The organism is Bacteroides finegoldii DSM 17565 (assembly GCF_000156195.1).
Classification (GTDB): Bacteria; Bacteroidota; Bacteroidia; order Bacteroidales; family Bacteroidaceae; genus Bacteroides; species Bacteroides finegoldii.
Genome location: NZ_GG688325.1, coordinates 161,615 through 219,285 on the forward strand (window position 1 = coordinate 161,615; position 57,671 = coordinate 219,285).

Here is a 57,671-nt window from a genome sequence, read left to right on the forward strand (position 1 = left end):
ATCTGGAATATGGAGCTTGTAATGATGAAAGTTGCCTGCCTCCGACACAGGTTCCGTTCAAGTTTGCCGGAGAAGCTGAGGGTAATACGGTGGCGGCTAAAGAGGACAAATCGGTTAAAGAGGATAAAGCAGACAAGACAGAGACAGATTTAGCTGTTTCAAAAGATACGGTTGCCATGACCGAACTGCTTCCTGCTACTCCGGTGGATGCGTCTACAGGTATCCAGCCTGCTGTTGCATCCAGTGAGCTTTGGAAGCCGGTCATTAGTGAACTGCAAGCGCTGGGAGAGGAGCATGGACAGAAAGATATGTCTTGGATATATATATTCATAACAGGTTTTCTAGGTGGATTATTGGCATTGTTTACTCCTTGTGTATGGCCGATTATTCCGATGACCGTCAGTTTCTTTCTGAAACGCAGCAAGGATAAGAAGAAAGGTATTCGTGACGCATGGACGTACGGTGCGTCTATCGTAGTGATTTATGTTGCGTTGGGGTTGGCTATTACACTGATTTTCGGTGCCAGTGCGCTGAATGCTTTGTCTACCAATGCTATCTTTAATATTCTCTTCTTCTTGATGTTGGTGGTTTTTGCAGCTTCATTCTTTGGAGCTTTCGAGATCAGGCTCCCGTCGAAGTGGGGAAATGCGGTAGATAGTAAGGCTGAATCAACGACCGGTCTGTTGAGTATCTTCCTGATGGCTTTCACTCTATCGTTGGTGTCTTTCTCTTGCACAGGTCCGATTATCGGATTTTTGCTGGTGCAGGTGTCTACTACGGGAAGTGTGGTTGCTCCGGCAATTGGTATGTTAGGATTTGCCATTGCATTGGCTCTGCCGTTTACTCTGTTCGCTCTGTTCCCGTCATGGCTGAAATCTATGCCGAAGTCTGGTGGATGGATGAATGTGATAAAGGTGACGTTGGGCTTTCTTGAATTGGCATTCGCACTTAAGTTCTTGTCGGTAGCCGATTTGGCATACGGATGGAGACTGCTCGACCGTGAAACGTTCCTTGCTTTGTGGATCGTGATTTTTGCTTTGCTTGGATTCTATTTGTTGGGTAAGGTTAAATTCCCGCACGACGATGATGATAATAAGGTAGGAGTTACCCGTTTTTTTATGGCGCTTATTTCTTTGGCGTTTGCGGTATATATGGTTCCCGGTTTGTGGGGAGCACCGTTGAAGGCGGTAAGTGCATTCGCTCCGCCTATGCATACGCAGGATTTTAACTTGTATGAGAATGAGGTGCATCCAAAATTCAAGGATTACGAGCTGGGAATGGAGTATGCCCGTCAGCAAGGTAAGCCGGTTATGATTGACTTTACCGGACATGGTTGTGTGAATTGCCGTAAGATGGAAGCTGCCGTATGGACAGATTCAAAGGTGAGTGATATTATTAATAAGGATTATGTGCTCATCTCTTTATATGTAGATGATAAAACTCCGCTTTCGGAACCGGTGAAAGTAGTAGAAAATGGTACAGAACGTACATTGCGTACTGTAGGCGACAAATGGAGTTATCTGCAACGTGTGAAATTCGGTGCCAATGCCCAGCCTTTCTATGTATTGCTGGATGGTCAGGGAAAACCGTTGAACAAGTCGTATGCTTATGATGAAGATATAACTAAATATATTGACTTCCTACAAGTAGGACTGGAAAATTATAGGAAGGAGAAGTAATGACCTCTCTTGCGATGGATTAATAAAGAGGTTGTGTCAAAACGTTGGCACAACCTCTTTTATATTTTACAGTTCTTTTATATTTTCTTTTGGCTATGCTGCTTTTTCCTCATGCATTTGGCAACAAGTTGCTATATTCCAATTATATCGGGTTATAAATAGTCCCATAAACATATTCAACATTTTTTCGCAGTTCCATTTAATTTGAAATCAAACACAGAGGTTTGGATACAAGATAGAAGATAACTTGATAATGACTTTCGGTCTGGTCATTCAATTCGTATGGAATATAGGCAAAGAAAGCTTCAAGACGGGTGAGGAAAGATTCATAATCACCTGTGCGTAATTCTTGAACGAATTTTCCGATATAAAATCCTTGATCGCACGTTCTTTTTTTAAGATATAATATGCAAATGAGAATTTAGGCAGAAGACGAATATAATCTTTTCAGTATCTTTTCAGTATCATGTTTTTTCTTTGCGTAGAATAAATTACTATCTTTGCCACTTTAACCCGATAATCAATGAGTAGAATATTATTAAATACAAAAATTTGGCTATTAATGCTATTGTTGGGTGTCGTTTCTTCTGTTTATGCACAAGATGATGATTTCACAACTTGGACAAAATTTAAAATAAATCATAAAATTGATTCCCAGTTTTCTGTTTCCGGTGATGTGGAGCTACGTACAAAGGACGATCTGAACAAGTGGGATCGTTGGGGACTTACTGTCGGAGGCGACTATCGGGCATATTCCTTTTTGAAATTGGGAGTTGCTTATGAGACTCATCTGCGTGATTTAGGGGATTCGGGCTGGAAATTCAGGCATCGCTATCATTTAAGTGCTACGGCAAGTTTTCGCTATCAGTGGTTGAAAGTTTCCTTACGGGAAAGATTCCAACAAACTTTCGATAGTGGTGATGCAGAAACTCGTTTGCGCTCTCGTTTGAAGTTATCTTATGCACCTACAAAAGGAATTGTTTCCCCTTACTTTTCTGTTGAACTTTACCAAAGTCTGGATGATGCACCTTTTTGGAGAGCGGCTCGCATGCGTTATCGTCCGGGAGTAGAACTAAATTTGGCTAAACGCTGGTCGTTGGATGTTTTTTATTGTTATCAGTATGAACCTTCAAAAGGAAAACATATTGCCGGAATAGAAGTAGGCTATTCTTTTTAAAATTGCTAGTTCTACTATCGTAAACTAGTGAATTTCTAATATAATAATGTGGGAATGAATTTCTATGATTTTAATAGCTGATTTATAACTGATTGATTATTGGTGTATTACATATAAATGTGAAAAAATACTAGTAAAATAATACTTCACGTCCTTTTTATTATATATATTTGCCGCCAATACATCAAAATGGTGTGTTGAAATTGATGATTCCTCAGTGCAACAGACGTGTTGTTCAGTATCTCATAACTGAAAGCGAATACTTCCTCTTATGCTATTCTTCTGTCCAATCAAAGATTTCTATTTGGAAATAAATAAAGATATTAAGATGAAAGTATTTTATAACCTGCAGAGATGTGTAGGTTTTCTCGTTCTTTTCTCTATTTTGCTTGCAGCTTGTGTAAATCACATTTCGGAGGAGGAAGAAGCAGGTGTGGTAGTTAATGATGGAAATATTCCATTGAAAATTATAGCTGATATTCATGAAGTTGCCAATACGCGTGTGGCAAATAACACCTTTGAGAAAGGAGATGAAGTGGGACTGTTCGCATTAGCCGGTTCTACTACCATACAGGAAGAACGTTATGCGGACAATCTTCATTTTGTTCGTTCGGCCGATGGAGAGTTTATAGCTGATGAATCGGTGTATTATCCGGATGATGGTGTGACGCTGAATTTAATCAGTTATTATCCATATCGGGAAGAAGGAGTAGCTATGGGAGAAAGCAAGATGCCGGTATCTATTGAAACAGAGCAAAATATTCCGGCGAACTATTCTCATTCTGATTTTCTGGTTGCTACTAAAGAAGATGTACTGGCGACTCAAGAGGCTATAGCCTTGACTTACAATCATAAATTTTTCCGCTTAAAGATAGCTTTAGTATCTGGAGAGGGAGAAGACGTGGAAAGTATGTTGACGGCCAATCCTAAACTTTCTGTTTCCGGCTTTTACACAAAAAGCATTTATGACTTTCAGAAGAAATCTTATTCCTCCTTTACAGATGAGAAAGATATCATTCCTACCGGTGAGTGGGAGATAGTCGATGAAAGGCTAGTAGGTAAAGATCTGATTTTGATACCTCAGGAAGCGACAGTAGGATACCAATATATAACATTGGAGGCTAACGGAAAACCATACACTTGCTTGTTGCCCTCTACTTTGAAACTTCAGGAAGGCAAACAAAGAGAACTGGAAATAACTTTTGTAGCAGCAGAAGATATCCTCATGAGCAAGCTCAATGGAGAAATCAATGATTGGGAGGGAACTGAAGTAGATCATACAGGATCAGAGACTCTTCATAAATATATAGATGTGTCAAAGTTAACTTTCGAGAACTCAAACATTTGTAAAGTGCTGAATAAAGGAAAACAAATGGCTGAGATTTGTAAGGAGTATCTGGTAACTCCGGATTTTTCTTCGCAAGCAATCGTAGTCTATCCGATGAAAGAAGATGGAACGGCTGATTTATCTCGAGGGCTTGTAGCACAATTGTTAGGGAAAACCGGCAAAGTGCATGGCGGAAATGTCGTATGGGATACGGAAAACCACTCCTTGAATTATACACCGGGAACTTTACCGGCTCGAAATAATATTTATGTGATGGCGAATGGGGAAGTCTCTTTATCGGTAGCTATGGGGGATGATGTATTACAAGTCTTGGCATTGGAGGATGTTGCTCGTGATGTACGTGGAGGGATGATCCATAATTATCCGTTGGTGAAAATCGGAACCCAATATTGGATGCGTGACAATTTGAAAGCCTCTTTCTATATAGATGGTAATGAAATCCCTAAATTGGATGCAGTGACAGATGGTGCAGTCGGATACCTACAATCCGAAGCGAATGCAACATATTATTTCTATACTGCTAGTGTCGCATTATCCGGTAATATTCTGCCGAATCATTGGAGTGTTCCGACTTGGGAGGATTGGAATATACTAAAAACTTACTTGAAAGAAGATGCTTCCTTATTAAAGTCCGGTACATGGTTACCCTTGAACACCGGAGATACAGCAGAGCCTGCGACTAATTGGTCTGGTTTTGATGGAATTCCTGTGGGAATGTATGTGGGAACTTTTCAGTTAAACTATGAAGGTAAGTATTTAGCATACTGGACTTTGGATGAAACAAATTCAGAGATAGCCGAAACTGTATTTTATCTGAAAAGTGATACGAACCTGATAGAATCTTCTAAAGCAGGTACTGATAAAAAAGCGCTGGCTATCCGTTGTATTCGCAAGTAAATAAATGAAATTCATCCTTCTTTTTCATATTTTGATTATATTTGGGAAGTGAAACTAATAAAAGAGAACCATGAAGAAGATAATAAATCCCTGGAAAGGGTTGGAGGGATACAATTGTTTCGGTTGTGCTCCCAATAATGAAGTTGGAGTAAGAATGGAATTTTACGAGGACAGCGAGGAAATCGTAAGTATCTGGAAACCTCGTCCGGAGTATCAAGGTTGGATTGATACATTGCATGGTGGTATTCAGGCCGTTTTGCTGGATGAGATTTGTGCTTGGGTCGTACTCCGTAAATTGCAAACAACAGGAGTAACTTCAAAAATGGAGACGCGTTACCGGAAGCCAATTGATACGAAAGACTCCCATGTCGTGTTGCGTGCATCCATCAAAGAAATAAAGCGGAACATTGTTATCATTGAAGCGAAGCTATATAATAAGGATGGCGAAGTATGTACGGAAGCTGTTTGTACCTATTTCACATTCCCGCAGGAAAAAGCGAGAAAAGAGATGCATTTTCTTCAATGTGATGTAGAACCGGAAGAAATATTACCTTTAATTTGAAATGAAAACTCGTTTTTTTGTGATAAATGTTTGGTAGTATCAAACAAATTCTTTACTTTTGTCGCAGTTAATAAAAGAAATATGAAATATACAGCTATACATCATCATCATTTTCCTAACGAATAACTCGGTGGGCATGGATGATATTGTATATGTCTTTATATAACGATAACGAAGGCTTGCCGAATACGGTAAGCCTTTTTTATTTTACTCAAAACGAATTGTAATTAATAAAATAATAATTGATAAAGTCATGTTAAGAATCGCAGTACAAGCCAAAGGACGTCTTTTTGAAGAGACAATGGCACTTTTAGAAGAGTCGGATATTAAGTTGAGCACAACGAAACGTACCTTATTGGTGCAATCTTCCAATTTTCCTATTGAGGTACTTTTCCTCCGTGATGACGATATCCCGCAAACAGTGGCTACGGGTGTAGCTGATTTGGGAATTGTCGGCGAGAACGAGTTTATGGAAAAAGAAGAAGATGCTGAAATCATTAAACGTCTGGGATTCAGCAAGTGCCGTTTGTCATTGGCCATGCCGAAAGATATTGAATATCCGGGATTATCATGGTTCGAAGGAAAGAAGATTGCCACCTCTTATCCGGTAATCCTTCGCAACTTTTTGAAAAAGAGTGGGGTGAATGCTGAGATTCACGTGATTACCGGTTCGGTTGAAGTATCTCCGGGTATTGGATTGGCCGATGCAATTTTTGATATTGTAAGTTCAGGTTCTACTTTGGTTAGCAACCGACTGAAAGAAGTGGAAGTTGTGATGAAGTCAGAAGCCTTGTTGATTGGCAATAAAAACATGAGCGACGAGAAAAAAGCAGTACTCAAAGAACTTCTGTTCCGTATGAACGCTGTGAAAACAGCTGAAGACAAGAAATACGTGTTGATGAATGCCCCCAAAGATAAATTGGAAGAAATTATTGCCGTATTACCCGGTATGAAAAGTCCTACCGTAATGCCGTTAGCACAAGAAGGTTGGTGCTCTGTGCATACGGTACTTGATGAAAAACGTTTCTGGGAAATTATCGGAAAGTTGAAAGGACTGGGAGCTGAAGGTATCTTGGTGTTACCGATTGAAAAGATGATTTTGTAATATATCGAGATAAACCGTATAATGTGATTGAAATAAATAATCTGTGTAAATCAGTGTAATCTGTGGTGAACCATGAAATTGATTAAATATCCCTCAAAGGAGCAGTGGGCGGAACTTCTGAAACGTCCGGCGCTCAATACCGAGAGCCTTTTTGATACCGTCCGTTCTATTATAGATAAGGTAAAGGCAGAAGGTGATAAAGCCGTGTTGGAGTATGAAGCCGCTTTTGATAAAGTTACCTTGTCTGCCCTTGCTGTAAGTCCGAAAGAGATACAGGCAGCCGGAGCATTGGTAAGTGATGACTTGAAAGTGGCCATCTCTTTAGCTAAACAAAATATTGAAACATTCCATTCTTCCCAACGTTTTGTCGGCAAGAAGGTAGAAACAATGAAGGGAGTAACTTGTTGGCAAAAGTCAGTAGGTATTGAGAAGGTAGGTCTTTATATTCCAGGAGGAACGGCACCTCTTTTCTCAACAGTCCTAATGCTTGCCGTTCCCGCTAAAATAGCAGGATGCAAGGAGATTGTACTTTGTACGCCTCCGGATAAGAATGGAAATATTCATCCCGCCATCCTTCTTGCAGCCCAACTGGCAGGAGTCAGCAAAATATTCAAGGCGGGAGGCGTACAGGCCATCGCCGCTATGGCGTACGGAACGGAAAGCGTGCCTAAGGTTTATAAAATTTTCGGTCCCGGCAATCAATATGTGACAGCTGCCAAACAATTGGTGAGTCTGCGTGATGTAGCGATTGATATGCCCGCAGGTCCTTCCGAAGTGGAGGTATTGGCTGATGTATCGGCCAATCCGACTTTTGTTGCAGCTGACTTATTGTCGCAGGCGGAACATGGAGTGGATAGTCAGTCTATGCTGATCACAACATCCGAGCAACTTCAGACGGAAGTAATGGCGGAAGTAGAACGCCAGTTGGCAAAACTTCCCCGTCGTGAGATAGCAGCCAAATCATTGGAAAACAGTAAGCTTATTTTGGTGAAAGACCTTGATGAAGCATTAGAGTTGACCAATGCTTATGCACCGGAACATTTGATCATTGAAACGGAAAACTATATGGAAGTGGCTGAGCGGGTGACGAATGCCGGTTCTGTATTCTTGGGTTCCTTAACTCCTGAAAGTGCCGGTGACTATGCTTCCGGAACAAATCACACCCTGCCGACCAACGGTTATGCCAAAGCCTATAGCGGTGTAAGTCTGGATAGTTTTATCCGCAAGATTACCTTCCAGGAAATTCTTCCGGAAGGAATAAAAAACATAGGTCCTGCTATTGAAGAGATGGCGGCTAATGAACAGCTGGATGCACATAAAAATGCGGTTACTGTCCGTCTGAAAACCCTAATTTAATAATGAATATGAAACGCTTACAAGAACTAACCCGGCCGAATATTTGGAAACTGAAACCCTACTCTTCGGCTCGTGATGAATATAAAGGAGTTACGGCTTCTGTCTTTCTGGATGCTAACGAGAATCCGTACAATACGCCCCACAACCGCTATCCAGATCCGATGCAGTGTGAATTGAAAGCAATGTTGTCGAAGATAAAGAAAGTATCCCCCGAGCATATTTTTCTTGGAAACGGTAGCGATGAGGCCATCGACTTGGTTTTTCGTGCATTCTGCGAACCGGGTAAAGATAATGTAGTGGCTATCGATCCTACTTATGGAATGTATCAAGTGTGTGCCGATGTGAATGATGTCGAATACCGGAAAGTATTGCTGGATAATAACTTTCAGTTTTCTGCTGATAAGTTATTGACGGCTACCGATGAACACACCAAACTTATTTTTCTTTGTTCACCCAACAACCCGACAGGAAATGACTTACTCCGTTCTGAGATAGAAAAAATACTGAACCGATTTGAAGGATTGGTAATGTTGGATGAGGCCTACAATGATTTCTCTGAAGCTCCTTCTTTTCTCGAAGAGCTGGATAAATATCCTAACCTTGTGGTATTCCAAACATTCTCCAAAGCGTGGGGATGCGCTGCTATTCGTTTAGGAATGGCTTTTGCTTCTAAAGAGATTATCGATATCCTCAGTAAAATAAAATACCCTTATAACGTCAATCAACTTACCCAGCAACAAGCCATCTCCATGTTGCACAAATACTATGAGATAGAACGTTGGGTGAAGACGTTGAAGGAAGAGCGTGATTATTTGGAAGCGGAATTTGAGAAACTTCCTTGTATCATTCAACTCTTTCCGTCCGATGCCAATTTCTTTTTGGTTAAGGTGACGGATGCTGTGAAAATCTATAATTATCTAGTAGGTGAAGGTATCATTGTGCGCAATCGTCACACCGTTTCACTGTGTTGCAACTGTCTGCGTGTTACCGTTGGTACCCGTGTGGAAAATGACACTCTGTTGGCTGCTCTTAAAAAATACCAGGAATAAATTATGAAAAAGAAAGTATTATTTATAGACAGAGACGGAACGTTGGTTATCGAACCGCCCATCGACTATCAGCTCGACTCATTGGAGAAGTTGGAGTTCTATCCGAAAGTATTCCGCAACTTAGGCTTTATTCGTAGTAAACTCGATTTCGAATTTGTAATGGTCACCAATCAGGATGGACTGGGTACTTTTTCTTTTCCGGAGGAAACCTTCTGGCCTGCTCACAATCTGATGTTAAAAACGTTGGAGGGTGAGGGAATTACTTTTGACGAGATTCTGATTGACCGAAGTTTTCCAGAAGATAATGCTCCTACCCGTAAACCGCGTACCGGTATGTTGACCAAATATCTGGATAGCCCGGAATATGATCTTACCGGGAGTTTTGTTATCGGTGATCGTCCTACGGATGTGGAACTTGCCCAAAATTTAGGGTGTCGTGCCATTTATTTGCAGGATTCTACAGAAAGTCTCAAAGAAAAAGGGTTGGAAGAAGTCTGTGCCCTTGCAACTACGGATTGGGATCGGATAGCCGAGTACTTGTTTGCCGGTGAGCGGAAAGCGGAAGTACAGCGCACCACCAAAGAGACAGATATCTATATAGCTTTAAATCTTGATGGAAATGGAATGTGTGATATCTCTACCGGTCTTGGCTTTTTCGATCATATGCTAGAACAGATTGGAAGACATTCCGGCATGGATTTGACAATTCGTGTGAAAGGAGATCTGGAAGTGGATGAACATCATACCATCGAAGATACTGCTATTGCATTAGGAGAATGTATTTACCAGGCTTTAGGTAGTAAGCGTGGAATTGAACGTTATGGCTATGCTTTACCGATGGATGATTGTCTTTGTCAGGTTTGTCTGGACTTTGGCGGACGTCCTTGGCTGGTGTGGAATGTGGAGTTTAAACGCGAGAAAATAGGAGAAATGCCTACAGAAATGTTCCTTCATTTCTTCAAGTCATTGAGCGACGCTGCAAAGATGAATCTGAATATCAAAGCGGAAGGACAGAATGAGCACCATAAGATAGAAGGAATCTTTAAAGCCCTTGCACGTGCTTTGAAGATGGCGATTAAGAGAGATATTTATCATTTCGAACTTCCATCTAGTAAGGGGGTGCTTTGACTGTTGCATGATTGGGTAAAGCATTATATTTGAGATTAATATGTTGTAACATAGTGTATTTATATAGTACTGTGACATTTTTGTTTCTCCCTCTATAATACTTAGAATAAATACAAAAATGTCACAGACAAAATGCCTGCCAAAATGAAATTTTTGTCAGGAGGAATTATAAGTTTTCTATTTCTTTAAGCCACATGGCGAAACTCGCATCACTCGGCATTCTCCAGTCTCCTCTCGGGCTGATGGAGATGCTTCCCACTTTAGGACCGTCCGGCAGGCATGAACGTTTGAACTGCTGATTGAAGAAACGGCGGAAGAAAGTGGATAGCCATTTCTTGATTGTCTCTTCATCATACACCCCTCCGAATGCGATATTTGCTAGATAATAAATCTTTGACGGGCGGAAACCGAAACGCAGGAAATAATAGAGGAAGAAATCATGCAGTTCATAAGGACCTACCAGATCTTCCGTTTTCTGTTTGATATCCCCGTTTTCATCTGCCGGAATCAGCTCTGGGCTGATAGGAGTATCTACTATGTCGAGCAGGGTAGCTTTGGATTCCTCATCCACGCCATTTTTCGCCACCCACTGTACCAGATATTTCACGAGCGTTTTGGGTACACCGGCATTGACACCATACATGGACATGTGGTCACCATTGTAGGTTGCCCATCCTAAAGCTAGTTCCGACAGGTCTCCCGTACCTACAACCATCCCCCAGGTCTGGTTGGCGATATCCATTAATATTTGTGTACGTTCGCGTGCCTGTGAGTTTTCATATGTGACATCATGTACGTTTACATCATGGTCTATATCTTTGAAATGTTGGATGCAGGCATCCTTGATACTGATTTCGCGGATGGATATGCCCAATGAATTCATCAGATTGACAGCATTGTGGTAAGTCCGGTCAGTTGTTCCGAAGCCGGGCATGGTAATACCGAGAATCCCCTTTCTTGACCATCCCAGTTTATCGAAAGTCTTCACGCAGACCAATAAGGCTAGTGTTGAATCCAGTCCGCCGGAAATACCGACTACGGCAGTCTTTGCTCCGGTATGGACGAGACGTTGTGTCAGTCCTGCTACTTGGATGGAAAAAACTTCTTCACAATGTTCATGCAGTTCATTGTCTTGCGGCACGAAAGGATGAGCATTGAATTTACGGGTTAAATTCAGCTCTTTACTGTTTACAAACTCCGTTGCAATGGCAATCGCCCTTTTGCCTTCCAAGTTAGCTTGGCTGGCAGCGAAAGTCGTATTCACTCTCCGTTCCGCCCGGATACGTTCCACGTCAATTTCGCTTACAACCAATTGTTCCTCCATGCTGAAACGCTCGCTTTGTGCAAGAAGCGTTCCGTTTTCATAAATCAATCCGTTGCCTGCGAAAACCACATCTGTAGTAGATTCTCCGAAGCCGCAGGATGAGAATACATATCCGGCGATACAACGTGCGGATTGCTGGCTGATAAGTGAACGGAGATAACTATGTTTTCCGATTCCTTCATTGTCGGCGGACATATTGAATATGATCTCCGCCCCTTGCAGTGCGAGGGAGGAGCCGGGTGGGATGGTGGCCCAGAGGTCTTCGCAAATTTCAATGCCAAATGTGGTGTCCGAAGTTTCGAAAAGGAGATTGGCGCCAATCGGGACAACTTGTCCACACAGGCGTACCGTCTCAGTTCTTAATTGAAGTGCGGAAGTAAACCAGCGCTGTTCGTAGAACTCTTTGTAATTGGGCAGGTATGTTTTGGCGGTGACACCTAATATTTTCCCTTTTTGGATGGTTACGGCTGCATTGATTACCGTTGAATTGACGATAACGGGCATGCCGACAATGGATATGATATCCAGTTGGCGGGTATTGTTCAATATCTGCATTAACCCCATTTCGGCTTCTTCAAGCAGAAGTTGCTGGCTGAACAGATCACCGCAAGTATATCCCGTAATGCTCATTTCCGGGAACAGGATGATTTGCACCCCTTTTCCTTCGGCTACAGCAATCAGACTTTCTATCTTCTCCACATTGAATTTACAGTCGGCCACTTTTACGTGCGGTACGGCTGCTGCTACTTTTACAAATCCGTAATTCATCTTATACCTTATTTATATATAATGGGTGCAAAAATAGAAAATAGTTTTGAATAATTGTCGTTTCTCCAGTGAATCCTTAAAAGGACGGTCTTCGGACGGTTTATGATACTGTTGGTTGCATAATCGGACGGTATGTCAAAAAGATAGTTTATCTGTCTTTTAATATAAATTATGTTTAGTCTTATTTAATGATATAACTGATTTTTAGCAATATAAGCTGTCAAAAAGATATTTGTGGAATTTTGGTATAAAATATGCGACATTTTGTTTCTTATATTTAACTATAATATTTATATTTGTAGCCAAATTTAAGTAATATAGATGCTTGTAACACTAAACAAACGAGCGATATTACTTGGTAGAGAAAATAAATTAAGGGTAGATGAACATACAACAGACTCACACGGTGGCAACACGAAAATCTTTTTTAGAAATTTGGCGCAACATCAAAAATCAGCCAAGTTAGCTTCTCTGTTTTGTTTTGATAAATCAATAAAAATAAATCAATTTCATTAATTTTAATTTAAGTATCAAAGATGAGAAAATCAATTCTCTTGTTTGTGCTCTTTTCTCTGATGAATATTCCTCTGTTGCTGTTTGCACAGGGAGGGTATCGGGTAACGGGACGCATTCTTTCGGCTGAAGACAATCAGCCTTTGATTGGCGTGTCTGTATTGGAGAAGGGTACATCAAATGGTGTAATTACAGATATTGATGGTAATTACAGTATCACAGTGACGAAATCTCCCGCCACTCTGCAATTTTCTTATATCGGGATGAGACCCGTAGACAGGCAGGTCACTGCTTCTACTCGTATTGACTTGTCGATGGAAAGTGATGCACAGCAGGTGGACGAAGTGGTGGTGGTAGCTTACGGTGTACGTAAGAAAGGTACCATAGCCGGTTCTGTATCCACCGTGAAAGCGGAAAAGATGGAAAATGTGCCTGCCGCCAGTTTTGACCAGGCATTGCAGGGGCAGGCACCGGGATTAATGGTGATGTCAGGCTCCGGTGAACCGAGTGTGGCCGCTTCATTTCAGATTCGGGGTATCAACTCTTTGAGTTCGGGAACTTCGCCGTTGTTTATCCTTGACGGGGTGCCGGTGTCTAGTGCTGATTTTAATACACTGAACCCTAGTGATATCGAATCAATATCCGTATTGAAAGATGCCTCCTCAACTTCCATCTACGGAGCACGTGCGGCAAACGGTGTAGTGGTGATTACAACGAAACGCGGTCTGGCCCTGGACAAGGCGAAAGTGACGTTCCGCACCCAACTGGGTATTTCCCAACTGGCTCAGGACAAGTGGAATCAGATGAATACGGAAGAACGTATTCTTTTTGAGAAGGAAGTAGGATTGGATAAAGGAAAAGATTATGATATTCTGCGCAAAACAGATATCAACTGGCTGGACGTGGTGTTCAATAACAAAGCTATGTTGCAGAATTATGAAGTGTCCGTCAATCGTGCTACCGACCGTTTGAATTATTATGTGTCAGGCAACTTTTTCGACCAGGACGGAATTGCACAAGGATCAGGATTCAGACGTTACAATATGCGTGCAAATGCGGATGTGAAAGCTAGTAACTGGCTCAAAGTAGGTACTACTTCCACTGTTTCTTATGAAGAGATAGAACAGGCACAAACAGGAGCGTATACTTCCGTAACTCCTATTTCCGCTTCACACTTCATGATGCCTTATTGGAACCCTTACAAGGAAGACGGTTCGGTTGCTTCAACCAAAGACGGCAGCTGGACGGGAACCAATCAGAATCCGGTAGACTGGATGCAGAATAATCCCGTTAGCTATAAGAAGTATAAAGTACTGTCCACTTTGTATGCCGAAGTGAGCCCCGTTAGAGGGCTGACCATAAAGTCACAGTTTGCAGCGGATTATGCGCACATGACAGCGTTCAGCCAGTCATTCCCCAGTTTTTCCACCAACAACAATTCGGGTACTGCGGGCCGTAGTTCGAATGACAGGCTTAGTCTGACAATTACAAATACCGCCAACTACCATTTTACGCTGAAGGAAAAACATGATTTCAATTTCTTATTAGGACAGGAAGGGGTCGATGCCCAGTCAGAAGGGTTCTCCATTTCTATGAGAGGGCAGAATAATGACCTTCTTACTAATATTTCGAACGGTACGTTGGCTGCTTCTTGGTCGGATACGGCGGCAGGAACCGTTTATTCCTATTCGTACCTCTCTTTCTTCGGAAGAGGCGAGTATAATTACGACAGTCGTTATTATGCGGATTTCTCAGTACGTACCGATGCTTCTTCCCGTTTTGGTAAGGATAACAGATGGGGAGCTTTCTGGTCTGTGGGATTGATGTGGGACATGAAGAAAGAAAACTTTCTGAAAAAGTATGACTGGCTCACAACTATGCGTCTGGCTCTCAGTACGGGTACTTCCGGTAACTCGGACATCGGCTATTATGCATGGCAGTCTTTAGTGAAAGGCGGAATGGACTATATGGGCGAAACCGGTATTTACCCCGCGCAAAGTGGTAACTCCAATTTGAGTTGGGAGAAAACATGGACCACTAACTTGGCTTTACATCTGGGTTTCTGGAACCGGGTAAACTTGGATGTCGAGTTATATAATAAAAAGACTACGGATATGTTGATGGACGTTCCGCAATCTTATGCAGTGAATGGCTCAGGAAGCCGTTGGGACAATATCGGTGCAATGGTCAACCGCGGTGTGGAAGTCACAGTGAATGGTGATGTGCTCCGTACGAAAGATTTTTCATGGAATCTGAACGCCAACTTTTCGTATAATAAGAATAAAATTACCGAACTTTACAATGGAGTAGATGAATACGAAATTGCAAGTGCCAATCTTAAATATGTGGTAGGGCATTCGGCTACTGAATTTTATATTAACCGCTATGCCGGAGTCAATCCTACTAATGGCGATGCGTTGTGGTATACCAAAGATGGTGAGATAACGACAGAATTCAGAGATTCCGATAAAGTGATGACCGGCAAGAGTTTTGTGGCTCCGTGGCAAGGCGGATTCGGCACAACATTAACATGGAAGGGCATCTCGCTGGCTGCACAGTTCAGTTGGGTGGCCGACCGTTGGGTGTTCAATAATGACCGTTATCTGGATGAAGGCAATGGGCTGTTCGAAACATATAACCAGTCCAGCCGGTTGCTTTACGACCGTTGGAAGAAGCCGGGCGATGTGACGGATATACCGCGTTATGGAGTTACTCCGCAAATGGATTCCCGTTTTTTGGAAGATGCTTCTTTCTTGAGATTAAAGAATTTGATGCTTAGCTACAACTTCCCTCAAACATTGCTCAAGAAGACTAATTTCCTGACGCATCTGCGGGTGTTTGCGCAAGGACAAAACCTGCTCACATTCACCAAATTCTCAGGGCTTGATCCTGAAGGCGTAAGCAATATGTATCAGGCACAATATCCTTCAACCCGCCAGTTCACTTTTGGCCTGGAAGTTTCATTCTAAACATATAACTATAAAACAATGAAGAATAAGATAAAGATTTATTTGTTGTTGATAGCTTTGGGCATTGGCTCCGTATCATGTCTGGATAAGTATCCTGATGATGCTATCCAGGCCGGTCAGGCTATCAAGACAGTGGACGATGCCAATCAAGCAATTATTGGCATCTATGCGGCATTCAAGGATGCTTCGCTCTATAGCGGACGTCTGACGTTGCTGCCCGATTTGCAGACCGATCTGGTGTATGCGGTCACCGGATATTCTAATCAATATGGTGATTTGTGGCGTTGGAACATATTGGCTACCAATGAAGATATTGAGGCAGTGTATGGAGCTTTGTATTCCGTTATCAATCGTTGTAATTTTCTGTTAGATTACATTCCGGGCGTACAACAAAGCACGATAGACGATGATGCGCTCGACAAATTGGATATGATTCACGGCGAAGCCCTTTTTGCACGGGCGTTGTGTTATTCTGAATTGATTAAGCTGTTCTGTAAATCATACGAAAGTGATGCGGAAGCCGAAAACGAATTGGGAGTCGTACTCACTTCTCATTATGATTCGGTAGACAATACCCGCCGTGCTTCTTTAAAGGACTCTTACCAATTTATATTGGATGATCTTGAACTGGCTGCGGAATATTTGAAAATAGATGAAAACAGTGTGACAAAGGATGACCTTTACAGCACTCCATATATTAATGAATATACGGTTTATGCTCTCCGCGCCCGTGTTGCTTTATATATGAAGCATTATACTGAAGCCATCAAATATTCGACCAAAGTCATTGACAGCGGATACTATGTGCTTTCAAGTGCATCTATACAATATGGAAGTACCGGACAGAGCTTCTATCAGTATATGTGGACGAATGATGCTTCCACCGAAATCATTTGGAAAGTTGGTTTTACGCCCACTTCCTATGGGGGAGCTTTAGGCACTATTTTCTTCAATTATGACTATTCAACGGTGCGTCCCGACTATGTGCCTGCAAAATGGGCGCTGGATTTGTATGATGCGTATGATCTACGTTATTCGATTTTCTTCCAATCTTATTTAACCGGCTATCCGCATGCGTTGCAATGGCCGTTGCTTCAGAAATATTGGGGAAATACCGCTTTCATGGAAAGCTATAACATTCGCCACGTCTCCATGCCGAAACCGTTCCGATTGTCGGAGCAGTACCTCATTCGTGCGGAAGCATACTGCTTTAAAGATACGCCCGACTACGGAAGTGCAGGCAAAGATCTAGGAACCTTGCGTGCCGCGCGTTATTCTTCGTATAGCGGTGGTGTGAGCCTTTCTGACAGAAATGCTTTGGAGGTGATTGAAGAAGAACGTGTGAAGGAGCTATATATGGAAGGTTTTCGTCTTCACGACTTGAAACGTTGGCACAAAGGGTTTGAAAGAAAGCCGCAAAGTGAGTCTCTGAGTAACGGCAGTAGCTTGAAAGTAGAGAAAGATGATTCGCGTTTTGTATGGCCGATTCCGCAAAATGAATTGGATGCGCCGGGATCAGACATCCAACCGAATGAAAGCAATAAATAAATAGTTTTTAAAACCAATAGACATGAAAAAGATTATTATCGGATTATCGGTCATATTCACTCTCGCATTCGGATTCACCGGCTGCGACACCGATTATGTTAAGTATAGCGGTCCCGATTATATCATGTTCTCCGATACATTGTCCGTGCTTCCGGTACAAAATAACGAGGAGTATTTCGATATACCGGTAGCGGCCACTGAAGCTTGCAGTTACGACCGTACATTGGGAGTGGAGATTCTGGATAAAAAGACGAATGCAGTGGAAGGATGGCATTTTTCCTTAGAGTCAAATACGGTAACTATTAAGGCGGGTGAGCGTATGGCGAATGTCCGTATACGTGGTATTTATGACAATATAGAGATTACCGATTCACTGGGAATGGTTCTTCAACTGGTCAGTAAGGAAGAATCGAAGTGGGAGCTTTACGGAACCGAAACGAAAGTGATTTTACAGAAAGTATGTCCGTTCGACATTCATTTGTTTGAAGGTTATGCCTTGATTGTAACTTCCACCTATTTCAGCTCGTATATGCAGGGGGTAAGTCAACGATTGATCCGTACCGTAGTCGATCCGGATTCGGAAAACACTATTATAATGAAGGACTACTTCTACAAAGGATATGACCTCAAAGTGAAGTTTACTACTGATGACCTGCTTAATCCGTTGATTGAAATGGAAGACCAGCCGTTTGCTGCTACTACGGATGCCTTTGATACCATTTATGGTGACTGGGAAGTGTGGGCATATCAATCGGGGTATTACATTTCTTATTATAGTAGTTGCGAAAGGTTTATGCTACAGTACATGACATTACATGTGCCGGGGATGCCTGCCGGAAAAGATGAAGTAGGTACTTATATCAATGTTGTGAAATGGGTCAGTGATGACGAAGCGCAGATTCTCATTGAAGAAGGCGTCAATAATTCAATAAAACAATAATAAAAAACAAAAATATGAGAAAGCTTAAACAAAAAAACTTGGTTGCGCTTATGCGGAAGTTCTGCTTGGAAGGCTGCTTCACGGCTCTGTTCATGGCGTTATGCATTAGTGCTTGTTCGGATGATGACGATGATGCGGTAAAAGCGGTTTTTCCTGAAAAACAAACTGTCAATTGTGTATATGGTGATACAAAAGAGTTGAATTTTGAAACGAATGCCGATTGGCAGTTGACTTCTTCGGCTACTTGGTGCCGCTTTGTGAATGATGGTCATGAAGATTATTCTTTATCCGGAACTGCCGGAAAGCAGACAGTGACATTGAAGATTACCGATGAAGCTGTGGCGTTCGATGCACCTACTGTTGCCCGTCTGACTATGATGATAGGAGCGGAGAAGGCAATTATTGCTGATGTGGTGCGCGATAATAAAATGCGTGAATTGAAGATCTATGATATGGAAGGCAACGAAATCCATGAGATAGAAGTGGGATATAATAATTATAAGCCCTTTCAGATAAAGGCGAACTTCCGTTTTGCCGCAACTAACCGGCCGGAATGGTTGGAGATAGCCGGAAATACGATTGTGGGTACTGTAAATGAAATGACAAAAGGGGAAGTTAAGGTGATTGATAGTCCTCAGTATGCAAAATATATACAAAACGGTACATTGGTTTTTGCCGATGAAGACGGGGGGATGTCTTATTCGTTCCCTTTAGTATATAAAGGTATGGATCCGAAAAGTATCAAGATAGTTGACTCTAATCCTACTCCTTGGAATTGGGAAGTGTCGTTGGATGGCAAAACATTTACACAAACAAGCAGTTCGGGAACCGGAACTTCTACTACAACCTCTACTTATAATAAATTTGTACCTTATACCGTGCAAGCTTTGAATGATGAAGTGGTTCCAGTGTATATTCAGAAAGTAGAAGAGTATGGAACGGTGAAGATGAAAATAGGAGAAGAAGATGGAGTGGACTGGATGAGACTTGAAGATGACGGACAAGGTAATTTGCGGTTGAAAGTGGATCGATCTTCCGAAGAAAGAGAAGGATATGTGTTGGTATTGCCTAAAGCGTTATATGAAGAAATTAAGGATGAATTATGGGAAAATTTGATAGAAATGGATATGGAAACAGACGAACAGGATATCAAATATACTTATCAACAAAGTAATCTATTGATCAATTTTGTGCAGAAAGAGAAAAAGCAGGAGGCGGCACAGGCATTTAAAGTGACTTATTTTGATTCCGGGTGGAATACAGTAGAAGCTACTTGTACGAAAGTTACTGATACAGATATAGCAAGTTTGTATCCAGAAGTAAGTGACATTTACACAATGGAGTGGCCTTCTGCTCAAGGTGGGGTTACCATTGATCCATTAGAGGGGGATTACGAGACAGAATGGAATTTTAAAGTAATGCGTGATGGAGAAGATATAACTTCAGAAGAAATTTGTGAAGGTAATGGTACTTCTTTGAATGCCTTTATTGAAGGTACTTTAACAGAAGAGTTCCATATTTTAATAGAGAAAGACGATGTGACAATAAAAGTACTAATTATTACCCCGAATTATAATTAATCATTGAATAAATGAATAAGAAACTATATTCCATATTATTCTTTGTTCCCCTTATTGTCTGTTTATTGGCAATGACGGTGGTAACAGGATGCTCTGATGATGACGAACCGTTGCAGTCCACTTATGGATATGTGCAGTTCAGATTATTAAAGAGTGCATCCATGGACAAAGGAACGACAACGCGTGCTGTGACCGATAAGTTGGATAAGCTGAACGATGCACAGAAAGTGAAAGTTGTCATGCAATACAATGGTTCAACTATTACTCAGACTTTGCTATTGAATGCATACAATGCGGAAAATGCAGAATTCGGACTCCGTAGTGATAAGTTGAAGTTGCTTACAGGAACCTATACTGTTATTGGTTACTACTTGTATGATAAGTTGGACAATGTATTATATGCAGGACCAGCCGGGGAGAATAATGCCTTTGCGATTGTTTCCGACGGTCTGCATACACAGAATTTGAGTGTAGATGCGGTGGCACGAGGCATGGTGACATTCAAACTGGTGAAAGACTTTGTGAAGACCCGTGCAACAGGGGAAGAAGCTTATCCGTTGAGCAATATCCTGGCAATAGATATTACTGTGAAAAACCTTTTCACTCAGGAATTGACTACGATAAAAAGCATTCGGGTGAAATACGTAGAAGACTTTACCGATAAACCTGCAGAAGACTATGTCGATGCTGATAGAAACCAGGAGACTTCCTATATGGAATGTGATACGGTGGCATGGCTGAAAGCCGGTACTTATCAGATAAGTAGTTATACAACCTATTCGGATAAAAAGGCTAAGAACGTATTGGAAGTAGCCACCGTGCAGACATCCAAATCGTTTGTCGTGAAAGACAATGAAGTGACAAAGGATGCTGAAGTCCCTGTCCGTCTTGACGAAACAGCCGAATACATCAAAGACTATATAGCACTGAAAGCTATCTGGACAAAGATGGATGGTCAGAACTGGAAGTATTACGGAGAATCCTCACCGATGGGAGCCAATTGGAATTTCAATAAGGACATTGACTTGTGGGGAAATCAACCCGGCGTGCAGTTGTTGGATAACGGGCGTGTAGCTCTTTTATCTCTTGCCGGCTTCGGTGCTAAAGGAGTGGTACCCGATGAAATCGGTCAACTTACCGAATTAAGAATCTTATCATTGGGAACACATGATGAAAAGCTGGGAGGACGTTTGTTCGACAACTATTCCGTCAACATGAGCGAAGAACAGCGGAAAGCAATGAGAATGGACTATGATACGAAATTCCTTTCAAAAGACGCCCGGGAGGATTTGTCCGGTATTCTACGCAAAGGAATCAACGACAATCCGAAGATGAAGCCCATCAAGAGCAGCCGTATTTCTACGAAAGATGTGCAGTTTGGTGTTTTGACGAACGGAATCACCGGTGTATCCAAAGCCCTCATGAGGCTGACAAAACTGGAACAATTCTTTATAGCCAACTCACCTATCCGCAGTGACGGTTTCTTTGTTGAGGTAAAGCCTGATTCTCCTTATTATGAAGAACAGGATGAGTGGAAATGGGAGGATATGACCACCTTGACGGATATAGAAATCTACAACTGTCCTAATTTGGAAACGCTTCCAGTGAAGATGTTGAAGAACTTACCTGAATTGGTCTCACTCAATGTGGCGCGTAATCCGGGTATTTACGCTGAAGATAGAGATGTGTTGAAAGAGAACTGGGAAGAGATTATCGGAGACGATTCAAAGTGTGCGGATAAGATTCAATTGTTATATCTGGGATATAATAAATTGAAAGAATTTCCTGAATATGACCTTCTGAAAAAGATGAAAAAATTGTCATTGCTGGATTGTACCAACAATGAGATTGAAACATTGCATCCTTTCGGTAAGGAAGTCAAACTGATGAAAGTATATCTGGATAATAATAAAATAACAAAGATTCCGAGTGTTGAGGAAGACAACGGATTGAAATATTTCTTTGGGTGGAATGATGTGGAGAATTTTAGCTGTTCAAATAATCTGCTGACCGAAGTGCCTAATATTTTCAATGCCAAGTCTGATTTTGTAATGGGAACAGTCGATTTCTCCAACAATCTGATCGATAAGTTTGAAGATGGCGAGGATCACCGGGGCATCAATGCTTCTACTGTAAATCTGCACCACAACAAATTTAAGGTATTCCCTAAACTTCTGTTTGAGAAAGAATCACCGATGCAGACACTGAATCTTTCCTCCAACGGTATGACAACCATTCCTAAAGGGGCATTGAAAGGAAAAACATCTTTGGAGTATCTCACAAGTCTTGACTTGACTTATAATAAGTTGAGTTCGCTGACTGATGATTTTTATGTGATTAATATGCCGGTATTGTACGGATTGGATTTGAGTTACAATCAATTCTCCAAATTCCCGACCCAACCGCTGTCAATCAATTATCTGGTGGTATTCGGTATCAGACATCAACGTGACGATAACGGCAACCGGACATTGCGGGAGTGGCCTACGGGACTTTATAAGAATCCGAGCCTTAAAGCCTTCTATATCGGCTCCAATGACTTGCGTAAAATTGACGATACCATTTCGCCGACTATCTTGATGTTCGAAATCAAGGATAATCCCAATATTTCGATTGACATAAGCGATGTATGCCCTTATATCAAAGCCGGACGGTATACGTTGGTTTACGATAAGTCGCAGGATATCCGTGGTTGCGATGCGCTTGATCTGGGTAAATAACAATATAGAATAAAATATCAATGAAATATTTAGTAAAAATAGCATTAGGATTATTCGTTTACATGGCTGCTGTGGCATCATGTAAAGATGATGACGATAGTGGTATTACCGGATTCTCTATAGATAAGGAAGATATCACGATGGGTGCTGACGGTGGCAAGGATAGGGTCAACGTCTTATCGGGAGGCGAATGGGTGGCCAGTGCGTCGGAACCTTGGGTAAATATCTCTCCTGCCAATGGTTCCGGGGTTACCGAGTGTACAGTTTCTATTGATTCGACCTTGATTAATGGGATGCGTGAAGCGGAAATCCGCTTTATCCCACGTGGGCAGGCACCGTGTGTCATGACAGTGCATCAGACCGGTTATGGTAAGATGATTTATATCGAACAGCCGGATGTGGAAATCAAAGCCTCGGACAATTATGATAAACGCTATTTTGATGTGACCGTCACCACAAACGTCGCATTCAAAATGAATACGGTATATGATGTCGTACCGGAGAAACAGTGGATTACTTTGCCTAAAGACCCTACTGTTGATTTGGACCGTGGTTCTCGTCCGCGCACTACTAAAATCCGTGTGGAATGGATGATGAACCCGGATTTCGATATTCGTACGGCTAAAATTCATTTCACACCCCAAAAGGCCGATGATCAACTGGAACAGCCTGCCGTGGTGACAGTCACTCAGAAGGCTTCACCGAGGATTGAAGATAACCGTTCGGGCGACTCATTGGCATTGCTCACTATCAGGGAACGTCTGGAAGTAGGTAATAACTGGAATCCGGGAGAAAATATGAGGTATTGGGACAATGTCGTATTGTGGGAAGAAGATGACAAGGATCTTCCGAAAGGGGAAAATGTCGTGGGACGCGTTCGCTCCGCTACTTTCAATATGATTAATACCAAAGAATCCATTCCGCAGGAAGTGCATTACCTGACGTATCTGGAGAGTCTGACTTTCTTCGGCAACACGAATACGGCAACTAAGAGCATTACGTTGGAAGCGGATGTATGCAGTAATTTAAAGTATCTGAAGTCATTGACTGTCAGCGCTTACGGGCTGATAGCGCTTTCGGACGATTTTGTCCAACTAGGCGATCGGCTCGAGACGTTGGACTTAAGTAGTAACAACTTTAATTCCGTACCTGCAGTTATAACGAAAGAGAACTTCCCGAAACTGAAGTCGCTTAACTTGACTGGCAACAGAAGATCGGTTCTTTCCGACCTTAGAGAAGCCAAGGATAGCAGCAAGTATCCGGATGGTATCGGTCTGTTCTTTAATACGAAAGAGGATAATACGCTTCGCAGATTATTCCTGTGGGATAATCTGGAAGAGTTAAGATTGTCTTACAATTTTATTGAAGGTACATTGCCCGACTTTAAAATAGGAGAGGAAGGAGTGACCGGTTACTCACAGGACGATGTGGATGCATTTGGCGGTGATACCATTCAATATCTGGTAAACGAAGGTGTCAACATTCCCAAAATCCTTCCGAAGATGAAACGGCTTAGTGTCAACCTGAACTTCTTTACCGGCAATCTGCCCGACTGGATGTTGTATCATCCTCATCTGATAGATTGGGATCCGGAGATATTGATCTACAACCAGATGGAAAAAGGATTGAATTCGGAAGGAAAAATGGTAAGGTTTGATAACGAACCGTCTACATTCGACGCGTATTTTAAAGCCTTCCCTAAATTCAAGGAAAAATATGAACTCAAAGAATAGGATATGAAGAGAATATATATTTATGTAATAACAGCGTTTGCATTGCTGGCGGGAGCTTGTAGTGACAACAACCTGAACGATGACGCTCCGGTGGTTCCCGCTACTCCGGACATAGTGATACCGGAAGGAGCTGCCGAAGGGGAGTTATTGATTAAGTTCGTTCCCGAAATGACTGAAATTCTCGACCGCACGATGAAAACACGTGCGGCGGGAGCCTCCACCCGGTCGGGCATTCCCTCAACGGACGAGGTGCTCTCTATCTTGGGAGCGTATGACTTTGAACGCGTTTTTCCAGTTGATTCGCGCACCGAAGAAAAGAGCCGTGAGGCGGGATTGCATCTTTGGTATCTGGTACGTTTTGATAAAAATACGGATTTGAAGGAGGCTATGGAAAGATTGTCAGGTTTGGGTGAGATTTCCAAACTCCAGATAAATCCTGCCATTCAGCGTGCCTATAATCCCAAGAAGAAACCTGTTCCGGTGTCGGAAGCAGCCCTTAACAGGATGAGAACCCGCGCGGCAGCAGACAATGGTTTCAAGTTCAATGATGCTTTGTTACCGCACCAATGGGGATACATCAACCGTGGAGCGTATGACTTTGCAACAGAGAAGGCTCCTGCTATTGTTGGCTCCGACGTTAATTGTGAGGAAGCATGGGAACTGTGTACGGGTGATCCGGAAATCATTGTTGCCGTGCTTGATGAAGGAGTTATGTATACTCATGAAGATTTGACGGATAATATGTGGGTGAATGAAAAGGAACAGGTTGGTTCTGACCAGGATAATGACGGCAATGGTTATAAGGGTGACCGTTATGGTTACAATTTCGTGAAAGATAACGGGAATATCAGTTGGCAAGCTGCCGAAGATACCGGTCACGGCACGCATGTGGCGGGAACGATTGCTGCCGTGAATGGTAATAATATAGGAGTCTGTGGCATTGCCGGAGGAAACGGAACCAAAGGGGGAGTACGGATTATGTCCTGCCAGGTTTTCGATGGCGATGGTCAGGTGAGGATGGTTAATGAGGCAAGAGCTATCAAATATGCGGCCGACAACGGTGCTGTAATCCTTCAATGCAGTTGGGGGTACAATTCTGCTTATTCCAATCCGATGCTAGGATATGTGCCTGGTCCTGCCACAGACGAAGAATGGGCAAAAAGTTATCCTTTGGAAAAAGAAGCGTTGGACTACTTTATTCATAACGCGGGTTCTCCTAATGGGGTAATTGAAGGCGGACTGGCTATTTTTGCTTCCGGTAATGAATATTCGTATATGTCTTCCTATCCGGCAGCTTACGAGGGATGTATTTCGGTAGCTTCGATCGCAGCCGATTACACACCGTCGTCCTTCAGCAACTATGGTGCGGAAGTGGATTTCTGTGCTCCGGGCGGTGACAGTGAATATCATTGCGTCCCGGGAAAAGATACTGATGGTAATGATGTGAGCATTGACCAGGGAATGATTCTCTCTACGTTGGTAGTGGAAGGCAAACAAGCCTACGGATATAATGAGGGTACGTCGATGGCTTGTCCTCATGTATCGGGAGTGGCTGCATTAGGCTTGTCGTATGCTTTGCAGCAACGCCGCCACTTCAAAGCACAGGAGTTTATAAATTTGATGAAGCAGACAGCGAGAGAGGTGGATTCATATTACAAAGGCTATAAGACCTATTATTATTTGCATAACTCTCCGGGATGGTCGGCAACAAAAATGGATCTGCCTTCTTACAGGGGTAAAATGGGTAAGCTGGTCGATGCCGGTGCTTTGCTGCGTGCTATTGCCGGAAGCGGGTCGGATATGAAAATACCGAATCTGTATGTAGGAACCGGCAAAACCGTGAAAATAGATCTGAGACGTTATTTCTTGAATGGGGAAGAATTGACATACGAATGTACTATTAACGATACGTCGAAGGCTGTTGCTACTTTTGAAGGTACTGTAATGACTGTAAAAGGGGTTGTTACGGGCATGACAAACGCCACATTGAAAACAAGCGGCGGTAAGGAACAATCCTTCACCATTACTATCCGCAATAATGCGAATGATAATGGATGGATGTAATTGGGTTTGACAGATAGATGAACAGGAAACGGAGATATTGTTGGCTTTACTGGCTGATAGCCTTTTCTCCTGCACATTATATGGGTGCACAGGGAGTTGGCTATCAGTCTGTAGCAGTCGATTCGTTGGTCAATCCTCCTTTACTGGAAGAGGGCGGACAAGTATTTTGCTTCGATTCTCTCCATATGCATATCGGTAATATACCTGATACCGATGCACCCCGGGTCTGCACATTCCCGTTCCGCAATATCAGTGGCAGGGAGGTACGGATTACGAAAATTAGCACTTCGTGCGGGTGTACGGCAGCGGCATTCAGTTCGGAAACTCTTGTCCCGGGAACGGAAAGTACGGTGACGTTGGTATATGATCCCAAGAACCGTATCGGAACAGTAGAAACCTATGCATTTGTGTATACGGATGTATCGGATAAACATCCGGTAGCCCGTCTGGTGCTGACGGGTGAAGTGATCTGTTCTGACGAGTGGAGCTATCTTCCTGTCGTGGTGGGAGTGCTGCGCATGAAACGCAAACAGGTCGTCTTTTCGGAAATGACCTCCGGCATTCGTCCTTCAGAACGTATTTTGTGCGCCAATACCGGAAAGAAACCTTTGAAGCTTTCTGCACGGATGCTTCCCCTGTATGCTGCTTTTCATACGGAACCGGCAGTTATACAGCCGGGACAGGAAGCGGACGTGGTAATCACGGTAGATGGTAGTAAATTATCTGATATTCCGGACAGCAGATTGCAGTTCAATTTTCTTGTTGAAGGAGTTGATGCACCGGTAACGGATCGCTTAGTCAAAGTAACTGTCAAACGTTTGTAATAATATTTTTGATTAACATTTTAAAAACTATAATATGAGAATTCTTTTCAGAATAATACCGTTATGTATGCTCTTGCTTGGCTTTGTGGCCTGTGATGATGAAGATGAGGCAAAGGTGGAAACACTGGAAGTGACTCCCGCCAATCTGAACGGTACCTGGCAATTAGTGGAATGGAACGGAGAGTCCCTTGCAGAAGGTACTTATTGCTATATAACTTTTGTCCGCAGAGATAAAACTTTTCAGATGTATCAGAAATTTGATAGCATGTATGCCCGTTTCTTCAGCGGGACATTCGAAATTGAAAAAGATGATGATCTGGGATATATTGTGAGTGGTAAGTATGATTACAGTTTGGGTGGTCGTTGGAACAATTCATATGTCGTAACAGATCTTTTACCTTCGGGTTCTATGATTTGGACTGTGAAAGATGATATGGGAGATGTGTCTAAGTATGTACGCTGTGACGGAGTTCCTTCTGATATTGTAGAAGAAACTGAAGTTGATACGGGTAATTAAATCTGATAATACCGGTCATGTCATAAAAAAAGTCATGAATTATTTGGAAATAAGATAAAGGGTTTCTATCTTTGCATTAGATTTATAGTTGTAATGAATACAAGTTTGGAAAGGAAGGGATAAATGATGAAACCATACGAACGATTATTAGATCATAATATCAAACCATCAGTACAGCGCATTGCCATTATGCAATACTTGATGGAATATCCCGTCCATCCATCGGCGGATGATATTTACACCGCATTGTCTCCATCTATGCCTACGCTTTCAAAAACTACGGTTTATAATACTTTGAAACTGTTTTCGGAGCAGGGAGCGGCACAGATGCTCACAATTGATGAAAAAAATACTAATTTTGATGCGGATACTTCTCTCCATTCTCATTTCCTTTGCAAATGTTGCGGACATATTTATGATTTGCAATGTCCCGAAGCGGTGAAAGATGTGGAAAGTATGGAAATGGAGGGGCATCAGGTAGCGGAAGTTCATTATTATTATAAAGGTATTTGCAAGAATTGCTTAAGTAAAGATAAAGAAACACGTATTGACTAATTAATTTAAAATTGAGAAGAAAATGAAAAAATTTAGATGTACTGTTTGCGGTTACGTTTATGAAGGTGACGCAGCTCCTGAGAAATGTCCTTTGTGTAAAGCTCCTGCCAGCAAGTTCGTTGAAGTTGTTGAGACTGAAGGCGGTGCACTGACTTTTGCTGATGAGCACGTTATCGGTGTTGCAAAAGGTTGTGATGAAGAAATGATTAAGGACCTGAACAACCACTTCATGGGCGAATGTACTGAAGTTGGTATGTATTTGGCTATGAGCCGTCAGGCTGACCGTGAAGGTTATCCTGAAGTAGCTGAGGCTTTCAAGCGTTACGCTTGGGAAGAAGCTGAACACGCTGCTAAATTTGCAGAGTTGCTGGGTGACTGTGTATGGGATACCAAAACTAACTTGCAGAAACGTAAAGACGCTGAACAAGGTGCATGTGAAGATAAAAAACGTATCGCAACCCGTGCTAAAGCTTTGAACTTGGATGCTATTCACGACACTGTACACGAAATGTGTAAAGACGAAGCTCGTCACGGTAAAGGTTTTGAAGGTTTGTACAACCGTTATTTCGGTGATAAATAATCAAGCCTCATAATAACTCTTAAAAGGTCTGTGTTCTCATACGAATGCAGACCTTTTTTGTTTATATTTGCTCATCAACTTTTAAATGCCGCAATTATGAGAAAAGTACAACTGTTGTTAGTTTGTTTGATGTTTTCTGTAGTCGCTTTGGCTGCTGAAAAAGTAATTAAGTTGCCGAAACCCAACTTGGACCGTACAGGTTCGGTAATGAAAGCCTTGTCTGAACGGCATTCTACTCGGGAATTTGCTGCAAAGGCTTTGAGCTTGTCGGATCTTTCGGATTTATTATGGGCTGCTAATGGAGTTAACCGCAAAGACTCGGGTAAACGCACAGCTCCTTCTGCTTTGAACAAACAGGATGTGAATGTGTATGTTGTTTTATCGGAAGGAAGTTATTTGTATGATGCCCAAAATCATCAGTTGACTCTGGTTGCTGAAGGAGATTATCGTAGCGCAGTTGCAGGTGGACAGGCTTTTGTGAAATCGGCGCCTGTCTCTTTGGTTCTGGTCAGCGATGTTTCTCGTTTCGGAGATGCAAAGAATGCCCGTAACCAGTTGATGGGAGCTATGGATGCAGGAATCGTTTCACAGAACATTTCTGTCTTTTGTTCTTCTGCTAAATTGGCTACAGTGCCACGTGCATCGATGGATGGCAATCAGTTGAAGAAAGTGCTAAAGCTAAAAGACGGTCAGATTCCCATGATGAATCATCCGGTAGGATATTTTAAATAAGAAATGCGGGGATATAAAAAAGTGACGATATCTTTATGAGATACCGTCACTTTTGATTTTACTTTAATAGAAATTCATCAATTGCTTTTTTGTAGGTTGCTTTATCGGCAGCTCCACGGAAAAGCTGTGGATCTCCTTTCATGGGGATGAATACGAACAAAGGGATACTTGTTGCATTGAACAGGGCTGCCAGTTCTTTCTGCCTGTCTACATTCACTTTATAGATAATTATCTTCCCTGCATATTCCTTTGCCAACTCTTTCATGATAGGAGCTGTCTGCCGACATGGTCCGCACCAGTCGGCATAAAGGTCAATGATGGCAGGCTTGTCGCCTTTGTATTTCCACTTCTTTGATTTCTCATAATCGAAGACGTCTTTCAGAAACATTTCCTTGTTCATTACGACGACTTCACCGTTATCTGTTACTTCTTTTTTACCTTGATTGGTTTCAGCTTTGTCATTGAAAGCGTATATAATCACGCTTACCATGACGAAAGCTACCATTGCTAATACTTTCTTCATTCGTTATTTTGTCTTTTATGTATAATGTTTCTCAATTACCCCTTGCAGTTCGCTACTGTGGATTACACCTGAATGTCTCCAGACAGCTTCTCCATCTTTGAACAGTATAAAGGTCGGTACTGCTTGTATACGGTATTTTGTAGCCAGCTCTTCATGCTGGTCAACGTCTATCTTTACAATACGCGCTTTATCACCTACATTCTGTTTCACTTCTTCCAAAACAGGTTTCATCGCTTTACAGGGTCCACACCATTCCGCAAAAAAATCTACTAAAACCGGCATCGGCAACTTTATTAAATCTTCAAACTTTTCCATAAATCTTTCCTTTCTTAAAATTAACTGTCAGTCATTGAAGACTGCAAATATAAACTCTGTTTTATATATATAACGGAAAAATGCCGTTTTTGTTCACAAAATAGTAATTGTAGAGACATCCTATTGTAATGTGAAACAAGGAATTTTGCGTATCGAAACGGAATAAAGGTTGAACTAAATAATGATAGCCTATGAAATTCTTATTTATTGTTCAAGGTGAGGGTAGGGGACACTTGACACAAGCCATCACCCTCGAAGAAATGTTACTGCGTAACGGGCACGAAGTGGTGGAAGTGCTGGTGGGCAAGAGTTCGTCACGTACCTTACCGGGATTTTTCAACCGGAGTATTCATGCACCGGTGAAACGTTTTATTAGTCCGAACTTTCTGCCTGCAGCAGATAGTAAACGCCCGAGTTTGAAGAAAAGTGTTTTTTATAATTTGCGGAAGATACCGGAATACTTTCGTAGCATGTGCTATATAAATCAGCGGATCAAGGAGACGGGTGCAGAGATTGTCATTAACTTCTACGAACTTTTGACGGGACTTACATACGCTTTTTTCCGTCCTGCCGTCCCGTATGTATGCATCGGACATCAGTACTTATTTCTGCATCGTGATTTTGAATTTCCGGAGAAGAACTTCGTTCAACTATGGATGTTACGTTTCTTTACGCGGATGACGGCTATTAGGACTTCGAAGAAGCTAGCTTTATCTTTTAGAACTATGGAACAGGATGATGTACATCGGATAGTTGTAGTACCACCTCTGATTCGTCAGGAAGTGGCGTCCATCCAACCGGAAGAGGGGAATTATATTCATGGATATATGGTGAATTCAGGTTTTTCCGATAGTGTGGAGAAGTTTCACATTTGTCATCCGGAGATACCACTGAAATTCTTTTGGGATAAAGCGGATACGGAGGAAGTGACAAAGGTGGATGAGACGCTCCGTTTTTATCAGATTGATGATATCAAGTTTCTCAACGGAATGGCTGGTTGCCGGGCTTATGCAAGTACGGCAGGGTTTGAATCTATCTGTGAAGCGATGTATCTTGGAAAACCTGTCTTGATGGTGCCGGCACATATCGAACAAGATTGTAATGCTTATGACGCGATGAGGGCAGGTGCGGGAATTATCAGTGATTCTTTTGATTTGGAATCGTTGCTTCGTTTCGCCGGAAGATATACTCCGAACCGGAACTTTACCTCTTGGGTGCGTAGCTGTGAACGGCGGATAATTTTTGAATTGGAAGAAACAATGAATGTGGTAATTGATGAAATGTATATGGTAGAAAGCTTTGTCTGATTGACGTGGAATGAGCAAAGAAAAATGGATAATGAAGTCAGATGATTCAATCATCATTCATTATCCATTTATTCTTTATAACTGTTTAGGCTCTTTATTCCTCAATAGTCAATTCATCAATGATGTGGGAAGCTCCCGCATATTTATCTATAATAAAGAGTGTATAACGAATGTCGACACAGGCTGCGCGCTGTGATGACGGGCGGAAAGCAATGTCGCCCGTCAATCCTTCAAAGTTACGGTCGAAAGCAGTTCCTACCAGTTGGCCTTTACCGTTGAAGACCGGGCTGCCGGAGTTTCCTCCCGTATTGTCGGTGTTTACAATAAAGCAAACGGGCATTTCACCATTCTTACCGTAACGCCCATAATCCTTGGCTGCGTATAACTCCTTCAATTTCTGAGGAACTACAAATTCCCAATTGCCTTGATCTTCTTTTTCCATCACTCCCTTGAGGGTTGTGTGAGCGTCATAAACAGCTCCGTCGAACGGTTCGTAAGAAAGTACCTGACCATAGGTTAGCCGTAAAGTTGAATTTGCGTCCGGATAAATAGGAATTCCTTTATCCTTTCTCATATCCATCATACCTTTTACCCATACTTTGTGGGCTGCATTGTAATTCTGATTCGCTTCCTTCATGGCGATAGCAGTTTTCAGTATGCCGTCGGTAATGGAGTATTTGAATAATATCATCCAGTCATATCCTATCTTATATAGGCTTGGCTTTTTGATGAACTTCTCAAAGTTTTTGGGATTACCGAAGATGGAATGTTCGAAACATTCGTCGATAAATGCATCTATACTTCCTTTGAAGCGTGAATTGATGATTTCAAAGATATTGATCCGTTGTTCTGCCGGAATATAATTAGCATAGGTTTTCAACATTTCTTTTCCCACCATCCGTTCTACTTCGGGGAAAGGAACAGATGCGAAGTATTTTTCACCTTCCTTTTTCAGTTTTTGAGTCGCTTCTTTTATCTGCCCCTTGTCTTTCGATTTCAAGGCAGCTACCAATTCCATAGTGGAAGGAATACGCATGAAGTCAAGAGCTGTCACCAATGCTTCATTCAAGGCTTGTTGATGGTAGAGCGCATCACGACGATGAGCTACAATGGAACGGATTTCATCGAATGCTTTTTGGTAAGAGTCATCTCCTTTTTCACGACCGCGTGCCAGGAGTTCTTCTTGTTGTGCACGCTTGGTATCTAAAACCTTGAGCCGTACCAAACCTTCGTTCATACCAATTGCATTTTTCCAATAGTTGGCAGATGACGCATATTTGCTGGCATAATGAATACGTACGGCAGGATCTTTAAGCATTTGCTCCATAAGTACCTTTTGACGTGCTCCACGTACATGTTGGCGCATGAAATTGGTTGTTTGCATCCGTTCCTCCACTTCATCGGAAATCATGTATCGCCAGTTACGTCCCGGAAATCCCATGACAAAGGTAAAATCACCTTCTTGTACACCGGCCAGACTGATGGTGAGATGCTTCTTCACTTTTAACGGTACATTGTCTTTCGAATAGGCTGCCGGTTTTCCGTTCTTGTCCGCATAAATGCGGAACAGCGAAAAGTCACCTGTATGGCGCGGCCACATCCAGTTGTCGGTATCCGCTCCGAACTTTCCAATGGAAGAAGGAGGGGCACCGACCATACGGATATCACTGTACACGGTTTTTATGAACATATAATATTTGTTCCCGCCGTAAAAGGCTTTGAGCTCCAGTTTGGTAGCGGGAGTAACTTCTATGTTTTCAGCTTTGGCAAAACGTTCCGCTACTTTACTAAGATAGCTGGGGGACAGGTAATTGATTCCGTCAGGATCCGGATCTTTTTTCAACTGCTCGTTGACGTAATCCGTCACATCAAGAATCCGATCGATATAAGTAACGGTCAGTCCCGGAGTAGGGAGCTCCGCATCGCGGTTCATCGCCCAAAAGCCTTCTGTCAGATAGTCGTGCTCCACGTTGCTGTGTTGCTGGATGGCTCCGTAACCACAGTGGTGGTTAGTCAGCACCAATCCTTCGGAAGAGATAACCTCTCCCGTGCATCCTCCTCCGAAGTGTACGACTGCATCTTTCAAAGAAAGACCGTTGGAATTGTAAACCTCTTCAATAGGAATCTCAAGTCCAAGCTCGCGCATGGCAACTTCATTCTGTGTTTTCAAGTCGGTCAGCATCCACATACCTTCGTCGGCGTGGATACTGAGCGTTGCCAATGAAAAGACTGCAAATAGGATTTGTTTTTTCATTTATTCTACAATTGTCATTTCGTTTATCAGATGTCCGCAGTTTCCTAATTTCTCCAAGATGAACAGGACATAGCGGATATCCAGATTGATGCAACGTTGCAGGTTGTTGTCAAAGTTGATATCACCACTCAGCGATTCCCAGTTTCCATCGAATGCACAACCGATCAGTTCTCCGTTCTCATTCAGAACCGGACTGCCTGAATTACCTCCGGTGATGTCATTGGTTGAAAGGAAGCAAACCGGCATATCACCGTTCGGCAAAGCATAACGGCCGTAGTCCTTTTTTTCTATCAGCTCTTTCAACTTGGCAGGTACGACAAACTCACGATCTTCCGGATTTTCCTTTTCCAGAATACCCTTGGTAGTAGTGTAGTAGTTATAGTGTACACCGTCTTTCGGGTCGTAAGGTTTCACGTTACCGTAAGTCAGGCGGATTGTAAAGTTCGCATCCGGATAAGAAGGAACAGGTAATTTCATTTCACCCAAACCACGGATGTAGGTTTTGTGTAATAAAGCCAATTCCTTGTCCATATCCTTCAACTGTCCTATGAGTTGTTCGAGTAAATCATATTTGGACTGGCAATATTGCAAAGCCAGGTCGTTATCAATAGCTTTTACAGTCGGTTTCTTGATAAACTTCTCGAAGTTTGCACGATTGGCAAAAATGGAATTGTCATACATGTCATCGATAAATTTATTATAGTCGCCTTTATATTTCTGTTCGATAAGTTTGTAGATAGACGGACGTTGCTCTGCCGGAATCATTTCCGCATAAAGAGGGAACAATGCTTTGGCCACCTTACGGTCTACTTCGTGGTCATAGTCTTTGTTATGAATCTCATCATATGTCTCTTTCAGAGCTTCGATACGTACTTTAACCAAAGAATCGTTCTTTTCTACCAATGCTTCCCGAGTTTTGGACAGCAGGGTACTTCCGAACTCGATAGCTCCGAAGAACGTTTCTCTTAAACAAGTGTACTGATAGTTGAGAGGAGCTGTCTTAGCTACCAAGTCATCTATCTTCTTCACTACCTCCGCATAATCGGTATTGTTCTGCTTTTTGGCAAATTCAGCGAATTTGGCTTCCTGTGCCGCTTTTGTGCCTAGTACATCATTATCGATAATAGCCTTGTTCATTCCGATAGAATTTTTCCAATAGTTGCTGGAACCTGCATATTTGTTGGCATATTGAATACGGATCTTGTCACTGGCGTTCATTACTTCTTTCAAAACAGCTAGACGGGCTCCACGAATGCGGATGCGCGGTTCGTTTTCCGATTCCATGCGTTCTTTTACTTCCGATACGGTCAGATAACGGCTTGTACTTCCGGGAAATCCCATAATCATGGCATAGTCTCCTTCTTTCAAGCCCTTGATAGAAATAGGCAAATGTTTTTTTGTTTTCAAGGGAGTATTGCTTGTACTGTATTCTGCCGGCTCTCCGTTGGCATCCGCATAAATACGGAACATAGAGAAGTCACCGGTATGACGGGGCCACATCCAGTTATCTGTTTCTCCGCCAAACTTACCGATAGAAGAAGGAGGAGCTGCCACCATACGCACATCCGGGTATACTTTCTTATAGAACATATAGAATTTATTTCCGGCATAGAATGGGAGTGCCTGTGGCACGATTCCTTTTTTGTCTTTCAGATCACTTTTTGCATACAGCTCTTCTGCCAGTTTCTGGAGAAACGCACCGCTGAATGATTCAGTCTCAGTGATTTCTTTAGCAGCAATCTTAGCATTGACAATATCAGTGATATCTTCGATACGTTCGATAAATGTAAATTTCAATCCCGGAGTAGGAAGTTCCATCTCTCTGGAAGTAGCCCAGAAACCATCCGTCAGATAATCGTGTTCAACGCTGCTATGTTGTTGGATGGAAGCATATCCGCAATGGTGATTGGTCAGGATCAATCCTTCCGGTGAGATAATCTCTCCGGTACAGCCTCCTCCGAAGATACCGACAGCGTCTTTTAGGGAAACTCCATGAGGGTTATATAAATCTTGCGCTTCCAGTTTCAAACCTTGTTTTTTCATCATGTCTATAGAATGCTGCTGTTGCATTAGCTGCAATAACCACATACCTTCATCCGCTTTAGCGGAACATACGATTAGCGCAGTCAGCGCCAATAAATAAAGTTTTAGTCTATTCATTCTTTAATGCTGATAATTAAAATATTTATGATTCTATTTTGTCTTTTCCACTCTCAACTCTCCACTTCTCAAAGCTTCCATGATATTGGCAGGCGGACGTTGGTTCATTAGTTCATTCTTCATGAAATCCATATAAGGCGCTACGTGCTTAAAGAATTTGTAATATCCTTTGCACAGATAATTCAAGCCGGGTTCGCCTTCCGATGTACGGCTGAAGCGATTCTTCGGACATTCTCCGTTGCAGGCAAACAGGAATTCGCATTCCTTGCACTGGGTGGGGAGAGATTGGTATTTCATGTTGCCGAAGTGATGTTGGCGTTCACTGTGCATCATTTCTACCAATGTCTGATTATAGATGTTTCCCAGTTTATATTCGGGGAAAACGAAGTGGTCGCACGAATATACATCACCGTTGAATTCCATAACACCGGCGTGTCCGCAAGTTTTTGCCATCGTACATATTCCCGGCTGTTCACCCATCCAGTTTGCCAGAGTGGAGTCGAATATCTGTATGTAGTAGTTGCCTACGTCTTCTTTCACCCATTCGTCAAAAAGAGTACACAGGAAATTGCCCCATTGCTCCGGAGTGACGGAGAAATCGGCCAATTTCCCTTCCTTGTCTTCGGCAAGAGAGGCGAGATGCCGTCCGTCTTGATGCGGAAGAATACGTTCGACGATAGGAGCAAACTGTATATAATGACAATCTATCTCTTTGAAAAAGTGATAGAAGTCCAGCGGATAGTCAGCGTTGAAGTCATTGACAACGGCCATTGCATTCCATTCTACATTGTGTTTTTTCAGCAGATTGATACCCTGCATCACTTTCACGAAGGAAGGTTTGCCCATTTTGTTTTTACGGTATTCGTCATGAAACTCCTGTGGTCCGTCGATAGAAACTCCTACCAGCCAGTTGTTGTCGTGAAGGAACCGGCACCATTCATCGGTGAGCATTGTTCCGTTCGTCTGAATACAGTTGTCAATGGTACGTCCGCGTGCATATTTCTTTTGCAGTTCCATAGCCTTTTTATAGAAAGAAAGCGGACGCATCAGTGTTTCTCCCCCGTGCCAGGTGAAAAGCACCTGTGGCATGGTTTGTGAGTTGATATACTCGTCGATGAACTTTTCCAGAAGCTCATCGCTCATTACGTGTTTCGGATTATCTTTGTATAGATTTGCCTTTTCCAGATAATAGCAATAGTCGCAAGCCAGGTTGCATACGGCACCTACCGGCTTTACCATCACATAGAGAGGTTTGGCAAAAGGGGCGTAAGTTGATGTTTTCATAGCCGCAAAATTAGATAAACTAAATGAAAAAAAAGCCTTCTCCATATGTTTATAAGGATTATTAAAGAAAAGAGACTTACAAGATTTAAATATTGATAAAATGTTTCTCTGAAAAATGAATCGGTTGTACCTTTGCACGCAGAATCAAATGAATAGACGAACGTGAATAAACTTTTATCTTTATTGTTTTTGCTCCCGTTTCTGGCTTCCTGCACTAATAAGTACAAGATCGAAGGAACATCTTCTGTGAATAGTCTGGATGGAAAAATGCTGTATCTTAAGTCCTTGCGTGATGGTGAATGGGTGAAACTGGATTCTGCTGAGGTAGCGCACGGTCTGTTCTCCATGAAAGGCAAAGTCGATTCCGTACAGATGGTGACACTTTATATGGATGATGAAAGCATCATGCCGATTGTGCTGGAAAATGGAAAAATCAAGGTAAACATCAGTAATTCGGATATCAAAGCGGTGGGTACTCCTTTGAATACGGCACTATACGAGTTTATTGAGAAAAGGAACCGACTGGAGGAAAGTATCGGAGAGTTGGAACAGAAAGAAACCCGTATGGTGATGGACGGAGGTGATTTGGATGAGATTCATTCACAATTGGCAGTGGAAGGAGATTCACTGATGAAAGAGATGAATCAATATGTGAAAACTTTCATTTCCACCAACTACGAAAATGTGTTGGGACCCAATGTGTTTATCATGCTTTGCAGTTCGTTGCCTTATCCTATTATGACTCCGCAGATAGATGACATCATAAAAGACGCTCCTTATTCTTTTAAAAGCAATAAGTTGGTAAGAGAGTTTCTTTCGAAGGCGAAAGAGAATATGAAACTGATAGAAGAGCACAAGCGTCTGGAAGAAAATGCTTCGGTAAAGAAGTGAATATAACTTCTCTATTATCGGTCTTGATCTTCGTTCTTTATCATTCCCTTATGTTTCTCCGGTAAAGCACTTTCAACGGCGGCGTATGCTTCCGCCATAGTCGCTTTGATATTTTCCATACCTTTTCCTTTAGGCGGAATAGGCTCATGAATCGTGAGAATCATGCGGTGACGGTGTATCCATTTGCCTGTACGCGGGAGGATCTCAAATGAGCCGTCAATGGTGACGGGCACTACTGCCAGTTGTAAGTCATCCGCCAATTGAAAAGCTCCTTTCTTGAAATACCCCATGTGTCCGGTGAAAGTACGAGCCCCTTCCGGGAAAACGACCAAAGATACTCCGTCTTTCAAAGAGTCCTTCGCCTGCCGGATCGTTTCCAACACTTTCTTCGGACCGGACCGGTCTACAAAAATGTGCCCTGCGCTTTCGCAGGCTTTTCCAACGAACGGTAGTTTACGCAGACTTTTTTTCATCATCCATTTAAAGTTTCTTCCGATAAAACCGTAGATCAGGAATATGTCGAATGAACCTTGATGGTTAGGTACAAAAATATAGGAAGTTTTATCATGCAACTTTTCACGCCCTTGAATCTTTACGGGAATCAGCAGGAACAGACAGATTAATTGTGACCATATCTTTCCCGGATAATATCCCCAGATGTGGGCTCCTCCCAAAAGAGAACCTACGATGGTGACGAGTGCCGTAAGGATAGTCAACACTAATAATATAGGTAAAGCGATGCAAATCTGATAAATATAATAAAGTATCTTCATAGGGTTGGATTTTTCTTCTGCAAAGTTACTACAAAAAAGTGAAATGCGGAAGAATATGGTAATGGATTTGATTTACAGGGGTTTCATTAACGCTGCCAATTATTCTGAGAGCCATTACAATCCACGCCGAAGCCAAATCAAGACGGAGCTACGTTACTTGTTCGTAACCACGCCCAATAGGTGACGAAATGGACACGAATAACGAAACAAGGCCTTAAAGATTAGTGAGTTACTGACAACTCACGCAAAAAATCCGGTAACAAAAAAAGATTGCGCCGTTCTTCCGCGATTTGCGTATCAGAGGAGGGCTCTTCACCAACTAATTTTGAACAAAAAAAATTAAGGACGATGAAGAGTACATTTTCAGTTATTTACTACCTCAAACGTCAGGTAGTGAAAAAAGACGGGACGGTTCCCGTCATGGGACGCATCACGGTGGACGGCAGCCAGACGCAATTCAGTTGCAAACTGACCATCGATCCCAAGTTGTGGGACACCAAAGGGGGACGTGTCACGGGCAGAAGCACGGCGGCACTCGAAACGAACCGCATGCTTGACAAGATGCGGGTGCGCATCAACAAGCACTATCAGGAAATCATGGAGCGTGACAACTTCGTCACGGCAGAGAAGGTGAAGAACGCCTTTCTCGGACTGGAACACCGCTATCACACGCTGATGCAGGTGTTCCAGCAACACAACGAGGACTATGCCAAGCAGGTGGAAGCAGGCATGAAAGCCAAAGGCACACTCTTGAAGTACAAGACCGTTTACAAGCACCTGCAAGAGTTTCTCAACATCCGTTACCACGTGAAGGACATCGCGTTGAAAGAGCTTACCCCCGCTTTCATTTCCGACTTCGAGATGTTTCTGCGCACGGACAAACACTGCTGCACCAATACCGTGTGGCTGTATGTATGCCCACTTCGGACGATGGTGTTCATCGCCATCAACAACGAATGGCTCACACGCGACCCGTTCAGGGAGTATGAAATCAAGAAGGAGGAAACGACACGCAGTTTCCTGACCAAAGACGAAATCCGCCTGCTGATGGAAGGTAAACTGAAGAACGCCAAACAGGAACTATACCGCGACCTCTACCTGTTCTGCGCCTTCACGGGCTTGTCATTCGCCGATATGCGCAATTTGACGGAAGAGAACATCCGCACCTACTTCGATGAACACGAGTGGATAAACATCAACCGCCAGAAGACGGGCGTGGTGTCTAACATCCGCCTGCTTGACATTGCGAAACAAATCATCGACAAATACCGCGGGCTGTGCGAAAACGGCAGGATTTTCCCTGTTCCCCACTACAACACGTGCCTCGCCGGGATCCGTGCCGTCGCCAAGCGTTGCGGCATCACCAAGCATATCACGTGGCATCAGAGCCGCCATACGGCAGCCACGACGGTGTTCCTCTCCAACGGTGTACCCATCGAAACAGTCAGTTCCATGCTGGGACACAAGAGTATAAAGACAACGCAGATATACGCGAAGATAACCAAAGAGAAGCTCAACCAAGACATGGAGAACCTTGCCGCAAGATTGAACCAAATCGAGGAATTTGCAGGATGTACCATCTAAAACAGAGACGCAATGAAACGTGACATAATCATTATAGAGGACAAGACGGTCAGCGTAACCGGTAACGAGGTATGGATGACCGCCGGGGAAATCGCCGAAGAGTTCCATGCCACCGTCCCGGCAGTGAACGCCGCCATCAAAGCCGTCCGCAAGTCGGACGTGCTGAACGACTACGAGGTATGCCGCTACATACAGCTTGAAAACGGCCTGTACGCGGATGTTTACTCGCTTGAAATCATCATTCCAGTAGCCTTCCGGCTGAACACCTACTATACACACGTGTTCCGCATGTGGCTGGTGGAGAAGGCACTCTCAAAGGAAAAGAGGCAGACATACGTGATGTTCATACAGAACGGGAAAACCGGATATTGCTGAACACGCATACAGACAACGAAAAAGGAAACGGACAACACCATCGGGTGCTGTCCGTTTCCTTTTTTTTTCATGCAACCGCCTTATTCCAGCGGCTTGAGGTAATTCGCCTCCAACAGTTCACGCAGTCCCGATTCGGGATAAAGCACCTTACCTGCCAGAAGGATAAAGGGCAGCATCCTGTTGTTGCGATACTCCTGCAAGGTGCGGCGGCTTACCCGGAGCATTTCCGCCACCTCCCTGTCCGTCAGGTAATGTTCCCCGTCCAGTGGCGGACGGTAACTTTCCAAAAATGCGGAGAGCCATTTGGAGCCTTTGAGCATATTCTGTATCGCGGTGGCAACCGGCTCGTCCTCCATTGAGAAAACCTCGTTGTTCTCGTTCATCATAACATCGGATTAAGTGGTTAATAAAAACAGAGTCATTTTCCATCGGGATAGATCGTGCCGATAAGCGGAATAAGCCGCCTGACCTCCTCCGGCCTGTAATAGAACCTGCGGTTCATCTGCGAGTAGCCGATAAGCCGCCTGTCACGCAATGACTGCAACGTGCGCGGGCTGATTCTCAACTGCCCGCAGACCTCCTCGCCCGTGAGCCACCTTTCCAGCCGCCCGCCGTCGCTTTTGCGCCTGAGGGCGGCGACTTTCTCCGAGAGGGCGTTGAATGACGCCAGCATCATCTCGAAGGTCTTTTTCTCGATAGATACGATTTCCATATACCAAAACATTTAATGATTTACCGCAAAGGTAACGCAGCCGCCTTGAATGCGTGCCGTTTTCCGCTATACGGCAGCTTGTTGCGCCGGTTGTCCGGGTTACGGAGTCACTTTCAAAGAAAATCTTACGTGAGTCACGTAATGAGTTGTTAAAGCCCCTTTTGTTTATTGCCGAATTTTGCCGCAGAGAAACAAAAGAAAGGACAAAATATGAAAGTGATAACGATTGAAAGTTCCGCCTTCACCGCCCTGACGGAACAGATAGCCGAGATAGCGGTCTATGTGCGTGCCGTTTCCGGTGAGAGGAAGGGAGAGTCTTCCGACATGCTGCTCACCACCCGCGAGGCGGCGCACCTGCTGAACGTGAGTACCCGTACCCTCCAACGTATGCGCAGCGAACAGCGCATCGGCTATATCGTGCTGCGCGGCAAATGCCGCTACCGCCGGTCGGAAATAGACCGCCTGCTCGCAGATTGCACCGTGGCAGAAGATGCAGCGACACTGACGGAACTGAAACGCAACCACACGCTGCGCACGGGCGGCGGCAAACCCAAAGGAAGGAGGACATAAGATATGGAACTGCTTACACGAAACAATTTTGAGGACTGGATGCAGAAGCTGATGGAACGGCTCGACCGTCAGGACGAGCTGCTGCTCTCCCTGCGACCGTCCGGCAAAGCCCCAAACCCGATGGAAAGTATCAGGATGTTCGACAACCAAGACCTCTGCATGCTGCTCCAGATAAGCAAGCGTAGCCTGCAGCGCTACCGCAGCATCGGTGCATTGCCGTACAAGACGCTCGGCAAAAAGACCTATTACAGCGAGGAGGACGTACTGACATTCCTCTCCGAACACGTAAAGGATTTCCGCAAGGAAGATATAGCCTTCTACAAGGCGCGTATCCATAATTTCTTTAATAAATAACCCATTAAAACATTTTTCAAATGGCAAAGAAAACAACAGAAAAAGACGTGCTGATAGTCCGCGACGAGAAGACGGGCGAGATTAGCGTGGTAGCCGGGCTTAACGCCGACGGCTCACCCAAGCGTACCCCCGCAAAGGCGGAGAACGCGCAGAGTTTCCTGCAATTCGACAGGCACGGAGACGTGCTGGACAACTTCTTTAAAAACTTCTTCCGGCAGTGCAAGGAACCCAGCCGCTTCGGTTTCTACCGTGTCGCGGCGGACCAAGCCGACAAGCTGCTGGAAGTTATCAAGGACTTGCTGAAAGACCCCGAGGGCAACAAGGAGATGCTTGCGCCCCACAAGGTGGACACCTCCGGCTACGAAAAGAAAGTACAGGAGGAGCAGTCCGCCGAAAAGCAGGAACAACCGGGACAGAAACAAGATGACGAACCTAAAAAACAGGAAGAAATGGAACAGAAAAACGAACAGAATCAGGAAAACCCGCAGCAGGCGCAGAGCAACCGGGGCTACCAACCCATCGACGAGAGCAAGATCAACTGGAAGGAGTTGGAGGAGAAATGGGGCGTGAAGCGCGACGACCTTGAAAAGTCGGGCGACCTTGACAGGATGCTCAACTACGGCAAGTCCGACTTGGTGAGGGTGTCGCCCAATTTCGGCGGAGAAGCTTTCGAGCTGGATGCCCGCCTCTCCTTCAAGAAGGACGGCGAGGGCAACGTCAGCCTTGTGCCGCACTTCATCCGCAAGGAGCAGAAACTCGACGAGTACAAGGAACACAAGTTCTCCGACGACGACCGGAAGAACCTGCGCGAAACGGGCAACCTCGGCAGGGTTGTGGACCTCGTGGACAGGGAAACGGGCGAGATCATCCCCTCGTTCGTCAGCATCGACCGCAAGACGAACGAAATCACGGATGTCCCGGCAAACAAGGTGCGCATACCGGAGCGCATCGGCAAGACGGAAATCACCAAGCAGGAGCAGGACATGCTGCGTGCCGGGCTGCCTGTGCGCGACAAACTCATCGAACGCAAGGACGGCAGGAAGTTCGTCACCACCCTGCAAGTGAACGTGGAGCAGCGCGGCGTGGAGTTCGTGCCGGGAACCGGCAGGTCGCCACGTGCCGCACAAGCACAGGAAGCCAAGAACAACCCCGCACAGGGACAGGCGCAGGGTACGGAAAATACAGCCAACACGAACAAGGAGCAACGCCGCAACACGTGGACGAACGCCGACGGCAGCATCCGCCCCATCAGCAAATGGAGCGGCGTGGACTTCACCGAGCAGCAGAAAGCCGACTACGTGGCTGGCAAAGCCGTGAAACTGGAGAACGTGACCGACAAGCAGGGCTTCCACGCCACGATGTACATCAGGTTCAACCCGGAGAAGGGACGCCCGTACCGCTACGACACCAACCCCGACAACGCGCAGAAGATCGCGCCTTCCAACGAGAGCCGCACGCAGGTGGCGGTGAACAGCGAGGGCAAGACCAACGAGGCTACCAAGAACCTGAAGGAGCCGTTGCGGAAGGGACAGACCGCCCGAAGGACACCGCACAGCAACAGCAGCAGGAGAAGCCGCAAAAGAAAAACAATAAGGGCATGAAGATGTAATCCGGTGTCCGCCACTAAATCCGAAGTAACATTTGTAAAATTCAAAACGACAGAAAAATATGAAGACAATCATTGCAGAAAAATTATCACGAGTTATGATAACTTTTCTTATCACAAGTAAATTATTATCCAAAGCTATAAGCTAATACACCAAATAACTGACAGATAATCAATCAAACTCGTGATAATAATGTTCTGATAATAATATGCTATATTGTGGAGAGAGTAATGTTGCTCCCTCCAAATATAGTTCCTATGTTTAAAATCGGAAGTGACGGATAACACAAGATAGCACTAAAAAAGCTATACCATTATAGTTAACTTTGTATATAAGAGAAAAACAATCTTAACCAATAACGATATAGCTTATGAAGTGTGTACAAAGTAACAAATTAGATTTTAGTGGACAAAATATTTACGTAGGAATTGATGTCCACTTGAAAAGTTGGTCGGTTGCAATTTTGTCAGATTACAGTGTTCTGAAGCGATTCAGCCAAAGTCCCGAACCGGAAGCGTTACACAAGTATCTTGTCAGCAATTATCCGGGAGCCAATTACTTCTCTGTTTATGAAGCCGGCTTCTGCGGCTTTTGGATACACGAGAGACTGACAGATTTGGGCATAACCAACATAGTAGTCAATCCTGCCGATGTACCGACTATGAGTAAGGAAAAACTTCGTAAGACAGATGCTGTTGACTGTAACAAGCTTGCCCGTGAATTACGTTCCGGTTCATTGGTTGGAATATACGTTCCCGGAGTGGAAACTCTGGAACTTCGTTCTTTGATAAGGATGAGAAACCTGATAGTAAAAGACAGCACCCGTGCGAAGAACCGCATCAAGTCTCTTCTTCGTTTTCATGGCGTAGAGATACCGGAAGAGTTTACCCGCTGCTCCATTGGCTGTTGGTCCAAACGCTTCCTTTCCTGGTTACAGGCTCTTGAATTGTCTACAGAATATGGCAAGAAGACACTTGAACTTCATCTTGAGCAGTTCATCCGTCTTCGTAAGATGCTTCTGCAGGAGACACGTGCCATCCGTGAGATTTCACGTAAAGCTCCTTTTGAGAAGCCGATACACCTTCTGACTTCTGTTCCCGGAATAGGTGTTACTACAGCTGCTACCCTGATGGTTGAGCTTGATGATATAGTGCGTTTTAAGAATGCTGACCATCTGGCTTCTTTCATCGGTCTGATACCCATGTGTCATTCGAGCGGTGAAAGTAACGGCACAGGAGATATAACGGTACGTCGCCATTTTATGCTTCGATGCCTTTTGGTGGAAGCCGCATGGATTGCAATCCGTAAGGATCCTGCAATGACCGTAGCCTATACGGAATACCGCAAACGTATGAATCCCCAAAAGTCAATCATAAAGATTGCCAGACGGCTTGTAAACAGAATATATTATGTACTCAAACATGAAAAGGAATATGTACCGTGTGTTGTCCAATGATACAGAATCCTATAAGGTAAAACAGCTTTCTTTTGAGGGAAATGCTATCATAATTATGCGGCTTTGAAGTCCGCTCAAAATAGTTTGTAACCCTCATTAATGGTTTGACTGATAAAGGAACTTGCAGCCCCTTATGCGGTGTCTGCTGTGGAAAGTTTGTTTTACCATAGGATTATGGTTAGGTTTTCTTAGCCATATCAGACGATATCAGTAATACAAAAAGAGAGGCGTGTGACCGCCTCCCAAAGTAGCATTACTGCGTAACGTCAGGATGCTTATTGCTGGTAGGTTGCTCCTCAGCAGAGCCTACTTCCTCTTAACATCCTGATACAAAGGTATAAAACTAAAGTTAATTATTAATGAATTATCCAACTTTGTTTGGATTTTAAATGGAAAGTATTATGGACAATAAAAATCATTTTGAATCCAAAGTTTCGGATTTTTTAGAAGCGTTGCGTAAAGCCGGATATTCAGAATCGACTATCCGACAGTATAAAAAGACCTGTCGTCTTTTTATCGTTTACATGGATATAAACTACATACAAGACTGTAATGTAGAATCCATCGATTTGTTTTTAAAGACTATGCCACAAGAAAAAACGCGGTTGATACATGGAACCAATTATCGATTACTGCTATTCGTTAATTATCTTACGGATAGAACTATCCAAAAACCAGTTGTAAGATACGTTATACGCAAATTCTCAGGAGAAATAGGAGGCATTATGACAAAATACCTTCATCTCTTGGAAGAACAAAGACTATCTCCTAAAACGATAGATGGCTACGAACATGTGTTCAGCTATTTTCTCAGGCATTTGTCTTTGAGGAATGTATCCCGCATCTCAGATATAGGTGAGGATGATGTGCTAACTTTTATATCTTCCAGCCAAAACAGTAAACAAAGAGTATTGGCAACGATGCGTGCATTTTGTCGTTACCTGTACGAACAAAAGCTTATCAATAAGAATATTGATTATGTGATAGGAAGAAACCGTTATATTGTAAAAGAAAAACTACCGTCGACATACACTTGTGAAGAAGTCTTGCAAATAGAATCTTCGGTAAATCAATCCACTCCTGTAGGAAAACGAGATTACGCCATGCTCCTATTAGCAACACGGTTAGGACTACGTTCCTCCGATATTGCCGGATTACAATTCAGTAATTTAGACTGGGATAGAAACATTATCCGCCTGATACAGTACAAGACTAAACGTGAAATAGAATTGCCACTCTTAAAGGATGTAGGAGAAGCTATCATCAATTATGTGAAATATGGCAGACCGAGTTCTTCTTCCAAACAGATATTCCTATCCTCTTTAGCCCCATATAATCCTGTGAATGGGGCGGTGGTTTCCTTGTCGGTCAGAAAGATTATCTGCCATTCAAGAATAGATACAAGGGATAGAAAAAAAGGTCCTCACGCTATGAGACATACTTTAGCCAGCCAGCTATTGCGTAATGGCATATCACTGCCCGTCATTTCTGAGACATTGGGACACAAAACTACACAAACGACAATGGGCTATCTTCGGATAGACATTGATGGTTTGATGAAATGTGTCCTTGAAGTCCCGGATGTCCCATCCGATTTCTACACACAGAAAGGAGGTTTGTTCTATGTCTGAACAATTCATATATCAAAGCGTGTTCGCACCTTATTTTAAGGATTTTCTTGCGATGAAAGAAAATCAGGTTTCCGACATTGGACGGATAAAGTGGATGCTCTTGGAGTTTGACAAGTTCTTTGTTAATAGCAACATCAGGGATGTGTTCATAACTAAAAGCATGATTGATACATGGAAGTGCACCCGCATACATGATAAAAAGAAAACCCTCTATGACAAGGTGTCCATGTTCCGACAGTTTTGCCTATACTTATGCCACATAGGAAAAGAATGCTATATACCCAAGTTACCAAAGAAGGAATATTCGGATTTTACTCCTTATGTGTTTACCCGTGGACAGATGCAGGACATCTTTGAAGCTTGCGACAAGCAAAGGATGCATAGTCATAATATATATTGTAATCTTTTTGCATTACCTGCTTTATATAGAATCTTATATGCTACAGGGATTAGAATCGGGGAAGCCATATCCATTAGGAATCGGGATGTTGATTTGAGAAGGAATTGCATCATTATTCGGAAGACAAAGAACAAGATGGAAAGGCTTATTCCTTTAAGCGACTCCCTGTCCAAGGTTCTACAACAGTATTTGGAATATCGCAACAAGATGCCCTTGCCAGACGTTGATGCCCCGGACAAGTTCTTGTTAATATCCCCATCAGGACGACCGTTATCTTCTTGTACTGTTTTGGGCGGTTTCAAGAAAGTGTTGGAAAAATGCAATATACCTTGTTCGAGCAACCGTTCCGGAGGAGCCTGCATACATAGTCTCAGACATACTTTTGCCGTCCATTCCCTTGCAAAGATGGTGCAAGAAGGAATGGACATATATTGTGCGCTTCCTCTTTTGTCGGTCTTCTTGGGGCATAAGACGTTGAAAGGGACTGAAACCTACGTGCGCCTGACACAAGATATGTTTCCCGATATTCTATTGAAACAAAATACGATAACACGGTTTGTGTACCCTCAAACAAACATAATAACTAATTTAAATGTAGATACTTATGAAAACGACTGACTTTGCGAAGCATTTAACGGCTTTTTTCACAGAGTACCTTATCGGAGAAAGAGGCGTAAGCCCTAATACCATACGGTCATACAGCGAATCATTTAGCTTGCTGTTAAACTTTCTGGACGAACAGGTAAACATAAAGGCTGATAATCTTAGATTGGAACATATTACCAGAAAAACGGTTTTAAACTTCCTTGATTGGTTACAAGACACGAAAAAATCGAGTAACGCGACTAGAAATCAAAGATTGGCGGCATTACGTTCTTTTTGTACATATATGCAATATGAGGATGTAAAGCGTCTGGAACAATGGCAAGAGATATTATCCATCAAGGTAAAAACACATGAAAAAAGAAGTGTCAATTATCTCAGCATAGATGGCATTAAGCTTTTATTGGCACAAATACCAATCAACACGAAAAAAGGACGACGGGATTTAGCTTTGATATCCCTGCTCTATGATAGTGGAGCCAGAGTACAAGAATTAATAGACTTGACACCCGCATCTTTGAAATTGGAAAAGCCTTGTCATGTCACCTTATTTGGTAAAGGACGCAAAAAAAGAATTGTCCCTTTACAAGACGAACAAGTGAATTTATTACGCAGTTATATGGAAGAGAATCGTTTAGACCTGTCCGGTTTTAATCAAAGACCTCTTTTCTTTAACAGTTGTGGCAGAAAGCTAACAAACTCTGGCATATCTTATATCTTGAATAATTATATTAATCACGCCCGAATACAAGATCCGGAACTTATACCGGAAAAAATAAGCCCGCATACTTTACGACACAGTAAAGCTATGCACTTGTTACAAGCTGGTGTAAATTTGGTCTATATTCGTGATATTTTAGGACATGTATCTATACAAACTACTGAAATATATGCTCGGGCTGATTCTAAACAAAAAAGAGAGGCTTTGGAATCAGCTTATGTTAATATGATACCAAACGATATAACAGAACGTTCATGGGAAAAAGACCAGGAACTTAAGATATGGCTAAGGAATCTATCTAAATGAAGATGATTATTATCCAAAGCTGTAATATAAAGTAATGTGTTTAAATAGCTGATATACAGACAGACAAAAATAAAGGCTTTGGATAATAATTTACTTGTGATAAGAAAAGTTATCACGAGTTATGATAACTTTTCTGCAATGATAACTTTCATATAATTATTGTATTATTCATGTGAATGATCAGATGGATACCCCTTTCTTATCGGCTTTCTGTACCGGGCGATTCCGGCTGACGGCGTTTGCCGGCTTCGTTCCGTCCTGACGGACGGCCGCCTGCTGCGACTGTTCCTGTTTCTTGCTCTTGTCCGGGTTCCATTTGAAGAAATCGAACTTCGCCCGCTCGTGGTTGACACGGACGAAAGCACTGAACAGGTTCCCCTCGTTGTCGGTCATGTCCTTGATGTAGGTCGCCTTGCCCTGTGCCAGTGATGCCTGCTGTTCTTCGGTAAGGTCTTTCCCCTTCAGCCGTGCGGGGATTACCAGCCCACGCTCCTGCTGCCGGTTCTGTTCCTGTTCCTGAGCTGCGGTCTGCTCCTGCCGGCGGGCGATTCCCTTGAAGTCATAGTCGAATCCGCCCTTGCACGCATTGAACTGCAAACGTGCATCATAATGACGCTGCTTTTTCTCCGACCACATGTTTTCGACAAGGACGGACTCGCCGTTTGCGATGCGTTTTCTCTGTTCGTCGGTCAACGCCGTGCCGTTCACCTCTGCGGGAATGGTTATCCCGCTGACCGGTATGTGATGGAGCCGGTTGGTCTTGGGATTGAGCGATACCAGACACGGCTCACGCACGCCTCCGGCCAGTTCGAGTTCCACCACGCAACCCGCATTGCCTTTTTCCAGCAGGTTCTGTTTCACTTCGGGAGTGAACTCCACGTTGAAATACGGCGTGTCCAGTTCCGGATAACGCTTGCAACATTCGATCTCGTTCCGGAGCGTACCGTCGGGATTCTCCGCCAGACGGATGCAGGCGGGAGTTTCAAACTCTATTCCCTCGATAACGGTTTTCAGGGTGAGTACGGCGGATTCGTTGCCGTTGAGCAACCGTCTGAGGCCCGGTTCTCCTAACGTTTCGGGTGTTACCCCCATGCGCTCAAGCTGCTGCCAGTCCACCTGTTCCATGCTCCAGCGGGTGGATTGCTCCGTTCCGCCCCCGCCGGACTGCTGTTGTGCCTGCTGCCGGCTCTGTACGTACTGTTCCGTGTCAAGACGGTATTCGTCCAGCAAGGCAGAATTACTTTCGGGCTGCTTGAACAGGCCGACAAGCTCCTTGGCGGAGGCAAGCAAGTCCGCCGGAAGGTGATAGAAGCGGAAGTCGGACGGCCGCTCGAACTGTCGTTTCATGTTGAGGAAGAACGTTTCGAGTATAGACACGTTGCGGTCTATCCGCATGAACTGATCCGAAGGCTTTGCCCCTGCCAACGGTCTGGTCTTGAGTCCCCCTTCGGGTTCGATGTCCTCCACCACGTGCGGGGTGTTGCCTTCGGCGGCGTTGGTCACCACCAATACCTCGTCTTTCAGATCTTTCAGTTTTTTGTCCATAAAGTGAATGAGTTTAATTGTGATACAATCAAGTTAATTGCGGCACGAAAGTAGAGGTAAGAGGCTATGGCGCAAAGGGAAAGGAGGGAATGGGGAACGAGTGGCTACGGGATGGCATGAAGTGGCCTGCCGGCAAGAAAGAATGACGTTCCGATACAAAAACTTCAAAATAAAAAGCGTACCTTCGCAACAAGAAACATAAAAAAGGACAATCCGATATGATTACCAACCGGGAAGAAGTGATAGACAAGGCATTCAAGGTGTTTTTGAGGATGAATTACGAGAAAGCGAGTATCAGCACGCTGGCAAAAGCCTGCGGGGTGGTAAAGACAGGGGTGGTATATTATTTTCCCCACAAACTCGATCTGTTCATGGCGGTAGCGGACAAGTATGCCATACAGATGCAGACACCGGCCAACAAGTTTGCCGGGCCGACGGAAACGCTGGCAGGATTTATAGAGCAGTATGTGGCAGGAGTGAGTACGGCCATGAACCGTATCATCAAACAGGTGCGATGCTGTGCGGACGACAATGAATGCTGTCCCAACTTCTACTATTTCCATTTTCTTTCCCAAGTGAGGATGTATTATCCCGGAGCCCGTGAGAAAATGGAAGAAATATTCCGCAAGGAACACGAGTTATGGAGGACAGTCATACAGAAGGCAAAGGATAGCGGTGAAATAAAGCAAGATACGGATGTGAAAAAGACCGCTCCGCTGTTCCGTCAAGTGTTTCTGGGCATGTCCTACGAGCAATCGTTCCTGAACGGTCTGGACGTAGAAGAATTGAAGGAGAAGTTCGATTGTCTGTACTCGCTCCTGAAAGCCTGACTCCTTTTTTAGCAATATTTAAAAGACTCCGATAAAAATATTTTCTGAACAACCGTTCAGATTTCAATACTTTGCTTTATCTTTGAGGCATGAAGCAACAGCCAGAGATATGGACAAGGTACAGAAGCAACGGTCAAACATCGTCCTGTACAGGGAAAAAAAGGACGGTGAACAGTACATACGGATAGAGTATGCAGGCGATCCGGCAATAGCCCTACTGCTCGCCCAAGATACGGACGTGGAAAAGACGGACAACGGTTCCGCCTACATGACGGCTGCCGCCTTTAAACTGCCGGATTTCTACGACCGCTATTCTCCCCACGCTTACATAGATTACAGCCGGGTGTACGTACGGCATCCCAAACCACAGCGGACATACGTATTGCCGGAAGGCTATCTGGAACTGCTGGAACAGAAGCGGTACAGTCCCTCGACCGTGAAAACCTACCGTGCCTATTTCAGCGACTTCATGGAATACCACAAGGGACGGAGCATCGACCGCCTGAAAGTGGCGGACATCAACAAGTATATCCTCTATCTCGTAAACGAGAAGAAAATCTCCGTTTCGCAGCAGAACATGCGCATCAACGCAATCAAGTTCTATTACGAGCAGGTGAAAGGCGGCAAACGGCAATATTACGGCGGCATCACACGGGCCAAAGAGTACAAGACGTTACCCGAAGTGCTGAGCCGGGACGAGGTCAAACGCATCCTCTCCTGTCTGACGAACCAGAAACATCACTGCATGATTTCCCTGATCTATTCCGCCGGTCTGAGAAGGAGCGAACTGCTGAACCTCACCCCACAGGACATTGTCAGTGAACGGATGCTGGTACGCATCATGGGCAAGGGTAAGAAATGCCGTTACTCGCTGTTGTCGGAAAAGGTGCTGCACGAGCTTCGGGAATATTTCAAGGAATACCGTCCGAAGAAATGGCTGTTCGAGGGCGATACTCCCGGCGAGCAATACTCGGCAAGCGCACTGGTGAAAGTGCTGAAAGAAGCCGCACAGCGTGCCGGCATCAAGCATCGTGTACACGTACATATGCTGCGTCATTCCTTTGCCACTCATCTACTGGAGCAAGGGACAGACCTTAGAACCATACAGGAATTGCTGGGACACAATGATATAAAGACGACGAGCATTTATCTTCATGTGACGAGTGCCCATAAGTCGAGCATACCCAATCCGCTTGATTCGCTGGATGATTCGTAGGGTACAGCTATTAGAGATTAGGAAACACACCTGTCGAGTGTCGGTTATCAAAATGAAAGATACCAAACGAGTGTTTTTACAAATAACATTCAAGGCAATTAAAACAACTATAAATCAGTGACTTATAAGGATTTAACAAAGATAAAGGAAATAACGACACGAGCATGACAGATTTGTTAAACGACATATACGCAGACGGTTGCAAAGCGAAAAAGTACCGTTTATCCGACTTCTTCAATCGGTGGTGGGACGAGTACGCACAGCACCCGGCGGAGTACATCACCCCCGAACAGTACAAGGCGGTGAACGCTATCCGTGTGTGCCGTACAGCCGCTTTGGGAATAGACACGTATGCCTGCCCCGATTGTGGCGAAGTACGGGAAATCAGTCATAGCTGCAAGAACCGTTTCTGCCCGTCATGTGGCTGGCGTGACACGTTGAAATGGGCGGCACGCATGAAAGACAAGTTGCTGCGAGTGCCACACCGCCATGTGGTTATGACCTTGCCGCATATATTACTGGACTTGGTGAAGCGTAACAAAAAAGAAATATTGAATATCCTGATGCGCACATCGGCTGAAACCGTTAAGGACTGGATGCAGCACAAGTTCGGCTTGAAAACCGGGGTGATTGCCGTACTGCATACCTACGGGGAAACGAAACAACTCCATGTACACACGCACATGATTATGTCGTGGGGCGGTATTGACAGCAACGGAAAGATTGTCATTCCCGAACGTGATTATGTACATATCCCCTCAATCCGTAAGGTGTTCCGTTACAAGTTTGAAAATGCGCTGATAGGGTTGTTCGACACGGGTAGGCTGGAGCATAACTTCCATGACCGCATGGAGTTTATGGGCTTCATCAAAAAAGTGGCGAACAAAAAGGACTGGATTGTACATTTGGAGCAGCCTATACAGATGCCGGAGCAGGTGATACAGTATGTGGGCAGGTATTCCAAGCGGGCGTGCCTGAGTGAATACAAGATTACGGCAATGGACGGTGAGAACATTTCATTCCGTTACCGTGATTACAGGAACTCGCCCGACAGGAGAAACCCGGTTGAAAAGGAACTGACACTGCATTACCGGGAGTTCTTCCCCCGGTTGCTGCAACACGTTCCACTGCGCTATTTCCGCATCGTGAGGTACTACGGCTTCTATTCCAACAAAGGCAACCTGCCGGAAGAATACTTCGGACGGGATGAAAGCGAAATAAAGGAAGCCGAGTTGCAACAGGCAGAAAGTGAATACGAGAACCCGTATTTCTGCGAGCATTGCGGACGGATGAGAGTTTACAGCCACACTACGGTAATGAGTGGTGACATCACATATACGGTTGTACTGGAGCATTGCGACATACACCGGAAAAAAGCGGCATGACAGCAACATGGGATAGCTATGCCTTGCCGTGAACAAAAACAGAAAAATCCCATGAAACGAAAGAAAGGAGAACTGAAAATGAGTGAAATACGGATAAGAGCAGTAATAAAACGAACGGGGTGCAGGCATGAACTTCACACCTCTTTCTGCCGGAAACAGCAGTCTAAAATTGAAGTTCTATATAATATGTAATAGTGTGTGGTGGGTAAAACTGCCTTGAACAAGGAAATGAAGCACCTAAACGGTGCATATTTCCGAACCATTAATAGTAACATGAATATGACAAAAATAGAATTGAATCCCTTAAAGGGAATACATATCGCACAAGTTGGAACAATAGAATTTGGAATGACTGCCAACGAAGTGAAAGAGATATTAGGACAGCCTGAGCAAGAAGATGATTCCCAATTGTACTATTGTTCTGAAGAGCTTCGTTTGGATTTCAATTCTCAAAAATGTTTGGAGTTTATTGAAATTATATCAGGTCCATATCCAAAAGCCATAGAGCCAATATTATATGATGTCAATCCTTTTGTGTTATTGGCAAATGAGTTGGTGGATTTACTGACACAAAAGAATGGATATGATATTGACTATTCAGAAGTTCCTGTATGTTATGCTTTCAGAAGTATTTCTGTTGGCATATTCCGAGAGTTTTCAGAAGAAACAACGCAACAAAGCATAAAGGAAGCTAAGGAAAACGGAGTATATGAAGATGAAAAGTTATGGCTTTTAAATGATTTGGAGAAAAGCAAACATTTTTGGACTATTGGCATAGGAATGAAAGGCTATTATGAGTAATTTACTATTAACGAGCCAAGTTAACTGCTAAACGCAGCTCCTTGTCAAACCATTAACGATAATATTTATGAAAACAGAAGAACTTTATATTTGGCGATATGGGATAGATAAACTGCCTAAAGGATTATTGGAGTATGGCAAATCTGATGTTTGTGATATCTACGACGAAAGTAAAAGGCAGAAATATCAGAATCTCGGGCAATGGATGTGGCAAAATAATGACGGATGGCGCGAGAATTTACCTCCCGTCTTATACCTTGTATGCAACAAGAAACCGGGAATCCTGCAATTTGATTTTCTTGATAAAAGCAGTATAGAACTCAAAATCGTATCGGAAGAGTTTTTGTCTTTACTTCAAGAAAATGGCTTTATCGATAAATATGATATTGCAACTGTCAAGGTAGTAAACAAGAAAAACGAATCTCTAACGGATAAGAAATACTATGCTCTACGTATAAATCATTTTGACAACGATTCTTTTCATTTCGGAAAAGGCATAACATATCAGAGTGACTTTCAGAAAAAACTAGGTACTTGTTTTACAGTATATCCTGATATGAAACTGAAAGACATTTCAATCAAACAGAATTTCTTTGTTTTGAATAGTATAGAATATAGAGATGGTATAATATTCCGAGAAAGAATTTTGGATAAAGTATTGAATCTGTATAAACCTGAAATTTACAAATTATCAGACTACTCCAAACTATGGATAGATAAAGGCTTTTATCCATATGGAAATGAATTTATGATTGTGAAATAAAATCGTTAACAAGGTCGAGATAACAGCTGAACGCTGTTCCTCACCAAACCATTAATATTAAAGAGAAAAAATAATGAATTGGTATAAGTATTGGTATTTTACAATTTATTTTATTTATGACCATTTCAGTAAAAACACTGAAGATAACAAAATATATTCTATTGGACTTTTTTCCTTGATTATATATATGTTATTTGCGATATTGGGATGTTTAGTAAATAGTTTAATTGATTTTGATTTCATTAAATATATTGCACATCCTTACTCTCATTTGATATTCATTTTGATTATCTATCTTATCAATTCTTTTCTTTTTGACAAGGAAACAAATGCAAGAGCAGAACGAATGGTCTATAAAGGAATTAGAACACAAAAGAGAAATATATACTTTATCTTGTTGACCATTGGAGTTATTATTGCGTTTTGCTTCAATCTCATATTTTTAAAGAAATATTTTTTCTTTATATAATAACATAATATTAACAAGGTCGAGCCAACAGCTGAACGCTGTTCCTCACCAAACCATTAACGATAATAAATTCAGCAATTATGAATACAGAAGAACTCTATATTTGGAACTATGGAATTGATAAACTGCCTAAAGGATTATTGGAGTTTGGTAGATCTGATGTCTGTGATACTTACGATGAAAGCAAAAGGCAGAAGTTTCAAAACCACGGGCAATGGATGTGGAAAAACAAGGATGGATGGAGAGAAAATTTACCTTCCGTCTTATACCTCGTATGCAACAAGAAACCGGGAATTCTGCAATTTGATTTTCTTGATAAATACAGTATAAAACTCAAAATTGTATCGGAAGAGTTTTTGTCTTTACTTCAAGAAAATGGGTTCGTTGATAAATATGATATTGCAACCGTCAAGGTAGTAAACAAGAAAAATGAATTGCTAACAGATAAGAAATACTATGCTTTACGTATAAATCATTTTGATAATGATTCTTTTCATTTCGGGAAAGGCATAACATATCAGAGTGACTTACAGAAAGAACGAGGTACTTGTTTTACAGTATATCCTGATATGAAACTGAAAGATAGTTCAATCAAACAGAATTTCTTCGTTTTAGATAGCATAGAATATGGAGATGGAATAATATTCCGAAAGAGAGTTTTGGATAAGGTGTTGCATTTGTATAGACCTGAAATTTACAAATTGTCAGACTACTCCAAAATATGGAATAACAGAGGCAATTATCTATATGGGAATGAACTAATGATTGTGAAATAAAATCGTTAACAAGGTCGAGATAACAGCATAATGCTGTTCCTCACCAAACCATTAATGGTAATTAAGTATGATAGATTATTTATTTTTCAAATTTTATAGGCTATGGAAATACAGTTCTTATTCCGAAATAGCGGTTTATGCAGCTTTGTTAATTCTCGCTGTATTTCTGAATTGTAATATTCACACAATATGGGGAGTATTGGAACAATATAAAATATTGCCTTATCCAACGCGAACAATGTATAATGTGTCTTTAGGGCTGATATTCATTCTTTTATGTATTCGTTTCTGCTGGAAAAGAAGGTATAAAGCTGTCATAGAGAAGTTTAATGAAAAGCCTAATAAGAATAATCTATTGATACTTATATTATACATTTTCCTTTCGTTGCTTC

General features: G+C 43.1%; 48 protein-coding genes and 2 pseudogenes. 39 read left to right on the forward strand and 11 right to left on the reverse strand.

Features of this window, described 5'->3' with window-relative positions; all coding sequences use genetic code 11:
* On the forward strand, positions 1 to 1,679 hold a 1,679-nt coding region (locus tag BACFIN_RS20845; protein WP_039848498.1), incomplete at its 5' end, for a protein-disulfide reductase DsbD family protein.
* Between the two features lie 223 nt (positions 1,680 to 1,902).
* Here BACFIN_RS20845 and BACFIN_RS23335 read toward each other — a convergent pair.
* Positions 1,903 to 2,064: pseudogene (locus BACFIN_RS23335) on the reverse strand (AAA family ATPase); the annotation flags it as partial.
* A gap of 138 nt (positions 2,065 to 2,202) precedes the next feature.
* Between BACFIN_RS23335 and BACFIN_RS08040 the strand changes: the two are divergent.
* The 7 genes from BACFIN_RS08040 (at position 2,203) to hisB (ending at position 10,301) form a co-directional block, all read left to right on the forward strand.
* Positions 2,203 to 2,856, forward strand: coding sequence for a DUF2490 domain-containing protein (locus tag BACFIN_RS08040; RefSeq protein WP_007754432.1), 654 nt, complete (start codon positions 2,203 to 2,205; stop codon positions 2,854 to 2,856).
* Between the two features lie 328 nt (positions 2,857 to 3,184).
* Entirely contained in the window at positions 3,185 to 5,101 is a 1,917-nt protein-coding gene (locus BACFIN_RS08035; RefSeq protein WP_032839680.1) for a fimbrillin family protein, read from the forward strand.
* A gap of 70 nt (positions 5,102 to 5,171) precedes the next feature.
* Complete coding sequence (locus tag BACFIN_RS08030) at positions 5,172 to 5,663, forward strand: PaaI family thioesterase (RefSeq protein ID WP_007754442.1); 492 nt, start codon at positions 5,172 to 5,174, stop codon at positions 5,661 to 5,663.
* Between the two features lie 253 nt (positions 5,664 to 5,916).
* Positions 5,917 to 6,768, forward strand: a complete 852-nt coding sequence (hisG, locus tag BACFIN_RS08025) for an ATP phosphoribosyltransferase (RefSeq protein WP_007754444.1) — start codon at positions 5,917 to 5,919, stop codon at positions 6,766 to 6,768.
* Positions 6,769 to 6,840: 72 nt separating this feature from the next.
* Positions 6,841 to 8,124, forward strand: a complete 1,284-nt coding sequence (hisD, locus tag BACFIN_RS08020) for a histidinol dehydrogenase (protein WP_007754446.1) — start codon at positions 6,841 to 6,843, stop codon at positions 8,122 to 8,124.
* 8 nt (positions 8,125 to 8,132) lie between these two features.
* Positions 8,133 to 9,173, forward strand: a complete 1,041-nt coding sequence (hisC, locus tag BACFIN_RS08015) for a histidinol-phosphate transaminase (RefSeq protein ID WP_032839682.1) — start codon at positions 8,133 to 8,135, stop codon at positions 9,171 to 9,173.
* A 3-nt stretch (positions 9,174 to 9,176) separates the two neighbouring features.
* The gene (gene hisB, locus BACFIN_RS08010) at positions 9,177 to 10,301 is read left to right on the forward strand and encodes a bifunctional histidinol-phosphatase/imidazoleglycerol-phosphate dehydratase HisB (RefSeq protein ID WP_007754450.1); all 1,125 of its coding nucleotides are present in this window, start codon (positions 9,177 to 9,179) and stop codon (positions 10,299 to 10,301) included.
* A 166-nt stretch (positions 10,302 to 10,467) separates the two neighbouring features.
* Here the strand turns inward: hisB and BACFIN_RS08005 are convergent, their stop codons facing one another.
* Positions 10,468 to 12,393, reverse strand: a complete 1,926-nt coding sequence (locus BACFIN_RS08005) for an NAD(+) synthase (protein WP_007754451.1) — start codon at positions 12,391 to 12,393, stop codon at positions 10,468 to 10,470.
* Positions 12,394 to 12,714: 321 nt separating this feature from the next.
* On the opposite strand from BACFIN_RS08005, the gene BACFIN_RS23340 reads away from it, so the two are divergent.
* The 13 genes from BACFIN_RS23340 to BACFIN_RS07945 all read left to right on the forward strand — a co-directional run bounded on the left by BACFIN_RS23340 (position 12,715) and on the right by BACFIN_RS07945 (position 29,668).
* Positions 12,715 to 12,909, forward strand: a complete 195-nt coding sequence (locus tag BACFIN_RS23340) for a hypothetical protein (protein ID WP_007754454.1) — start codon at positions 12,715 to 12,717, stop codon at positions 12,907 to 12,909.
* Between the two features lie 20 nt (positions 12,910 to 12,929).
* Positions 12,930 to 15,875 carry a SusC/RagA family TonB-linked outer membrane protein gene (locus tag BACFIN_RS08000; protein WP_007754456.1) on the forward strand — a complete coding sequence of 982 codons (2,946 nt, stop codon included), beginning with the start codon at positions 12,930 to 12,932 and terminating at the stop codon, positions 15,873 to 15,875.
* Positions 15,876 to 15,893: 18 nt separating this feature from the next.
* The gene (locus BACFIN_RS07995) at positions 15,894 to 17,423 is read left to right on the forward strand and encodes a RagB/SusD family nutrient uptake outer membrane protein (RefSeq protein ID WP_007754459.1); all 1,530 of its coding nucleotides are present in this window, start codon (positions 15,894 to 15,896) and stop codon (positions 17,421 to 17,423) included.
* A 22-nt stretch (positions 17,424 to 17,445) separates the two neighbouring features.
* A complete protein-coding gene (locus BACFIN_RS07990) occupies positions 17,446 to 18,363 on the forward strand; it encodes a DUF4984 domain-containing protein (RefSeq protein ID WP_007754461.1) in 918 nt (305 codons plus the stop codon).
* A gap of 14 nt (positions 18,364 to 18,377) precedes the next feature.
* Entirely contained in the window at positions 18,378 to 19,943 is a 1,566-nt protein-coding gene (locus BACFIN_RS07985; protein ID WP_007754463.1) for a DUF5003 domain-containing protein, read from the forward strand.
* 11 nt (positions 19,944 to 19,954) lie between these two features.
* Positions 19,955 to 22,663, forward strand: a complete 2,709-nt coding sequence (locus tag BACFIN_RS07980) for a DUF4458 domain-containing protein (RefSeq protein WP_007754465.1) — start codon at positions 19,955 to 19,957, stop codon at positions 22,661 to 22,663.
* A gap of 20 nt (positions 22,664 to 22,683) precedes the next feature.
* Positions 22,684 to 24,396 carry a BACON domain-containing protein gene (locus tag BACFIN_RS07975; protein WP_007754466.1) on the forward strand — a complete coding sequence of 571 codons (1,713 nt, stop codon included), beginning with the start codon at positions 22,684 to 22,686 and terminating at the stop codon, positions 24,394 to 24,396.
* A gap of 3 nt (positions 24,397 to 24,399) precedes the next feature.
* On the forward strand, positions 24,400 to 26,460 hold the full coding sequence (locus BACFIN_RS07970; protein WP_007754467.1) for a S8 family peptidase: 2,061 nt from the start codon (positions 24,400 to 24,402) through the stop codon (positions 26,458 to 26,460).
* Between the two features lie 17 nt (positions 26,461 to 26,477).
* On the forward strand, positions 26,478 to 27,284 hold the full coding sequence (locus tag BACFIN_RS07965) for a DUF1573 domain-containing protein (protein WP_050761280.1): 807 nt from the start codon (positions 26,478 to 26,480) through the stop codon (positions 27,282 to 27,284).
* Between the two features lie 34 nt (positions 27,285 to 27,318).
* Positions 27,319 to 27,801: a lipocalin-like domain-containing protein gene (locus tag BACFIN_RS07960; protein WP_022276075.1), complete on the forward strand. Its 483-nt coding sequence runs from the start codon at positions 27,319 to 27,321 to the stop codon at positions 27,799 to 27,801.
* A 126-nt stretch (positions 27,802 to 27,927) separates the two neighbouring features.
* On the forward strand, positions 27,928 to 28,356 hold the full coding sequence (locus BACFIN_RS07955) for a Fur family transcriptional regulator (protein ID WP_032839684.1): 429 nt from the start codon (positions 27,928 to 27,930) through the stop codon (positions 28,354 to 28,356).
* 22 nt (positions 28,357 to 28,378) lie between these two features.
* A complete protein-coding gene (locus BACFIN_RS07950; protein WP_007754478.1) occupies positions 28,379 to 28,936 on the forward strand; it encodes an NADH peroxidase in 558 nt (185 codons plus the stop codon).
* 96 nt (positions 28,937 to 29,032) lie between these two features.
* Positions 29,033 to 29,668: a SagB/ThcOx family dehydrogenase gene (locus BACFIN_RS07945; RefSeq protein WP_007754480.1), complete on the forward strand. Its 636-nt coding sequence runs from the start codon at positions 29,033 to 29,035 to the stop codon at positions 29,666 to 29,668.
* A gap of 58 nt (positions 29,669 to 29,726) precedes the next feature.
* Here the strand turns inward: BACFIN_RS07945 and BACFIN_RS07940 are convergent, their stop codons facing one another.
* Together BACFIN_RS07940 and trxA are read right to left on the reverse strand one after the other, a co-directional pair.
* Positions 29,727 to 30,191, reverse strand: a complete 465-nt coding sequence (locus BACFIN_RS07940) for a thioredoxin domain-containing protein (RefSeq protein ID WP_007754483.1) — start codon at positions 30,189 to 30,191, stop codon at positions 29,727 to 29,729.
* A 15-nt stretch (positions 30,192 to 30,206) separates the two neighbouring features.
* A complete protein-coding gene (gene trxA, locus BACFIN_RS07935) occupies positions 30,207 to 30,506 on the reverse strand; it encodes a thioredoxin (protein ID WP_007754485.1) in 300 nt (99 codons plus the stop codon).
* Positions 30,507 to 30,697: 191 nt separating this feature from the next.
* Here trxA and BACFIN_RS07930 point away from each other — a divergent pair, with 191 nt between their 5' ends.
* Positions 30,698 to 31,813, forward strand: a complete 1,116-nt coding sequence (locus BACFIN_RS07930) for a glycosyltransferase family protein (RefSeq protein ID WP_007754487.1) — start codon at positions 30,698 to 30,700, stop codon at positions 31,811 to 31,813.
* A gap of 94 nt (positions 31,814 to 31,907) precedes the next feature.
* On the opposite strand, the gene BACFIN_RS07925 is transcribed toward BACFIN_RS07930, so the two are convergent.
* Genes BACFIN_RS07925 through BACFIN_RS07915 form a run of 3 tightly spaced genes read right to left on the reverse strand, consistent with a single transcriptional unit; the run spans position 31,908 to position 37,511 of the window.
* Positions 31,908 to 34,067, reverse strand: a complete 2,160-nt coding sequence (locus tag BACFIN_RS07925; RefSeq protein WP_007754489.1) for a S46 family peptidase — start codon at positions 34,065 to 34,067, stop codon at positions 31,908 to 31,910.
* Positions 34,068 to 36,227 (reverse strand): S46 family peptidase, encoded by a 2,160-nt coding sequence (locus BACFIN_RS07920; protein WP_007754493.1) that lies wholly within the window; start codon positions 36,225 to 36,227, stop codon positions 34,068 to 34,070. It abuts the gene before it with no gap.
* A 33-nt stretch (positions 36,228 to 36,260) separates the two neighbouring features.
* Entirely contained in the window at positions 36,261 to 37,511 is a 1,251-nt protein-coding gene (locus BACFIN_RS07915) for an anaerobic sulfatase-maturation protein (protein ID WP_032839687.1), read from the reverse strand.
* Between the two features lie 162 nt (positions 37,512 to 37,673).
* Here BACFIN_RS07915 and BACFIN_RS07910 point away from each other — a divergent pair, with 162 nt between their 5' ends.
* Entirely contained in the window at positions 37,674 to 38,402 is a 729-nt protein-coding gene (locus BACFIN_RS07910) for a DUF4369 domain-containing protein (RefSeq protein WP_007754496.1), read from the forward strand.
* Between the two features lie 14 nt (positions 38,403 to 38,416).
* Here BACFIN_RS07910 and BACFIN_RS07905 read toward each other — a convergent pair whose 3' ends face one another.
* On the reverse strand, positions 38,417 to 39,175 hold the full coding sequence (locus BACFIN_RS07905; protein ID WP_007754498.1) for a lysophospholipid acyltransferase family protein: 759 nt from the start codon (positions 39,173 to 39,175) through the stop codon (positions 38,417 to 38,419).
* A 348-nt stretch (positions 39,176 to 39,523) separates the two neighbouring features.
* Between BACFIN_RS07905 and BACFIN_RS07900 the strand changes: the two genes are divergently transcribed.
* Together BACFIN_RS07900 and BACFIN_RS07895 are read left to right on the forward strand one after the other, a co-directional pair.
* Entirely contained in the window at positions 39,524 to 40,759 is a 1,236-nt protein-coding gene (locus BACFIN_RS07900) for a site-specific integrase (RefSeq protein ID WP_004308432.1), read from the forward strand.
* Positions 40,760 to 40,771: 12 nt separating this feature from the next.
* On the forward strand, positions 40,772 to 41,134 hold the full coding sequence (locus BACFIN_RS07895; RefSeq protein WP_007754501.1) for a hypothetical protein: 363 nt from the start codon (positions 40,772 to 40,774) through the stop codon (positions 41,132 to 41,134).
* 80 nt (positions 41,135 to 41,214) lie between these two features.
* Here BACFIN_RS07895 and BACFIN_RS07890 read toward each other — a convergent pair whose 3' ends face one another.
* Entirely contained in the window at positions 41,215 to 41,520 is a 306-nt protein-coding gene (locus tag BACFIN_RS07890; protein ID WP_004308430.1) for a helix-turn-helix domain-containing protein, read from the reverse strand.
* Between the two features lie 32 nt (positions 41,521 to 41,552).
* Positions 41,553 to 41,846, reverse strand: coding sequence for a helix-turn-helix domain-containing protein (locus tag BACFIN_RS07885; RefSeq protein WP_008645715.1), 294 nt, complete (start codon positions 41,844 to 41,846; stop codon positions 41,553 to 41,555).
* Positions 41,847 to 42,056: 210 nt separating this feature from the next.
* Between BACFIN_RS07885 and BACFIN_RS07880 the strand changes: the two genes are divergently transcribed.
* The 7 genes and pseudogenes from BACFIN_RS07880 to BACFIN_RS07850 all read left to right on the forward strand — a co-directional run bounded on the left by BACFIN_RS07880 (position 42,057) and on the right by BACFIN_RS07850 (position 49,494).
* Entirely contained in the window at positions 42,057 to 42,416 is a 360-nt protein-coding gene (locus tag BACFIN_RS07880) for a helix-turn-helix domain-containing protein (RefSeq protein ID WP_005830221.1), read from the forward strand.
* 3 nt (positions 42,417 to 42,419) lie between these two features.
* Positions 42,420 to 42,770, forward strand: coding sequence for a helix-turn-helix domain-containing protein (locus BACFIN_RS07875; protein WP_007754513.1), 351 nt, complete (start codon positions 42,420 to 42,422; stop codon positions 42,768 to 42,770).
* Between the two features lie 20 nt (positions 42,771 to 42,790).
* Positions 42,791 to 44,379 (forward strand): annotated as a pseudogene (locus BACFIN_RS20850) (DUF4099 domain-containing protein).
* 368 nt (positions 44,380 to 44,747) lie between these two features.
* Complete coding sequence (locus tag BACFIN_RS07865) at positions 44,748 to 45,833, forward strand: IS110 family RNA-guided transposase (RefSeq protein ID WP_007754517.1); 1,086 nt, start codon at positions 44,748 to 44,750, stop codon at positions 45,831 to 45,833.
* 401 nt (positions 45,834 to 46,234) lie between these two features.
* Positions 46,235 to 47,464: a site-specific integrase gene (locus tag BACFIN_RS07860; RefSeq protein ID WP_028728963.1), complete on the forward strand. Its 1,230-nt coding sequence runs from the start codon at positions 46,235 to 46,237 to the stop codon at positions 47,462 to 47,464.
* Positions 47,457 to 48,482, forward strand: a complete 1,026-nt coding sequence (locus BACFIN_RS07855) for a tyrosine-type recombinase/integrase (protein WP_007754520.1) — start codon at positions 47,457 to 47,459, stop codon at positions 48,480 to 48,482. The genes BACFIN_RS07860 and BACFIN_RS07855 overlap by 8 nt, the downstream gene beginning before the upstream one ends.
* Positions 48,469 to 49,494: a site-specific integrase gene (locus tag BACFIN_RS07850; RefSeq protein WP_007754523.1), complete on the forward strand. Its 1,026-nt coding sequence runs from the start codon at positions 48,469 to 48,471 to the stop codon at positions 49,492 to 49,494. Before BACFIN_RS07855 ends, BACFIN_RS07850 begins: the two co-directional genes overlap by 14 nt.
* A gap of 180 nt (positions 49,495 to 49,674) precedes the next feature.
* Here BACFIN_RS07850 and BACFIN_RS07845 read toward each other — a convergent pair whose 3' ends face one another.
* On the reverse strand, positions 49,675 to 51,039 hold the full coding sequence (locus BACFIN_RS07845; protein ID WP_007754531.1) for a DUF3945 domain-containing protein: 1,365 nt from the start codon (positions 51,037 to 51,039) through the stop codon (positions 49,675 to 49,677).
* 218 nt (positions 51,040 to 51,257) lie between these two features.
* On the opposite strand from BACFIN_RS07845, the gene BACFIN_RS07840 reads away from it, so the two are divergent.
* The 7 genes from BACFIN_RS07840 (at position 51,258) to BACFIN_RS07810 (ending at position 57,279) form a co-directional block, all read left to right on the forward strand.
* Complete coding sequence (locus BACFIN_RS07840; RefSeq protein ID WP_007754541.1) at positions 51,258 to 51,869, forward strand: TetR/AcrR family transcriptional regulator; 612 nt, start codon at positions 51,258 to 51,260, stop codon at positions 51,867 to 51,869.
* Positions 51,870 to 51,978: 109 nt separating this feature from the next.
* Positions 51,979 to 53,085: a tyrosine-type recombinase/integrase gene (locus BACFIN_RS07835; protein WP_007754543.1), complete on the forward strand. Its 1,107-nt coding sequence runs from the start codon at positions 51,979 to 51,981 to the stop codon at positions 53,083 to 53,085.
* Between the two features lie 164 nt (positions 53,086 to 53,249).
* The gene (locus BACFIN_RS07830) at positions 53,250 to 54,470 is read left to right on the forward strand and encodes an IS91 family transposase (protein ID WP_005852165.1); all 1,221 of its coding nucleotides are present in this window, start codon (positions 53,250 to 53,252) and stop codon (positions 54,468 to 54,470) included.
* 51 nt (positions 54,471 to 54,521) lie between these two features.
* On the forward strand, positions 54,522 to 54,662 hold the full coding sequence (locus BACFIN_RS23025) for a hypothetical protein (RefSeq protein ID WP_157226781.1): 141 nt from the start codon (positions 54,522 to 54,524) through the stop codon (positions 54,660 to 54,662).
* A gap of 87 nt (positions 54,663 to 54,749) precedes the next feature.
* Complete coding sequence (locus BACFIN_RS07825) at positions 54,750 to 55,271, forward strand: hypothetical protein (protein ID WP_032839689.1); 522 nt, start codon at positions 54,750 to 54,752, stop codon at positions 55,269 to 55,271.
* Between the two features lie 67 nt (positions 55,272 to 55,338).
* Complete coding sequence (locus BACFIN_RS07820; protein WP_005852188.1) at positions 55,339 to 56,034, forward strand: Imm43 family immunity protein; 696 nt, start codon at positions 55,339 to 55,341, stop codon at positions 56,032 to 56,034.
* A gap of 549 nt (positions 56,035 to 56,583) precedes the next feature.
* A complete protein-coding gene (locus BACFIN_RS07810) occupies positions 56,584 to 57,279 on the forward strand; it encodes an Imm43 family immunity protein (protein ID WP_007754559.1) in 696 nt (231 codons plus the stop codon).
* Positions 57,280 to 57,671 lie beyond the last annotated feature (392 nt).

What these genes read in the sequence shown, in the direction of transcription:
- BACFIN_RS08040 (WP_007754432.1), top strand. Translation starts at nt 2,203, where the DNA reads ATGAGTAGAATATTATTAAATACAAAAATTTGGCTATTAATGCTATTG.
- BACFIN_RS08035 (WP_032839680.1), top strand. Translation starts at nt 3,185, where the DNA reads ATGAAAGTATTTTATAACCTGCAGAGATGTGTAGGTTTTCTCGTTCTT.
- BACFIN_RS08030 (WP_007754442.1), top strand. Translation starts at nt 5,172, where the DNA reads ATGAAGAAGATAATAAATCCCTGGAAAGGGTTGGAGGGATACAATTGT.
- hisG (WP_007754444.1), top strand. Translation starts at nt 5,917, where the DNA reads ATGTTAAGAATCGCAGTACAAGCCAAAGGACGTCTTTTTGAAGAGACA.
- hisD (WP_007754446.1), top strand. Translation starts at nt 6,841, where the DNA reads ATGAAATTGATTAAATATCCCTCAAAGGAGCAGTGGGCGGAACTTCTG.
- hisC (WP_032839682.1), top strand. Translation starts at nt 8,133, where the DNA reads ATGAAACGCTTACAAGAACTAACCCGGCCGAATATTTGGAAACTGAAA.
- hisB (WP_007754450.1), top strand. Translation starts at nt 9,177, where the DNA reads ATGAAAAAGAAAGTATTATTTATAGACAGAGACGGAACGTTGGTTATC.
- BACFIN_RS08005 (WP_007754451.1), bottom strand. Translation starts at nt 12,393, where the DNA reads ATGAATTACGGATTTGTAAAAGTAGCAGCAGCCGTACCGCACGTAAAA.
- BACFIN_RS23340 (WP_007754454.1), top strand. Translation starts at nt 12,715, where the DNA reads ATGCTTGTAACACTAAACAAACGAGCGATATTACTTGGTAGAGAAAAT.
- BACFIN_RS08000 (WP_007754456.1), top strand. Translation starts at nt 12,930, where the DNA reads ATGAGAAAATCAATTCTCTTGTTTGTGCTCTTTTCTCTGATGAATATT.
- BACFIN_RS07995 (WP_007754459.1), top strand. Translation starts at nt 15,894, where the DNA reads ATGAAGAATAAGATAAAGATTTATTTGTTGTTGATAGCTTTGGGCATT.
- BACFIN_RS07990 (WP_007754461.1), top strand. Translation starts at nt 17,446, where the DNA reads ATGAAAAAGATTATTATCGGATTATCGGTCATATTCACTCTCGCATTC.
- BACFIN_RS07985 (WP_007754463.1), top strand. Translation starts at nt 18,378, where the DNA reads ATGAGAAAGCTTAAACAAAAAAACTTGGTTGCGCTTATGCGGAAGTTC.
- BACFIN_RS07980 (WP_007754465.1), top strand. Translation starts at nt 19,955, where the DNA reads ATGAATAAGAAACTATATTCCATATTATTCTTTGTTCCCCTTATTGTC.
- BACFIN_RS07975 (WP_007754466.1), top strand. Translation starts at nt 22,684, where the DNA reads ATGAAATATTTAGTAAAAATAGCATTAGGATTATTCGTTTACATGGCT.
- BACFIN_RS07970 (WP_007754467.1), top strand. Translation starts at nt 24,400, where the DNA reads ATGAAGAGAATATATATTTATGTAATAACAGCGTTTGCATTGCTGGCG.
- BACFIN_RS07965 (WP_050761280.1), top strand. Translation starts at nt 26,478, where the DNA reads ATGAACAGGAAACGGAGATATTGTTGGCTTTACTGGCTGATAGCCTTT.
- BACFIN_RS07960 (WP_022276075.1), top strand. Translation starts at nt 27,319, where the DNA reads ATGAGAATTCTTTTCAGAATAATACCGTTATGTATGCTCTTGCTTGGC.
- BACFIN_RS07955 (WP_032839684.1), top strand. Translation starts at nt 27,928, where the DNA reads ATGAAACCATACGAACGATTATTAGATCATAATATCAAACCATCAGTA.
- BACFIN_RS07950 (WP_007754478.1), top strand. Translation starts at nt 28,379, where the DNA reads ATGAAAAAATTTAGATGTACTGTTTGCGGTTACGTTTATGAAGGTGAC.
- BACFIN_RS07945 (WP_007754480.1), top strand. Translation starts at nt 29,033, where the DNA reads ATGAGAAAAGTACAACTGTTGTTAGTTTGTTTGATGTTTTCTGTAGTC.
- BACFIN_RS07940 (WP_007754483.1), bottom strand. Translation starts at nt 30,191, where the DNA reads ATGAAGAAAGTATTAGCAATGGTAGCTTTCGTCATGGTAAGCGTGATT.
- trxA (WP_007754485.1), bottom strand. Translation starts at nt 30,506, where the DNA reads ATGGAAAAGTTTGAAGATTTAATAAAGTTGCCGATGCCGGTTTTAGTA.
- BACFIN_RS07930 (WP_007754487.1), top strand. Translation starts at nt 30,698, where the DNA reads ATGAAATTCTTATTTATTGTTCAAGGTGAGGGTAGGGGACACTTGACA.
- BACFIN_RS07925 (WP_007754489.1), bottom strand. Translation starts at nt 34,067, where the DNA reads ATGAAAAAACAAATCCTATTTGCAGTCTTTTCATTGGCAACGCTCAGT.
- BACFIN_RS07920 (WP_007754493.1), bottom strand. Translation starts at nt 36,227, where the DNA reads ATGAATAGACTAAAACTTTATTTATTGGCGCTGACTGCGCTAATCGTA.
- BACFIN_RS07915 (WP_032839687.1), bottom strand. Translation starts at nt 37,511, where the DNA reads ATGAAAACATCAACTTACGCCCCTTTTGCCAAACCTCTCTATGTGATG.
- BACFIN_RS07905 (WP_007754498.1), bottom strand. Translation starts at nt 39,175, where the DNA reads ATGAAGATACTTTATTATATTTATCAGATTTGCATCGCTTTACCTATA.
- BACFIN_RS07900 (WP_004308432.1), top strand. Translation starts at nt 39,524, where the DNA reads ATGAAGAGTACATTTTCAGTTATTTACTACCTCAAACGTCAGGTAGTG.
- BACFIN_RS07895 (WP_007754501.1), top strand. Translation starts at nt 40,772, where the DNA reads ATGAAACGTGACATAATCATTATAGAGGACAAGACGGTCAGCGTAACC.
- BACFIN_RS07890 (WP_004308430.1), bottom strand. Translation starts at nt 41,520, where the DNA reads ATGATGAACGAGAACAACGAGGTTTTCTCAATGGAGGACGAGCCGGTT.
- BACFIN_RS07885 (WP_008645715.1), bottom strand. Translation starts at nt 41,846, where the DNA reads ATGGAAATCGTATCTATCGAGAAAAAGACCTTCGAGATGATGCTGGCG.
- BACFIN_RS07880 (WP_005830221.1), top strand. Translation starts at nt 42,057, where the DNA reads ATGAAAGTGATAACGATTGAAAGTTCCGCCTTCACCGCCCTGACGGAA.
- BACFIN_RS07875 (WP_007754513.1), top strand. Translation starts at nt 42,420, where the DNA reads ATGGAACTGCTTACACGAAACAATTTTGAGGACTGGATGCAGAAGCTG.
- BACFIN_RS07865 (WP_007754517.1), top strand. Translation starts at nt 44,748, where the DNA reads ATGAAGTGTGTACAAAGTAACAAATTAGATTTTAGTGGACAAAATATT.
- BACFIN_RS07860 (WP_028728963.1), top strand. Translation starts at nt 46,235, where the DNA reads ATGGACAATAAAAATCATTTTGAATCCAAAGTTTCGGATTTTTTAGAA.
- BACFIN_RS07855 (WP_007754520.1), top strand. Translation starts at nt 47,457, where the DNA reads ATGTCTGAACAATTCATATATCAAAGCGTGTTCGCACCTTATTTTAAG.
- BACFIN_RS07850 (WP_007754523.1), top strand. Translation starts at nt 48,469, where the DNA reads ATGAAAACGACTGACTTTGCGAAGCATTTAACGGCTTTTTTCACAGAG.
- BACFIN_RS07845 (WP_007754531.1), bottom strand. Translation starts at nt 51,039, where the DNA reads ATGGACAAAAAACTGAAAGATCTGAAAGACGAGGTATTGGTGGTGACC.
- BACFIN_RS07840 (WP_007754541.1), top strand. Translation starts at nt 51,258, where the DNA reads ATGATTACCAACCGGGAAGAAGTGATAGACAAGGCATTCAAGGTGTTT.
- BACFIN_RS07835 (WP_007754543.1), top strand. Translation starts at nt 51,979, where the DNA reads ATGGACAAGGTACAGAAGCAACGGTCAAACATCGTCCTGTACAGGGAA.
- BACFIN_RS07830 (WP_005852165.1), top strand. Translation starts at nt 53,250, where the DNA reads ATGACAGATTTGTTAAACGACATATACGCAGACGGTTGCAAAGCGAAA.
- BACFIN_RS23025 (WP_157226781.1), top strand. Translation starts at nt 54,522, where the DNA reads ATGAAACGAAAGAAAGGAGAACTGAAAATGAGTGAAATACGGATAAGA.
- BACFIN_RS07825 (WP_032839689.1), top strand. Translation starts at nt 54,750, where the DNA reads ATGACAAAAATAGAATTGAATCCCTTAAAGGGAATACATATCGCACAA.
- BACFIN_RS07820 (WP_005852188.1), top strand. Translation starts at nt 55,339, where the DNA reads ATGAAAACAGAAGAACTTTATATTTGGCGATATGGGATAGATAAACTG.
- BACFIN_RS07810 (WP_007754559.1), top strand. Translation starts at nt 56,584, where the DNA reads ATGAATACAGAAGAACTCTATATTTGGAACTATGGAATTGATAAACTG.